The organism is Serratia sp. PGPR-27, assembly GCF_022678525.1.
Taxonomy (GTDB): domain Bacteria; phylum Pseudomonadota; class Gammaproteobacteria; order Enterobacterales; family Enterobacteriaceae; genus Serratia; species Serratia nematodiphila.
Genome location: NZ_JALBYS010000021.1, coordinates 1 through 55,649 on the forward strand (window position 1 = coordinate 1; position 55,649 = coordinate 55,649).

At 58.0% G+C, this 55,649-nt stretch carries 59 protein-coding genes, 1 pseudogene and 1 other annotated feature (1 of these 61 running past the window's edge); of the genes and pseudogenes, 31 read left to right on the forward strand and 29 right to left on the reverse strand.

The features are described from left to right. The 4 genes from MMS95_RS13115 to MMS95_RS13130 all read right to left on the reverse strand — a co-directional run. The coding region (locus MMS95_RS13115; protein WP_242141766.1) for an MBL fold metallo-hydrolase at positions 1-549 on the reverse strand (549 nt) is incomplete at its 3' end. A gap of 224 nt (positions 550-773) precedes the next feature. Further along, positions 774-1,439, reverse strand: a complete 666-nt coding sequence (locus MMS95_RS13120; protein WP_134954127.1) for a tyrosine-type recombinase/integrase — start codon at positions 1,437-1,439, stop codon at positions 774-776. A 25-nt stretch (positions 1,440-1,464) separates the two neighbouring features. Then, complete coding sequence (locus MMS95_RS13125; RefSeq protein ID WP_134954126.1) at positions 1,465-1,671, reverse strand: hypothetical protein; 207 nt, start codon at positions 1,669-1,671, stop codon at positions 1,465-1,467. Between the two features lie 160 nt (positions 1,672-1,831). After that, positions 1,832-2,122, reverse strand: a complete 291-nt coding sequence (locus tag MMS95_RS13130; protein WP_103085632.1) for a hypothetical protein — start codon at positions 2,120-2,122, stop codon at positions 1,832-1,834. 237 nt (positions 2,123-2,359) lie between these two features. Here MMS95_RS13130 and MMS95_RS13135 point away from each other — a divergent pair, with 237 nt between their 5' ends. After that, a complete protein-coding gene (locus tag MMS95_RS13135) occupies positions 2,360-2,617 on the forward strand; it encodes a hypothetical protein (RefSeq protein ID WP_134954125.1) in 258 nt (85 codons plus the stop codon). Further along, positions 2,610-2,999, forward strand: coding sequence for a hypothetical protein (locus MMS95_RS13140; protein WP_134954124.1), 390 nt, complete (start codon positions 2,610-2,612; stop codon positions 2,997-2,999). Before MMS95_RS13135 ends, MMS95_RS13140 begins: the two co-directional genes overlap by 8 nt. Positions 3,000-3,176: 177 nt before the next feature. Here the strand turns inward: MMS95_RS13140 and MMS95_RS13145 are convergent, their stop codons facing one another. Further along, positions 3,177-3,443, reverse strand: a complete 267-nt coding sequence (locus MMS95_RS13145) for an ogr/Delta-like zinc finger family protein (RefSeq protein WP_103085631.1) — start codon at positions 3,441-3,443, stop codon at positions 3,177-3,179. Between the two features lie 283 nt (positions 3,444-3,726). Between MMS95_RS13145 and MMS95_RS13150 the strand changes: the two genes are divergently transcribed. After that, positions 3,727-3,891: a hypothetical protein gene (locus MMS95_RS13150; RefSeq protein WP_180994463.1), complete on the forward strand. Its 165-nt coding sequence runs from the start codon at positions 3,727-3,729 to the stop codon at positions 3,889-3,891. An 882-nt stretch (positions 3,892-4,773) separates the two neighbouring features. Here MMS95_RS13150 and MMS95_RS13155 read toward each other — a convergent pair. Genes MMS95_RS13155 through MMS95_RS13180 form a run of 6 tightly spaced genes read right to left on the reverse strand, consistent with a single transcriptional unit; the run spans position 4,774 to position 10,617 of the window. Then, a complete protein-coding gene (locus MMS95_RS13155; protein WP_103085629.1) occupies positions 4,774-5,619 on the reverse strand; it encodes a DMT family transporter in 846 nt (281 codons plus the stop codon). Continuing rightward, positions 5,616-6,923, reverse strand: coding sequence for an opine metallophore biosynthesis dehydrogenase (locus MMS95_RS13160; RefSeq protein WP_242141767.1), 1,308 nt, complete (start codon positions 6,921-6,923; stop codon positions 5,616-5,618). Before MMS95_RS13160 ends, MMS95_RS13155 begins: the two co-directional genes overlap by 4 nt. Then, entirely contained in the window at positions 6,916-7,713 is a 798-nt protein-coding gene (locus MMS95_RS13165; RefSeq protein ID WP_004931490.1) for a nicotianamine synthase family protein, read from the reverse strand. The genes MMS95_RS13160 and MMS95_RS13165 overlap by 8 nt, the downstream gene beginning before the upstream one ends. Next, on the reverse strand, positions 7,701-8,486 hold the full coding sequence (locus tag MMS95_RS13170) for an ABC transporter ATP-binding protein (protein ID WP_015377673.1): 786 nt from the start codon (positions 8,484-8,486) through the stop codon (positions 7,701-7,703). Before MMS95_RS13170 ends, MMS95_RS13165 begins: the two co-directional genes overlap by 13 nt. Beyond that, positions 8,483-9,523 (reverse strand): iron ABC transporter permease, encoded by a 1,041-nt coding sequence (locus MMS95_RS13175; protein ID WP_031300489.1) that lies wholly within the window; start codon positions 9,521-9,523, stop codon positions 8,483-8,485. The genes MMS95_RS13170 and MMS95_RS13175 overlap by 4 nt, the downstream gene beginning before the upstream one ends. A 2-nt stretch (positions 9,524-9,525) precedes the next feature. After that, positions 9,526-10,617: an ABC transporter substrate-binding protein gene (locus MMS95_RS13180; protein ID WP_015377675.1), complete on the reverse strand. Its 1,092-nt coding sequence runs from the start codon at positions 10,615-10,617 to the stop codon at positions 9,526-9,528. A gap of 368 nt (positions 10,618-10,985) precedes the next feature. On the opposite strand from MMS95_RS13180, the gene htpX reads away from it, so the two are divergent. Further along, a complete protein-coding gene (gene htpX / locus MMS95_RS13185; RefSeq protein ID WP_004931482.1) occupies positions 10,986-11,870 on the forward strand; it encodes a protease HtpX in 885 nt (294 codons plus the stop codon). A 283-nt stretch (positions 11,871-12,153) separates the two neighbouring features. After that, on the forward strand, positions 12,154-12,861 hold the full coding sequence (locus MMS95_RS13190; RefSeq protein ID WP_242141768.1) for a hypothetical protein: 708 nt from the start codon (positions 12,154-12,156) through the stop codon (positions 12,859-12,861). 79 nt (positions 12,862-12,940) lie between these two features. On the opposite strand, the pseudogene MMS95_RS13195 reads toward MMS95_RS13190, so the two are convergent. Continuing rightward, positions 12,941-14,182: pseudogene (locus MMS95_RS13195) on the reverse strand (MFS transporter); the annotation flags it as partial. A gap of 146 nt (positions 14,183-14,328) precedes the next feature. Here MMS95_RS13195 and MMS95_RS13200 point away from each other — a divergent pair. The 3 genes from MMS95_RS13200 to kdgR all read left to right on the forward strand — a co-directional run bounded on the left by MMS95_RS13200 (position 14,329) and on the right by kdgR (position 17,192). Next, positions 14,329-15,012 carry a DUF4145 domain-containing protein gene (locus MMS95_RS13200; protein WP_242141769.1) on the forward strand — a complete coding sequence of 228 codons (684 nt, stop codon included), beginning with the start codon at positions 14,329-14,331 and terminating at the stop codon, positions 15,010-15,012. A gap of 65 nt (positions 15,013-15,077) precedes the next feature. Next, positions 15,078-15,977, forward strand: a complete 900-nt coding sequence (locus MMS95_RS13205; RefSeq protein ID WP_242141770.1) for a hypothetical protein — start codon at positions 15,078-15,080, stop codon at positions 15,975-15,977. 423 nt (positions 15,978-16,400) lie between these two features. Next, complete coding sequence (gene kdgR, locus MMS95_RS13210) at positions 16,401-17,192, forward strand: DNA-binding transcriptional regulator KdgR (RefSeq protein WP_015377677.1); 792 nt, start codon at positions 16,401-16,403, stop codon at positions 17,190-17,192. A gap of 45 nt (positions 17,193-17,237) precedes the next feature. Here kdgR and MMS95_RS13215 read toward each other — a convergent pair whose 3' ends face one another. From MMS95_RS13215 to phnR, 5 genes are all read right to left on the reverse strand, one after another. After that, positions 17,238-18,041, reverse strand: coding sequence for an ABC transporter permease (locus MMS95_RS13215; RefSeq protein WP_242141771.1), 804 nt, complete (start codon positions 18,039-18,041; stop codon positions 17,238-17,240). A 2-nt stretch (positions 18,042-18,043) separates the two neighbouring features. Beyond that, positions 18,044-18,907: a 2-aminoethylphosphonate ABC transporter permease subunit gene (phnU, locus tag MMS95_RS13220; protein ID WP_015377679.1), complete on the reverse strand. Its 864-nt coding sequence runs from the start codon at positions 18,905-18,907 to the stop codon at positions 18,044-18,046. A 1-nt stretch (position 18,908) separates the two neighbouring features. Continuing rightward, complete coding sequence (gene phnT, locus MMS95_RS13225) at positions 18,909-20,045, reverse strand: 2-aminoethylphosphonate ABC transport system ATP-binding subunit PhnT (RefSeq protein ID WP_021505495.1); 1,137 nt, start codon at positions 20,043-20,045, stop codon at positions 18,909-18,911. Continuing rightward, a complete protein-coding gene (locus tag MMS95_RS13230; protein WP_004931467.1) occupies positions 20,042-21,052 on the reverse strand; it encodes a 2-aminoethylphosphonate ABC transporter substrate-binding protein in 1,011 nt (336 codons plus the stop codon). Before MMS95_RS13230 ends, phnT begins: the two co-directional genes overlap by 4 nt. A 177-nt stretch (positions 21,053-21,229) precedes the next feature. Beyond that, positions 21,230-21,949, reverse strand: coding sequence for a phosphonate utilization transcriptional regulator PhnR (phnR, locus tag MMS95_RS13235; protein WP_004931465.1), 720 nt, complete (start codon positions 21,947-21,949; stop codon positions 21,230-21,232). 154 nt (positions 21,950-22,103) lie between these two features. Here phnR and phnW point away from each other — a divergent pair, with 154 nt between their 5' ends. Beyond that, a complete protein-coding gene (phnW, locus tag MMS95_RS13240; RefSeq protein WP_015377681.1) occupies positions 22,104-23,207 on the forward strand; it encodes a 2-aminoethylphosphonate--pyruvate transaminase in 1,104 nt (367 codons plus the stop codon). A 9-nt stretch (positions 23,208-23,216) separates the two neighbouring features. Continuing rightward, positions 23,217-24,026 carry a phosphonoacetaldehyde hydrolase gene (gene phnX, locus MMS95_RS13245; RefSeq protein WP_021505494.1) on the forward strand — a complete coding sequence of 270 codons (810 nt, stop codon included), beginning with the start codon at positions 23,217-23,219 and terminating at the stop codon, positions 24,024-24,026. 63 nt (positions 24,027-24,089) lie between these two features. Here the strand turns inward: phnX and MMS95_RS13250 are convergent, their stop codons facing one another. The 4 genes from MMS95_RS13250 to MMS95_RS13265 all read right to left on the reverse strand — a co-directional run bounded on the left by MMS95_RS13250 (position 24,090) and on the right by MMS95_RS13265 (position 28,630). Further along, positions 24,090-25,481 carry an L-cystine transporter gene (locus MMS95_RS13250; RefSeq protein ID WP_004931458.1) on the reverse strand — a complete coding sequence of 464 codons (1,392 nt, stop codon included), beginning with the start codon at positions 25,479-25,481 and terminating at the stop codon, positions 24,090-24,092. Positions 25,482-25,662: 181 nt separating this feature from the next. Further along, entirely contained in the window at positions 25,663-26,211 is a 549-nt protein-coding gene (locus MMS95_RS13255) for a metal-dependent hydrolase (protein WP_004931456.1), read from the reverse strand. A gap of 408 nt (positions 26,212-26,619) precedes the next feature. After that, the gene (hxpB, locus tag MMS95_RS13260; RefSeq protein ID WP_004931455.1) at positions 26,620-27,285 is read right to left on the reverse strand and encodes a hexitol phosphatase HxpB; all 666 of its coding nucleotides are present in this window, start codon (positions 27,283-27,285) and stop codon (positions 26,620-26,622) included. A gap of 64 nt (positions 27,286-27,349) precedes the next feature. Continuing rightward, the gene (locus MMS95_RS13265; RefSeq protein ID WP_242141772.1) at positions 27,350-28,630 is read right to left on the reverse strand and encodes a protease; all 1,281 of its coding nucleotides are present in this window, start codon (positions 28,628-28,630) and stop codon (positions 27,350-27,352) included. A gap of 185 nt (positions 28,631-28,815) precedes the next feature. Here MMS95_RS13265 and MMS95_RS13270 point away from each other — a divergent pair, with 185 nt between their 5' ends. Next, on the forward strand, positions 28,816-29,376 hold the full coding sequence (locus MMS95_RS13270) for a YniB family protein (RefSeq protein WP_211130002.1): 561 nt from the start codon (positions 28,816-28,818) through the stop codon (positions 29,374-29,376). A 35-nt stretch (positions 29,377-29,411) separates the two neighbouring features. Here MMS95_RS13270 and MMS95_RS13275 read toward each other — a convergent pair whose 3' ends face one another. From MMS95_RS13275 to ghoS, 6 genes are all read right to left on the reverse strand, one after another. Further along, positions 29,412-30,281 carry a fructosamine kinase family protein gene (locus MMS95_RS13275; protein WP_166445053.1) on the reverse strand — a complete coding sequence of 290 codons (870 nt, stop codon included), beginning with the start codon at positions 30,279-30,281 and terminating at the stop codon, positions 29,412-29,414. Positions 30,282-30,520: 239 nt separating this feature from the next. Next, positions 30,521-31,375, reverse strand: a complete 855-nt coding sequence (locus tag MMS95_RS13280; RefSeq protein ID WP_044031363.1) for a metal ABC transporter permease — start codon at positions 31,373-31,375, stop codon at positions 30,521-30,523. Further along, positions 31,375-32,235 (reverse strand): iron/manganese ABC transporter permease subunit YfeC, encoded by an 861-nt coding sequence (yfeC, locus tag MMS95_RS13285; protein ID WP_015377686.1) that lies wholly within the window; start codon positions 32,233-32,235, stop codon positions 31,375-31,377. Before yfeC ends, MMS95_RS13280 begins: the two co-directional genes overlap by 1 nt. Beyond that, positions 32,235-33,125 carry a manganese/iron ABC transporter ATP-binding protein gene (locus tag MMS95_RS13290; RefSeq protein WP_076740286.1) on the reverse strand — a complete coding sequence of 297 codons (891 nt, stop codon included), beginning with the start codon at positions 33,123-33,125 and terminating at the stop codon, positions 32,235-32,237. The genes yfeC and MMS95_RS13290 overlap by 1 nt, the downstream gene beginning before the upstream one ends. Continuing rightward, complete coding sequence (locus MMS95_RS13295) at positions 33,122-34,066, reverse strand: metal ABC transporter substrate-binding protein (RefSeq protein WP_160125412.1); 945 nt, start codon at positions 34,064-34,066, stop codon at positions 33,122-33,124. The genes MMS95_RS13290 and MMS95_RS13295 overlap by 4 nt, the downstream gene beginning before the upstream one ends. 131 nt (positions 34,067-34,197) lie before the next feature. Further along, positions 34,198-34,497, reverse strand: coding sequence for a type V toxin-antitoxin system endoribonuclease antitoxin GhoS (ghoS, locus tag MMS95_RS13300; protein ID WP_015377688.1), 300 nt, complete (start codon positions 34,495-34,497; stop codon positions 34,198-34,200). A 109-nt stretch (positions 34,498-34,606) separates the two neighbouring features. On the opposite strand from ghoS, the gene MMS95_RS13305 reads away from it, so the two are divergent. From MMS95_RS13305 to MMS95_RS13330, 6 genes are all read left to right on the forward strand, one after another. After that, positions 34,607-35,272, forward strand: a complete 666-nt coding sequence (locus MMS95_RS13305; protein ID WP_004931439.1) for a transglycosylase SLT domain-containing protein — start codon at positions 34,607-34,609, stop codon at positions 35,270-35,272. A 307-nt stretch (positions 35,273-35,579) separates the two neighbouring features. Beyond that, the gene (locus tag MMS95_RS13310; RefSeq protein ID WP_015377689.1) at positions 35,580-36,305 is read left to right on the forward strand and encodes a gluconate 2-dehydrogenase subunit 3 family protein; all 726 of its coding nucleotides are present in this window, start codon (positions 35,580-35,582) and stop codon (positions 36,303-36,305) included. A gap of 2 nt (positions 36,306-36,307) precedes the next feature. Continuing rightward, complete coding sequence (locus tag MMS95_RS13315) at positions 36,308-38,089, forward strand: GMC family oxidoreductase (RefSeq protein WP_004931432.1); 1,782 nt, start codon at positions 36,308-36,310, stop codon at positions 38,087-38,089. Between the two features lie 12 nt (positions 38,090-38,101). Continuing rightward, positions 38,102-39,439, forward strand: coding sequence for a cytochrome c (locus MMS95_RS13320; protein WP_004931431.1), 1,338 nt, complete (start codon positions 38,102-38,104; stop codon positions 39,437-39,439). 257 nt (positions 39,440-39,696) lie between these two features. Continuing rightward, positions 39,697-40,980 (forward strand): serine transporter, encoded by a 1,284-nt coding sequence (locus MMS95_RS13325; RefSeq protein ID WP_015377691.1) that lies wholly within the window; start codon positions 39,697-39,699, stop codon positions 40,978-40,980. Positions 40,981-41,130: 150 nt separating this feature from the next. Then, complete coding sequence (locus MMS95_RS13330) at positions 41,131-42,264, forward strand: ABC transporter substrate-binding protein (protein ID WP_197798823.1); 1,134 nt, start codon at positions 41,131-41,133, stop codon at positions 42,262-42,264. Positions 42,265-42,301: 37 nt separating this feature from the next. On the opposite strand, the gene MMS95_RS13335 is transcribed toward MMS95_RS13330, so the two are convergent. Then, the gene (locus tag MMS95_RS13335) at positions 42,302-42,988 is read right to left on the reverse strand and encodes a MarC family NAAT transporter (protein WP_004931428.1); all 687 of its coding nucleotides are present in this window, start codon (positions 42,986-42,988) and stop codon (positions 42,302-42,304) included. A 443-nt stretch (positions 42,989-43,431) separates the two neighbouring features. On the opposite strand from MMS95_RS13335, the gene MMS95_RS13340 reads away from it, so the two are divergent. From MMS95_RS13340 to ihfA, 9 genes are all read left to right on the forward strand, one after another. Continuing rightward, complete coding sequence (locus MMS95_RS13340) at positions 43,432-44,055, forward strand: hypothetical protein (protein ID WP_021505486.1); 624 nt, start codon at positions 43,432-43,434, stop codon at positions 44,053-44,055. Positions 44,056-44,273: 218 nt separating this feature from the next. After that, on the forward strand, positions 44,274-46,202 hold the full coding sequence (thrS, locus tag MMS95_RS13345) for a threonine--tRNA ligase (RefSeq protein WP_085336987.1): 1,929 nt from the start codon (positions 44,274-44,276) through the stop codon (positions 46,200-46,202). Positions 46,203-46,205: 3 nt separating this feature from the next. After that, on the forward strand, positions 46,206-46,757 hold the full coding sequence (gene infC / locus MMS95_RS13350) for a translation initiation factor IF-3 (RefSeq protein WP_048233542.1): 552 nt from the start codon (positions 46,206-46,208) through the stop codon (positions 46,755-46,757). 98 nt (positions 46,758-46,855) lie between these two features. After that, positions 46,856-47,053: a 50S ribosomal protein L35 gene (rpmI, locus tag MMS95_RS13355; RefSeq protein ID WP_004931418.1), complete on the forward strand. Its 198-nt coding sequence runs from the start codon at positions 46,856-46,858 to the stop codon at positions 47,051-47,053. A gap of 43 nt (positions 47,054-47,096) precedes the next feature. Further along, a complete protein-coding gene (rplT, locus tag MMS95_RS13360; protein WP_004931417.1) occupies positions 47,097-47,453 on the forward strand; it encodes a 50S ribosomal protein L20 in 357 nt (118 codons plus the stop codon). Positions 47,454-47,566: 113 nt separating this feature from the next. Further along, positions 47,567-47,689 (forward strand) — a sequence feature (Phe leader region). Then, complete coding sequence (pheM, locus tag MMS95_RS13365) at positions 47,571-47,615, forward strand: pheST operon leader peptide PheM (RefSeq protein WP_139074214.1); 45 nt, start codon at positions 47,571-47,573, stop codon at positions 47,613-47,615. Its footprint overlaps the feature before it by 45 nt. Positions 47,690-47,875: 186 nt before the next feature. Further along, entirely contained in the window at positions 47,876-48,859 is a 984-nt protein-coding gene (gene pheS, locus MMS95_RS13370; protein ID WP_004931416.1) for a phenylalanine--tRNA ligase subunit alpha, read from the forward strand. Positions 48,860-48,873: 14 nt separating this feature from the next. Then, positions 48,874-51,261 (forward strand): phenylalanine--tRNA ligase subunit beta, encoded by a 2,388-nt coding sequence (pheT, locus tag MMS95_RS13375; RefSeq protein ID WP_166445055.1) that lies wholly within the window; start codon positions 48,874-48,876, stop codon positions 51,259-51,261. Positions 51,262-51,265: 4 nt separating this feature from the next. Next, entirely contained in the window at positions 51,266-51,562 is a 297-nt protein-coding gene (ihfA, locus tag MMS95_RS13380; RefSeq protein WP_004931414.1) for an integration host factor subunit alpha, read from the forward strand. Positions 51,563-51,751: 189 nt separating this feature from the next. Here the strand turns inward: ihfA and MMS95_RS24240 are convergent, their stop codons facing one another. Beyond that, entirely contained in the window at positions 51,752-51,883 is a 132-nt protein-coding gene (locus MMS95_RS24240) for a hypothetical protein (RefSeq protein WP_015377698.1), read from the reverse strand. 231 nt (positions 51,884-52,114) lie between these two features. Here MMS95_RS24240 and MMS95_RS13385 point away from each other — a divergent pair, with 231 nt between their 5' ends. From MMS95_RS13385 to arnB, 5 genes are all read left to right on the forward strand, one after another. Beyond that, on the forward strand, positions 52,115-52,531 hold the full coding sequence (locus MMS95_RS13385) for a DUF2502 domain-containing protein (RefSeq protein ID WP_242141773.1): 417 nt from the start codon (positions 52,115-52,117) through the stop codon (positions 52,529-52,531). A 178-nt stretch (positions 52,532-52,709) separates the two neighbouring features. Beyond that, the gene (gene btuC, locus MMS95_RS13390; protein WP_033633209.1) at positions 52,710-53,717 is read left to right on the forward strand and encodes a vitamin B12 ABC transporter permease BtuC; all 1,008 of its coding nucleotides are present in this window, start codon (positions 52,710-52,712) and stop codon (positions 53,715-53,717) included. Between the two features lie 45 nt (positions 53,718-53,762). Continuing rightward, entirely contained in the window at positions 53,763-54,314 is a 552-nt protein-coding gene (locus tag MMS95_RS13395; RefSeq protein ID WP_242141774.1) for a glutathione peroxidase, read from the forward strand. Between the two features lie 5 nt (positions 54,315-54,319). Further along, the gene (gene btuD, locus MMS95_RS13400; RefSeq protein ID WP_021505482.1) at positions 54,320-55,075 is read left to right on the forward strand and encodes a vitamin B12 ABC transporter ATP-binding protein BtuD; all 756 of its coding nucleotides are present in this window, start codon (positions 54,320-54,322) and stop codon (positions 55,073-55,075) included. A gap of 396 nt (positions 55,076-55,471) precedes the next feature. Further along, positions 55,472-55,649 carry the 5' end (the start) of a UDP-4-amino-4-deoxy-L-arabinose aminotransferase gene (arnB, locus tag MMS95_RS13405; protein WP_160125416.1) on the forward strand. It continues 977 nt past the right edge of the window, so only the first 178 of its 1,155 coding nucleotides appear in the window; it begins with the start codon at positions 55,472-55,474; its stop codon lies beyond the right edge, outside the window.

Below are 55,649 nucleotides of genomic sequence, written 5' to 3' on the forward strand. Positions count from 1 at the left end.
CGATGGCTGCGATGGCTGCGATGGCTGCGATGGCTGCGATGGCTGCGATGGCTGCAATGGCTGCAATGGCTTTCCACTATCAATATGGTCACCATCTTCTAACTGGCCAATATTTTGTATTTCATCATTCTCATCATCATTTTTTTCATCACTACGAGAATGTTTTTTTACTAGAATGACTTTAGTTTTGCTTGATATGGACTTTATGGCATCAACAGGAAGTACGGTTAATTTTGTATCAAATAAATTAAGGTTTCTATCCGTGTACATAAAATCAAGAACTTGCTCATAAACACTGTATTGGGGTATGAAAATATACTTAACCTCAAAATTAGACAGTAAATACTCCAACCCGTTTATATGATCCCTGTGAAAGTGGGAAATAAACATGGCATCTATGATGTCACCTTTTCTGAAATGGTTTTTCACATATTTTTCAATTCTACCCTTACCGTCAGTATCTGTCCCGCAATCATAAACAAAACGAAAATCACTAAACTCTTCAGTATAAAAAGCACCTTGACCTACCGTATGGAATGTTCTAATCATAGTATTTTACCTATTTATCAATAGACCTGTTATTTTTCACATGTCTGACATGTCAAAGTTTAAATCTGTAAGTAAGTTTCTCGCTCAAAATCGAATGTCAGATAAGATTGTGCTCTATCCATGGAAACTGTCAGCTCGGGTTAGAGCTACTACACTATGCCTGAGTTTTGACTCATTCAACTTGTTCCGTTTTGGGGCGGTGATTGCCATTGCGTGAGCGCGTTCTAACAGAGCCGTTTGTTCAGGTTCTGTGACCTTGAGGCCGGAGCCATCCTTGTTAACCACTGCGATATGCACTTTTTTGTCTTTTTTACAAACATAGTAAGCACCTTTTTCAACCTTTCTACTGCCATACTACCAATCTTGAATGAGATTGCGAGAAGGTCTGGGGCATTTTCTGAAAAGCAGTGAATAACGCCAACTTCAAAATCCGACTTTGTAAAGAGAGCAGATATTTCTTCTTTACAAGTTTTATCGCAATAAATTTTGATAATGTTAACTTTCTCAACTTGGCTCATAAAATCCCTTTGTAGGTTATTGTTCAATGGATTAAGCCGAGCCGCATCATTCAGATAGTCCGGCGCAAAGTGGGCGTAAACTATCGTTTGGTTGATGGCCGCGTGTCCTAAAATTTTCTGCAGCGTGAGGATGTTCCTTCCGTTCATCATAAAGTGGCTGGCGAACGAGTGGCGCATAACATGCGTTGCTTGGCCGTCCGGCAGGTCAGGGAAGAGCGCTTTAAGCAGGTTACGCACGGTGTTGTAATTCACATCGGGGAACAGCTGACGGGCGTCGCCCTCTGTGATCATCGCGTGGATGTCTTCTGAGATCGGGACAGTCCTATCCTTGCCGTTCTTTGTGTCTGTGAACGTGCATTTAAATTTGATCACGGCATCGTGCGTAAGGTCGGCCGCTTCACCCCACCTCGCCGGTGGCTATGCAGAGTTTGACCACCTTCAGCTTGTCGCCGGTCAGGTGTTGCAGAAAAATGCCTATTCTGGGCTTGTCCAGCCAGGTCATTTCTGGGGTGTTGCCTTTCAGCTGTGCCAGGCCTTTCAGCGGGTGGGGGGTATGAAATTGCCCCAGCCTTATCAGCCTGGTAAACACGCCGCTCAGCATCATATGCCATATGCCGCCGATTGATGGAGCCGATTTTTAAACCAGCGTCTAGGCGTTCTGCACGATAGTTTGAGAACGTCGCAATGCTGACCTGGTCGGCGCGTGGCGAACCCAGGTCACTGGCAATGTTCAGCAATTCATTCCGGTTATTCTCGCCCGATTTCTACGTACACTCGTAATGCTTCCACCAAAGATCGATCATGTACCCGTCGCCGACAGTACGCCCCAGGAAACGGGGCTGGCTGGTGCCCTCATAGATGAGGATACCAGCCGGATACCGGTTGATTTTGACCGGATGACACGCCAGGAACGGCGGGAATTGCTCGAAAGTCTTCGGGCAACGATACCGAAGCGAAGCCGCAGCGGTGATCTGCCGGATAAACCGCGTATTGTCACGCCGTAAATGGTGGCCGGGATGGACGATATAACTCGCTAATTGCTGGCGTTCTTCCATTCCATCGGCCTAGAGCCAACGCCCAAGGAGTTTGAAGCGCTGTTATCTGGGGCGGTCGTTAGCTTTAGTGAGGGTTTTGCATTTAAAATCCGAGATGATAGGCTGTTGCTGGTGTAACTGAGAGCGTATTATAATCAATAGATTACAATAGCAGCACAATGCCTTAGTATATACAGATACGAAGATGAAAGTATGTTAGAGTAAATGGTGACTGGTTTATAATTCAAAGTGGTGGATATGAAAGCATCGGAAAAAAATAGACTAATAGCCCTGCTTAAAGGCTATAGAGACAAAGGGGATGAAATGTTAAATCTCTCTATCGATCTTGTGAGTGAGTTATTAGAAGATATGGCAGAGGATGAGAATCTAAAGAATAAATATTTGAGCTTGGTTTCTTCTTTGAATAAGGCGCAGTCTGCTTATGTGAGTTCATTGGCGGATGAGTACTCACAATCAATAAGATTGCTAGGAAGTATTGAGGTGACGAATGACTAACAATTCTGGCTTATCTGACCTTCTGCAATCTGTTACAAAAGTAGAGAAAGGCGCTAGGCAAGCAAAGGCAGCAGCCGATAAAGCACAGGTTGAGGCCTCAGCAACAGAGAAAAAAGATATTCATACTCGTAGTAACTTAACAATGATATTTTTGTGCGGATTTTTTGGTGTAATGATTTTGTCTGCTGTATTTGTTTGGTGCTATAACAGATCTGTTGTTGACTGGGCTATGGAATTAAGTAAATTGAGTGCGGGTGGGAATATAAAACCGCCACCATTCTTAGAGCTTGATAAAGTGCTGTCTATTGTTATTAGTGCCTTAGGTACATCATTAGGCTTTATTATTGGTTATTACTTTAAAGACAAAAATTCGTCAGGGTAGTTGTTCGCCTTTTATTACTATTTAATTAGGGTGTAAACCATTAACCTCTTTGTTAATAAGGGGTTATTATATAATAAGTGGGCTCTTCAAAAATATTAGTTGTGGAATATAAAATAACGCCCATTGTTATAAATTAAAATGATAGAATCCCCCGCATCTTGTCGCGGGGTTTTTTGTCTATCCGGCCTGACTTTGCAGCAGATCTAACGCAAACTGGCGCTCGTTTGGCTTGAGCCTTTCCAGCAGTGCTTTGACCAGATTGTTGCCGGTCAGGCCGCTGGGGCTGAGTGGGAGGGAAAAGGTCGAGTTAAAAACGAAGATATGGCCGCATTCCACTTCGGTGCAGGCGCAATACAAATCGGCCAACTGCTTATTCTTCCATTCCGTCTTACGGATAATTGCCGGTGCGTCACACTCCGGGCAATGAATTTTAAAAATGCGCATGTTTACTACCCCGCATGCCAATGCCACGCATTCAGCGGGTTTTAGCGTATTTGTGCTTATTTCTCGCCCTTTTCATTGCTTTTGCTAGAAGCGTCCAGATCAAACCCAAAATGCAGGCTTTCGGGGATCTTCGGGTCGTTGTTGACGACGTTCATAATTCAGCCGCTATAGCAAAGACAGAATCGGCGATGTTGGACAGAATGACAGCCTGAAGGTAGGCGGTACGCTCACCGAGCAAATCCAGGGGATCCGGCGCAGGACTATCCGGCTGGATAGCGAAGAAGTGAACGTGTTAAGCCTGCTGACCGATACCCTGGACGTGCTCAGCCAACTGGCTGAGCAGGCGGCCCAGCATACCCACAGTAACACCGGCACGTCGACCAACAGCGCCGTCACCGGCGAGAAAACTAACGATCTCCGCGAAAAGTACGCCCCTTTCATTGCCTGATCTCCCCGGCCGTGCATTCTTTCCATAATTCCGCCTGTATCGCCTTCTAAACCGTTTTTCCAGTGCGCCACGCCACCGGCATGGCGCTGAACCCGTTCGCATTACCACACCCCGCCACGGAATCCACAGCGGGCATACGGAAGCGCTTACCAGATGGAAACGGCGCTACACCGCACCCGCCTGCACAATTTGGATCATAAAAATTTTGCAAAAAATTTACGCGGTAGGCACCACGCCAGCCCGTGCCCTGACTGGGATTCTGACGTCAGAATAGTTTTGCAAACTGCGCAAGGTTTTGCAGACTTTTGCAATAATACGGGCGGGCTGTCCGGCTAACCAATTGGATAACATAATATTTATCAAAGGATCTCGTAGCTTTCCTCGTGGGTCCTTTCGGCCGTGGTGGTGGTCTGCGTCGTGTGGGGTTATCGTCGTCCGTGCTAGGCGTGGATCGGGTTGTGGCCGGATTTCCAGCAAACAAGAACTTTGCAATTTATTGCGGAAAAGATCTCGGCAGGATCGCGCCGAGAATGGCGTGCAGGGACGAGGGGGCGGGGCCGCGGAATGACTGGGCGGGCGATTACGTCAGCAAGATATAATTAGCGAGTCGATCGGTTTGAGCGATCAATTTGCATGTTATTGATCTATGCAATCAATTGGAGGGTGAGGGGATATCTAAGTAGGATAAAAAGCGAACAATAAAGCAATGTCCTGACACCAGGAAAACCCAAACCCGCAGCGCGTGGGTTTTGTCATGTTCGTGATTTTTTTGTGGTCAATATGTGACATTTAATTTAATTAAAGTCATATATATCAGTATATTGAATTTTAATGTAACGCACCCTCGGGTGCGTTTTTTTTGGGGGTTGCGGCAAGCCCGGCTTAAGCCGGTTTCTTGCGGTGACGCAGCCCGAGCTGAATGCAGGAAACCACCACCAGCAGGCAGCCGAACAGCGACAGCAGCAGCGGGATCTCATGCCAGAACAGCCAACCCCAGGCGATGTTGAACACGATGCCGATATAGCGCACCACCGAGACCACGATCAGGTTATCGGAAGAAAAGGCCTGGGTTAAGACGACCTGCCCCAACAGCGACACCAGGGCGATGGCGAGCAGAATGGCGAACTGATAGGCGTTGGGCCAAACGAATGCGTTCCACATCAGCGGCAGCGAGATCAGCGTTGCGATGAACAGGAAATAGAACACGATTTCGTAGTTATGGTGGCGCTTGCTGAGTTTGTTGACCGACAGATAGGCGATCGAGGCGAACACCGCGCTCATCACGCCGACCAGCGACGCCAGGGTATAGGCCGAGAAGTGCCACGGCCGCACCAGCAGCACCGCGCCGATGATGACCATCGCCAGCCAAAATGCGGTATTGGCGTTGACCCGTTCACGCAGCACCAGCAAGGAGAGCAAAATGGAGAAAAACGGCGACAGATAGGCCAGCATGCTGGCGTCGGCCAGCGTCAGATGGGCAATGCTGTAAAAATAACAAATGAGATACAGCCCGCCCATGGTGCCGCGCAACACCAGCAGCGGCCGGTCTGTGCGGCTGAAGGCGATGCGGTGGCGGTACATCAGCAGCAGAACCAGCAGACAGCCGATGCTGCTGCGAAAGAACACGATTTCACCGGTGGGAATAGCGTCGGAGATGGTTTTAACCAGCGCGTTCATGACGCTGAAAATCAACGAGGCAAAAATGGCCAGTAACGCACCCTGATTCATGCTTGCCTCCGCCATTGTCGGTAAATGATGTCCGCCTGCTCGTCGCAGGTATCGTCCAGCAACGAAGGATGGCAATGCTCGGCGCCGATCCGGGTGACGAAGCGCTGCAGCGCCTGCTGAAAGCGCGCCAACAGACGCTGAGCGGCGGGCATCTCGACGTCAAGCCGCTGCGCCAGCAAGACCAGGACGCGCAGTTTGCGCACGTCCTCTTGCGGCACGCGCGGCAGGCGCCAGCGCCCCTGGGCATCCTGGAAGACGCGGGCGACCCTGACGGCGGAAAAATCATAGTAGCGGCCCTGCGCGTCCGGCTCGGAATAGGGGTCGACCAGCAGCGCGGTATAACGCGTAAACAGCGCATAGCATTGCTCTGTCGGCGCGAGCTGCGGGAATTGGTCAATCCAGCGGCGGCTCACCATGCGGGGCGGAACCGGGTAGTTGTCGTCATTCAAAAAGCGCAGCAGGTTAATGGCCTCGATGCCGAGCCGGTTGAGCAACTGCTGGTAATCCTGCGAGAGCGCCAGCATGTCGGCGATCGCCTCGGGACAGATGGGGCCCTCGGGGTGGGTTTTATACAGGTACTGGATCGGCGCCTGCGGCTGGAATATCGCCTGCAGCGTGGTTTCGGCCAGCGCCAGCGGAGGATGAACATAATTGGTGATGCTGAAGCGCTCGGCGGCGAGCAGGCTGTTGCAGCGTTGGGCGTCAATGCCGTGACGCGCCAGCAGCGAGCAAAGCCAGTCGAGTTCGGCGCAGTCTGACCTTGCGCCTGCGCCGGCCAGATAAATCCGCTGCTTGAACGCCTTGGTGTAGGCGCGGTAAGGCTGTTCGGCGCTCTGGTACTTGGTGTCGGCGTAGTAGCTCGACAGGCTGATGACCTCGACGTGGGATTGCCCGGCGTCCTGCAGCAGGCTTTGCGCCATCAGGCCGGAGCCGATGGAGGGAGAGAGCAGGATCAGTGAGCGCAGTTGGGGCAACGCCGCCCATGGCACCTGTCGCAGCACGTCATGGTATTGATCGGCGGGGACGGCAAGGATCAGTCGGTGCCAGTCGCCGCCGACCAGTGACAGATCATCGTAATAGCGATCAATCGTCACCTGCGCATCGTCTTGGGTGCGCTGCGCCTTACCGGCGCCCGTCAGCCACAGGCTGGGCGTGTGCGCCAGATGTTGCTTCAGGCGGCGCCCTTTTTCGCTGGGGCGGTTGTACAGGCCGATGCGCGCATTGGCCGCGGCCTTGATGTCCGCAGCCAGTTGGATCGCCGCCGGGCCGGCGCCGAGGATCAGGGTGGGAAAGGCATTATTCATGGCGGTGGGGCTCCAAAATCAACAGATCGTACAGCGGGGTGGCGAGCGGTTTACCGCTGACACGCCAGGGCGAGCCGGCGGCCTGGTGGTGGTAAGGGCAGTTGAAGATCGACTTGAGGCCGTTGCCATAGCGCACCAGCAATTTGCCGCACTGGGGCAGCAAAGGCCGCAGCGCCTTCAGCAAACCCTGCTTGTCCGCCACCAAAGAGGCGATGATGATGTGATCGATATCGTTGCGCGTCAGGCCGTTCAGCTTGTCGATGCAGGGCATCTGCTGCACCAGCCCCAGGTGGCGCGTGAGCCGGCGGGCAAAACGCTGGGCCGCCGGATCGCAATCGTAGCAAATGACGGTGGCGGAGAGCCTGGCGACCAGCGCCAGCGCCGTGGTGGGCAATGCGCCGCTGCCCACCAGCAGCACCCGTTCGCCGGGTTTAATGTCGGCGGCCGCGATCTCCAACTGCAGCGCGCGGTCGAAACTGTTCAGGTAGGCGTTGGTTTGCGCCGGTTCCCGGCACAGCGCCGAGACGCGATGTTTCTCGTAGTCGCACAATGCGGCGTTGGCTGTCGCCCGCAGTTGGGCGATCTGCGCCGTGATCAAACGGTCGTTTTCCAGTTTTCGACGGTAGGCCTGCAGCTGTGGTTCGTCGTTAAAGGCTTGCAGGCGGCTGAAGCGGCGTTCCAGCAGGGAAAAATGGCGCCGATCTTGCCGGGCGGAGCGGTGTAGCTGGTGAATTTCCTGTTGCAAGCCGGCGAGTTGCGCCAGCATGTCCGCCTTGGTCAGAGTGTACATGGGGATTCTCCGTGTGCGTGTAACAGCTGTGTCGGCAGCAGATAGGGGTAGCCCTGCGGGCTGACGCCGTTTTCGATGCCGACGCCAAATACGCGAGACACCATCGGATGTCCCATCATCTGATGGGTATCGCCGTGGCAAACGACGCGTCCGTGCGCGAGCAGCGTGAGTGAGTGGCAATAGCGCAGCGCCAATCCCAGATCGTGGATCACCAGCAGCGTGATGCAGCGGTGGCGCCGGCCATAGTCGGCGATCTGATTGAGCACGCGCAGCTGGTGGTGGATATCCAGTGCGCTGGTGGGTTCGTCGAGCAAAATGATCTGCGGCTGAGAGACGAAGGCCTGAGCCAGCATCACCAACTGTCGCTGGCCGCCGCTGAGACGGTTGAAGGGGCGATCGGCGAGCGCGGAAATGCCGCATTCCGCCAGCGCCTGTTCGACCGCATCGGCCTGGGCGGCGCTGACGCGCCAGCTCAACTGGCGTACCTTGCCCAGCAGCACCATGTCAAAAGCGGTCAATGCCGAATCGCAGCGATTAAGCTGCGGCACATAGGCGATACGGCTGGTTTTCGGATCGAGAGGGCGTTCGCGGTAAGCGATCTCGCCGCTGGATGGCACCATGCGGTTAATCGCTTTGAGCAGCGTCGATTTGCCGGCGCCGTTGGGGCCGATGATGCCGCCGAGCTGCGCCTCCGGCCAGCTCAATGAAACGTCTGTCAACAGCGAGCGGCGATGCAGCGAGACGCCGACGCGGGTGAGGGTCAGTTGAGTCATGGGCGTTTAACCTGTCGAGTGACGAAGTAAAACAGCACCGGCACGCCGATCAGGGCGATAACGATGCCGATGGGCACCACGCCGTTCGGCATCACCAGCTTGGCGACGATCGAGGCGCACAGCAGCAGCAGGCTGCCGCAGAGGGCGGAAATGCAGATCAGGTAGCGCTGATCCTCACCCACCAGAAAGCGGGCGAAATGCGGGGCGATCAGCCCGACGAACCCGATGGTGCCGACAAACGAGACCGAGGCGGCCGTCAGCAAGGTCGCCAGCAGAAAGGCCAGCTTGCGCAAGGCGCTGACATTGATGCCCAGCCCCTGGGCCTGCTCTTCGCCGGCGGACAGCGCCGTCAGCCGCCAGGCGAGCCGCAGACTGACGAACAGCGCGCACAGCAACACGACGCCGGTGATCGCCACGCCGTGCATATTGGCTTTGAGCAGGCTGCCGAACAGCCAAAAGACAATTTGCTGCATGGCTTCCGGTGAGGCCAGAAACAGCAGCAGCGATTGCAGCGACTGAAAGAAAAACAGCACCACGATGCCGCTCAACACCAATATTTGCGGCGTCATGCCGCGGCGTTGTCCCAGCAGATAGACAGGCACGCAGGCGAGCAACGCCATCAGCGAAGCCAGCAGCGGCGTGCCCAGCGCCAACGCGCCGCCCAGGCTGAAGCCGGTGAGGATCGCCAGCGCCGCGCCGAACCCCGCCGCGGCAGAGATCCCCAGCGTATAGGGGCTGGCGAGGGGATTAGCCAGCACGGTCTGCATCAGCAGGCCCGCCAGCGCCAGGCTGGCGCCGACCACCAGGGCGGTGAGCGTCATCGGCAAGCGAATCGACCAGAAAACCACCTGATGCAGCTCGTTGCCAGGCGCAGAGCCAGGCCAAAGCATCCGCACGATATCCGTGAGGCCAAGTTGCGCGGCGCCGACGGTGAGATCGATGGCGGTCGCCGCCAGCAGCGCGCCGAGCAGCGCCAGCGTCAGTAGCCCGCGGCGCAGCCTGCGCCGTCGCAAAAACGCACGTCCTGTGTGGGCCACGGTTATTCTCCTTGCCAGCGTTGCAAGAAGACGCCGTCCGCCTCTATCGGCAAATATTGATGGTAGAACTGCGCCAGATTGCGCGCGGGATCAACATCGGCAAACGCGGTGGGATAGAGCGCTTTCGCCAGATACTGGACAAAGATAAAATCGTAAATCGTGCGCGCGCCGCCATGGTAAAGCGCATAAAGACGCTGATTTTTTATCGCCGGCAGTTGCGGCCATCCCGCCCGCCGGGCGTATTGCGTCAGGCGCGTCTGGAGGGGGGCTGCCTGCGTGCCGTAGCCCATCGGCACGGCGTTCGGCATGTTTTCCCAGTCGCCACCGGCGAGAAAAATCACCTCGGGCCGTTGGGTCAGGACATAGTCGGCGCGCAAGGGGGAAGGGCTGCCGACGACGCCGGCGGCGATATTGTCGGCGCCGGCCAACTGCAGCAGCGGCCCCCAGATCGAGGCGCCATAGCTGCTGCCGTACTCGCCGGGGCCCTTGTCCCCCAGCTCAATGTAGGTGACCGGCGGCGGCAGCTGCGCCTGGCGGATGCGCCGACGGGTATCCTCGAGGCTTTGGCGATATTCGTCGGCCAGCCGTTCCGCTCGCTCGGCGTGGCCCATCGCCTGGCCCATTAACCGGATGCTGGCGAGCTTGACTTCAACGCCCTGATTGAAGTCGACGACGATGTAAGGAATGTTGAGCTGTTGCAGCACCGGCAGGTAGTTGGCGAAGCCGTCGAGCTGCCACTTCGCCAGGATCAGCAGGTCTGGTCGCGTGGTCAGCAGGCGTTCAAAATCGAAGCTCTGGTTATAGAGCGAACCGACATCGACCAGCTGAGCGAGCCGTGGCAGCGCCGCCTGATAGCGCGCCCATTGGCTGGCGCGCAACGCCCAGTCGCTTTTGGAGAAGGCGACGACCTGTTGATAACTCTCCGGGCCGTTCACCGCCAGAAAATCTTCGTAGTAAAAACCGATATAGGCGCGCTGTGCGGGGGCGGCCAGGGTAACCTGGCGTCCTTCAACGTCGGTGAGGTGAATTTCAGCGTGCGCGACCTGGCAGAAAAGCAGCCACGTCGCCAGCATCCAGACGATACGCGATAACATGATTGACATCCCTTTACGATTAGTTGTGATGTTATAATGTAACAATTAATCGCGAGATTCAAATTTTCGTCGCCGCTGAATCAGGCGGGGCATGATGAAGCGCGCTGAGCGTATATTGGCCTATAAAGCGTGAGGATAACGGTTCTCGTTGTCATGGCGTGCGGACAAAGAAATTTTTCTGCAAAATCCCTCCGCCTTGCGCAACAATCGTTTACAATTTGCCAAATCCCGGTCGCGCGTCGTTTTTGTAAAGTTTCGTATTTTTAGTAGGTTAATGGCGCGCAACTCTTGAAACTGTGATGAATGCCCATACGATCCAGGGTATCTGGACAGTGTTTTGTTAACATTTATGAGGAAGTAAACATTTTATGATGCGTATAGCTCTGTTCCTGCTCACCAACCTGGCGGTGATGTTGGTTTTCGGGCTGGTGCTCAGCCTGACAGGAATCCAATCCAGTAGCGTTCAGGGCCTGATGATCATGGCCGGTCTGTTCGGCTTCGGCGGCGCTTTCGTGTCGTTGCTGATGTCCAAGTGGATGGCGCTGCGCTCCGTGGGCGGGGAAGTGATTGAACAGCCGCGTAACGAAACCGAAAACTGGCTGCTGGAAACGGTGCGCCGTCAGTCGCAGCAGGCGGGCATCGCCATGCCGCAGGTCGCTATCTACCACGCGCCGGACATCAACGCCTTCGCCACCGGCGCACGCCGCGACGCCTCGCTGGTCGCCGTCAGCACCGGCCTGCTGCAGAGCATGAGCCGTGACGAAGCGGAAGCGGTCATCGCGCACGAAATCAGCCACGTCGCCAACGGCGATATGGTGACCATGACCCTGATTCAGGGCATCGTGAACACCTTCGTGATCTTCATTTCGCGCCTCATTGCGCAGGTCGCTGCCGGTTTCCTCGGCAACCGCGACGGTGATGGCGAAGGGGAAGGCAACGGCAACCCGATGATTTACTTCGCCGTGTCGATGGTGCTGGAACTGGTGTTCGGCATCCTGGCGAGCATCATCACCATGTGGTTCTCGCGTCACCGCGAGTTCTATGCCGACGCCGGCTCCGCCAAACTGGTGGGTCGCGAGAAGATGATCGCCGCCTTGCAGCGTCTGAAAACCAGCTATGAACCGCAGGAAGCGGGCAGCATGATGGCGTTCTGCATCAACGGTAAATCCAAGTCGTTCAGCGAGCTGTTCATGTCGCACCCGCCGCTCGACAAGCGTATCGAAGCGCTGCGTACCGGCCAGTACCTGAAGTAATCGGCTGAATGAAATGAAAAACCCCGGCTTGCCGGGGTTTTTTTATGGCATGCCTGAACCGCTTTTTCAGCGTCGACGGGGGTTAACGCGGTGCAAGAGCCCCCCGAGTCCATAAAGCCCGCCTTCGAATAACGTCTGTCGGCCTCTCTGTGCGTTTACCGCCGCGGAGCGAGACGACCATGAAAGAGGGTAAGCCGCATCCTGGCTGAGTGACGACCGGCTGTTTGGCTTTGGAAGCGCATGTTATATGCTTTGGCGCAATGACATTTGTCCCTGAGGCCCTATGAAAATCAACCACCTTCCCTTGCTCAACGGTGATGAGCTACCGGCGCGCCTGGCGGAATTGACAGGCGGTATCGCCGATGCGGTTGCGGAACTGTTCAACCGGCATGATGACGATGCTGAACGGCCAGCTATTCACTGGCATTCAGGCGATCTTCACCTCCCGGCATTTTTCCCCGACGAGCACGACAGCCACGATTACGATTACCTGATCGTGGACGGCGATATGATCGTGGAAGGATGCCTGGCGGTATCGCCGCAGCGCGAGGACGGCGGCATTGTTGTGCTGGGGCGGCTGCAGGCGGATACGCTGATTTGCTGGGGCGGACTGGTCGTGCGTGATGATGTCCGCATGCGCCATGCCTATTGCAGCTCAGGAAACGACGGTGCGTTCGTGGTGGGGGGAGATCTGACCGCGCTCACCCTGGTAGAGACGGGGGAGTTTATCCATGTCCATGGCGATCTCGATGCGCGGTGTCTCGCTTCGTTGCAGAACTTCGTTCAGGTTGACGGAAACACGCGCTGCGATTGCCGCATCGATAGCGCTCAGGCCGAAGATCTGATCAAGCGCATGTTCGCCCCTGGCTTACTGAAGGGCTTCGAGGGGGTGGATAACGACGGCCAACGCATTGTTGGCTGGTATCCGGATGACGACGCCTATTTAGCGTGTCTACGACAAGGCCGCAGCCCTTTGAGGAGCGGCGACTGACGCCAGGCCTGCATCGCGCTCGATGTGGCCCGGCTCAGGCAGGCCACATCGGATTGGGGCCCGGCTCTTTCTATGCCCTCTATTTCACCTCGCGGCTGGGCTGCGCCGTTTGTGTCGTCGGTTGAGTGATGCGCAGGCTGCTGACCGCCGCCGCCAGGGTGGCGAACACCCCAGCCAGGATCAGTGAAGCGTGGGTGCCGGAGGCCGGGAACAGGTTGAACATCAGCGCCACCAGCGCGGCTCCCGAGGTTTGCCCCAGCAGGCGAGCGGTGCCCAGCATGCCGCTGGCGCCGCCGCTGCGGTTGCGCGGTGCGGCGGAGATGATGGTGTGGTTGTTGGGCGACTGGAACAGACCGAAACCGGCGCCGCACAGCACCATGCGCCAGATGATGTCCATATTCGACGGCGCCGCGGGCAGCAGCGCCAGCGAGAACAGCCCGAGCGCGAACACCGCCAGTCCAATGCAGCCCAGCAGGCCGGCGTGCACGCGCTCCACCAGCCGGCCGGCGATCGGCGCCATCACCACGATCGCCAGCGGCCACGGCGTCAGCAGCAGCCCGGTCGCCACTTCGTCGCGGCCCAACGCGCTTTGCAGGAAGAACGGCAGCGACACCATCGCCAGCATTTGCGCGGCGAACGAGCAGATTGAGGTGCCCATCGACAGGGCGAAGATCGGGATGCGCAGCAGATCGACCGGCAGCAACGGAAATTCCTGGCGCAGCTGGCGGCGCACGAACACCGCGCCAATCGCCAGCAGCGCGGCAATCTCGCTGAAGATCAGCGTCAGGCTCTGGCCCTGGGCGAAGCCGCTGATGGCGGTGATCAGCAGGCCGAAGGTCAGCGCGTTCAGCACCGCGCTGGTAGGATCGAAACGGCGGCTATCGCTTTTTTGGCCGTTAGCCGGCAGGAATTTCATCCCCAGCAGCAGCGCGACGATGCCGATCGGCAGGTTGATGGCGAACAGCCACTGCCAGGACGCGACCGACAGGATAGCGGCCGCCACCGTCGGCCCGGCCGCCGAGGAGCAGGCGACGATCAGCGAGTTGATGCCCATGCCGCGGCCGAGAAAACGCTGCGGGTAGATGATGCGGATCAGCGCGGTGTTGACGCTCATGATGGCGGCGGCGCCAAAGCCTTGCAATACGCGGGCGATGGTCAGCGTGAGCAGCGAGTCGGACAGGGCGCAAAACAGCGAGGTGATGCTGAACACCAGCAATCCGGCCTGATAGATGCGGCGATAGCCGACCAGATCGCCGAGCGAGGCCAGCGACAGCAGAGAGACGGTGATCGCCAGTTGATAGGCGTTGACCACCCAGATAGAATGGCTTTTTAATAGAGCTTTTTATTGATTCACCTCCATTTGAAAGGATACGTTTCAAATACTTCGCTTGAGAATTTATCTAAGGTCATTGAAAGTAAATCAGTTGTCATAGCATAACAACTGCAAACCAACTTTGGAGATTAACGATGTCTTGGGTATGCCCTCATTGCAACTTTGCAGCGATAGTAAAGAAAGAGGACTTTGTTTCAAGCAGCCTCGATCTGAAATCTGGTAACACAAATTATACTTATACTGTGCACGGCATTACATGCCCAAACCCTGGGTGCATGAAGGCAACTCTTAATCTTCAAATCAGTGAATTTGGTTATTTTCACGGTCAAAAAGCCACTGTTTCTGGTGGTTCTAAAGTTCTTCGGTTGATCCCTTCTAATCAAAAAGATAGAGCAAAAGCCTATCCTGGTTACATACCCCAACCTATCCTTAACGATTATCAAGAAGCGTGCAGTATCGCTGACTTATCACCCAAAGCATCAGCTACCCTTGCAAGACGTTGTCTACAAGGAATGATCCGCGATTTTTGGGGAGTGAGTGGTAAGAGTCTTCACCATGAAATACTTGCTATCGAAGACAAGGTTGACCCTGTCGTATGGGAAGCCATTTTAGACGTGAAGAGCATTGGCAACATAGGTGCTCACATGGAAAAAGACATCAACCTGATTGTTGATGTGAGCGCAGAAGAAGCTGATCTTCTTATTGAGATGATAGAAATGCTGTTGGATGACTGGTATGTAGCTCGTCATGAGAAACAGCAAAAACTACAACGTATTAAGGAAGTTGCAGCGGAAAAAGCAGAGGCGCGTAAGGGCTGACACTGTTGATGAATTTTACAGTATGCATCACTCGGATTTAAGGCGATTACAAAGGAAATCTCATAGTGGCAACATCTCTTGTCCATCAGTTACAAGCGGAAGCAGTGGATGACTCTTCGAGCATTAGTGGCTTACTTATGAAAGCAAAGTTAGTCGCATCTAAGCTCGGGCTGAATGACATAACCGAATGGATCGATTTTGAATTAAATGGCTACCCATCTCGCGCTGAAACTCCTTCTTACAGACGTTTTTCATGTCGTCCTCAAGCGTTCAATCCTTATGTCGGATGGATACCAGTTGATTTAGGAGGGATTCCTGAGAAGATTTTGTACGAATTCACAACAGTCTATTTGCAGGAATCAATTTCAAACGTAGAAAAGCATGTTGCGGACTCTGGGCGGTTGGAAGTACAAATGCCGCACACGCTAACTGAAATGCTATACATTGGTCATGATAGAGACTCTAGATTCAAAATCTCATGGCGATTCAGTGCATTTGCTTTGAGCGGAGTATTAACGACCGTAAAGGGGAAAATCCTCACATGGTCTCTGGATCTGGAGAGGCAAGGGATTCTCGGTGAAGGTGTGAATTTTTCATTAAGAGAGAAGGAGATAGCAAGCATGGTTTTCAAAAATGACTTCAATGGTGCTGTTATCCACAATAACGGTGTGATGGCATCACACACTGCTGATGTTAATCAAGAGAATACAATGTCCGTGGGTTCGTCATTTGAATCGTTGAAAGATGAATTAAAAAAACTGGGAATCAATGATGCGGAGATAGAAGAACTTAAAGTCGCGATTGAAAGCAGTGAAAAACCGCTAACAGAAGTGGGCTTTAGCCAAAACATTTCTAATTGGATCGCTAAAATTGCAGGTAAAGCAATGCAGGGAGGACTAAAAGTTGGCGGTGCTGTGGCAGTTGGCGTGATTGCAAAACTAATCACAACGCATCTTGGCGGGTGAAATTATTTTTTTTCCCGCTGGGTCGTCGTGGTTTAGGTTGGTTGCTTTTTTTTCCAGCGAAAGTATCCAGCTACTTAATCGCGTCTAAGCAGGTAGGCCAGGTACTTGGCAAAAGGAAATAAAATATCTACGAGACTAAAAGCAAAAAGGCCACCAGCGCGAGCCAGTAGCCTTATTCGTAGTCTTCCAGAGAATCACCTGATGGAATGCAACGTTCCGTGATCTCTTCATCTGTATCCATATTCGCCCGTGATTGCATGCCCGTTGCCCGCTTAATTGTAAATAGCGGTGAGCGGGCCGGGGTTATCCATTTGGCTTCAATCGCTTAGCGCCCATGTGCGTTGCGCGTCGCGATCTGTTCCGATTATACTGAAACCCTTGTTTAAATTTCCTGAAACAAAACCGTTAAGTAGGGCATTCACCATGGCTAACGCAGATTCAGACAAGCAACCGGATGCCGTCTCATCCGTGATGAAAGTGTTCGGCATTTTGCAGGCGCTTGGCGATGAGCGCGAGATTGGCATTACCGAGCTGTCCCAGCGGGTGATGATGTCCAAAAGCACCGTCTACCGTTTTCTGCAAACCATGAAAGCGTTGGGCTACGTATCGCAGGAAGGCGAGACGGAAAAGTATGCGCTGACGCTCAAGCTGTTCGAACTGGGCGCCAAATCGTTGCAGAACGTCGATCTGATCCGCAGCGCCGACGTGCAGATGCGTGAACTGTCGAACCGCACCCGCGAAACCATCCACCTCGGCGCCCTGGATGAGGACGGCATTGTCTATATCCACAAGATCGACGCGATGTACAACCTGCGCATGTATTCGCGCATCGGTCGTCGCAACCCGCTGCACAGCACCGCCATCGGTAAAGTGCTGCTGGCCTGGCGCGATCGGGAGGAGGTGGCGCAGATCCTGTCGCAGATTGAATTTACCCGCAGCACCGAGCATACCCTGACCAGCGCCGCCGAACTGTTGCCGGTGCTGGATCGGGTGCGTGAGCAGGGATTCGGCGAAGATGTCGAAGAGCAGGAGGCGGGGATCCGCTGCATCGCGGTGCCGGTCTTTGACAGGTTCGGGGTGGCGATCGCCGGGCTGAGCATCTCTTTCCCGACGCTGCGCTTTTCCGACGCGGCGCGGGAGGAGTATGTGGCGTTGCTGCACGTCGCCGCCCGGCGCATCTCCGAGCAGCAGGGCTATCACGACTACCCGTTCTGACCGTCGTTTCGATGAGCGAGGCGCTGCCATGGCAGCGCCTTGTTGTTATTTCGTGCCGGGCGTCAGCCGCTGAGAAATCCGCTCCAGCACCAGCATCAGCAACAGCGTGGCCGCCACCAGGATCATGGTCAGCGTCGCGCCGTTGGCGATGCTGCCGCGATCGGTCAGGCTGAAGATCGTGACCGGCAGCGTCGCCCAGCTCGGCGGGTAGATCATCATGGTCGCGCCCAGCTCCCCCATCGACAGCGACAGGCTGAGTGCGAAGGCGGAGATCATGTAGGGAGCGATCATCGGCAGGGTGACGTGACGCAGGCGGAACAGCGGCGACGCGCCCAGGCTGGCGGCGACGTTCTCGTAGTCGCCAGGCAGCCGGGTCAGCCCGGCCATCACGTTGCCGAAGGTAAAGGCGGAAATCAGTACGAAGTGGGCGGCGGGCACGATCAGGAAGGTGCCGTTCATCTGCAGCGGCCCCTGGCTGAACGCCACCAGCATTCCCAAACCGATAGAGACCGAAGGCACCGCGCTGGGAATGAAAAACAGCGTGCCCAGCAGCCGCTGGCCGCGCCCCTGATGGTGGCGCAGCGCCAGCGCCGCCCAGGTGCCGCACAGCAGCGCGAACAGACTGGCGCTGAAACCGATAGCCAGACTGGCGACCAGTGCGTCCCAGGAGGCGCCGCTGAACGCCTGGCGGAAGTGGTTGAGGGTGAAGCCGCTCGGCAGCACGCCGTTCCACTGCTCACTGAGGCTGGACATCAGGATCACCGCCAGCGGCAGGCAGAAGAACAGGGCGAACAGCGTGACCGTCAGCGTGCAGGTCAGGGTGCGGCTGGTGCGAGACCAAATCAACATCGTCAGTTCCTCAGCCCGGCGCGCGCCGCGGCGTAGCGGTAAAGGGAGAACAGCCCGAGCGACAGCGCGATATTCACCACGGCGATGGTGCAGGCGACGGCGTAATCCGCCTCCAGAATCGCTTTGGCGTAGACCATCATCGGCAGCGTGGTGACGCCCTTAGCGCCGATAAACAGCACGATGCCGAACTCATTGGTGGTCAACAGCAGGCACAGGCTGCCGCCGGCCAGCAAGGCCGGCAGCGCGGCCGGTAAAATCACCTGGCGCACCACGCGCCCCGGCCGGGCGCCGAGGATGCTGGCGGCCTCGAGCTGGCTGCGATCGATCTGCGCCAGTGCCGCCATCAGCGGGCGCATCACCAGCGGCGTAAACACGGTGATTTCGGCCAGGATCACGCCCCAGATGGAGTAAAGAAAGTCCACCGGCGGCAGGGTGAAACCAAAGGTCGCCATCAGCGTGCCGTTCAGCAGGCCGGCGGAGCCGTAGATAAAGGTGAAGGCCAGCGTGATGAGGAAGGTCGGCATGGCGATAAAGGTATCGATCACCCGGGCGATCAGTCGGCTGCCGGGGAACGGCGTGAATACCAGCAGCAGCGACAGCAGGGTGCCGAGCACCAGGCAGCCCAGCGTCGCCAGCAGCGCAATCTGCAGCGTGTTGAGCAGAGCGCCGACAAAGCGGTGGGATTCGAACACCTGTTGCAGCGCGGCGGCGCTGAATAGCCCCTGATCGTCGGTAAACGCCTGTTTGACGATCAGCGCCAGCGGGTAGAAAAACAGTGTCGCCAGCACCAGCAGCGGCAACAGGATCCACAGGCGGCGCGGCAAACGCAGCCGCAGGGCCGGGCGAATAAGCGTAGAGTCGGTCATGTCAGTCCTCGATCAGTACCGCATCGTCGGGGGCGAAGTAGAGCGGCACGCGCTCGCCGATCTGCGGCATCCGGCTGCGATGAGTGGTGACCACGCGCAGCGGATGGCCTTGCGCGTCGAACTGCAGGTGTGTCAACTCTCCCTGCCAATGAATATCATGCAGCGTGCCGATGATGCAGTTGCTGCGCTGGGCATCGGCATCGAGCGCAATGTGCTGTGGCCTGATGCACAGCAGCTTGTCGAAGCCGCGTTGTGCGCCGTAAGTGAAACAGCCGATCACTTTGCCGGCGCAGCTGACGGTGGTCATGCCTTGCTGCGCGGTAGTTTCCAGGGCGGTAGCCGGCAGCAGGTTAGCGCGGCCGAGGAACTCGGCCGCGAAGCGGTTCGTCGGATGATGGTACAGCGCGCGGGTTTCGCCGTGGGCGATGAGATGGCCGTCGCGCATGATGCCAATCTTGTCCGCCAGCGTCAGCGCTTCGCCCTGATCGTGGGTGACGTACAGGATGGTCAGATCCGGCAGCTCGCGGTGCAGGCGTGCGATCTCTTCCACCATGCTGTGGCGGATTTGCGCGTCCAGCGCCGACAGCGGCTCATCCAGCAGCAATACTTTGGGGCGCACCGCGATGGCGCGAGCGATCGCCACCCGCTGTTGCTGGCCGCCGGAAAGCTGGTTGGGATAGCGCTTGGCGTAGGCGGACATGCCGACGATGGCCAACGCCTCTTCGACGCGCTCGGCGGTCAGGCCGCGCGGCTTGCCCTGCGCGCGCAGGCCGAACGCCACATTGTCCTCGACGCGCATATGCGGAAACAGCGCGTAGTTCTGTACCACCATGCCCAGGCCGCGCTCATAGGGCGGCACGTCGGTGACATCGACGTCACCGATGGCAATACGCCCGGCGGAGGGCTGCACGAAGCCGGCGATCGCTCGCAGCACGGTGGTTTTACCCGAGCCGGAGGGGCCGATCAGCGCCAGCACTTCGCCGGGGGCGATGGTGAGCGTCAGGGGTTTCAGCACCTCGGTGCCGCGATACGACACGCTGACGCGGTCGAGCTGAATGCCCGACGGCCCGGCGATGTCCTGGCTGCTATCCCGCGCCTCGGCGCGGGAAGTGAGGGTAGAAGGCATGGTCAGCGTCATTCTGTCACCTTGTGCCAGCGGGAGATATCGGCGGACAGGCTGCTCACCACCTGGTTCCAGTCCGGCGCCCAGATCTCTACACCCTGCAGCGCGGCCTGCGACTGCCTGAAGTTATCGTCGGTCGGGGTGACATCCTTACGCACCGGCATGCCGTAGGAAATGGCGCTGACGCTGCTCTGGGCTTCTTTGCTCAGCAGGAAATCGATCAGTTTTTTGCCGTTGGCGCTTTGCGGCGCGCCTTGCACCAGGCCGATGTAGTAAGGCAGCACCAGCGTGCTGCGTTTGCCGTCCGGCCCGGCCGGCCAGAACACCTTGACGTTCGGGTTGCTGCGCATCTGCGCCAGGTTCATCTGCAGATCGCCGTTGGCCACCAGCAGCTCCCCCTTATTGACCAGCGCGGTCAGCTTGCCGGTGGAGGCCGAAGGGCCGACGTTGTTGCTTTGCAGCTTGCCGAGGTAGTCGAAACCGGCATCTTTGCTGCCGAAGCTGTGAAACGCCTGCAGCATCACTGCGGTGCCGTCACCCGCCTGGCCCGGCGTGGAGTACTGCAGCTTATTGCGGAACTGCGCGTCCAGCAGCTGTTGATAGCTGGCAGGCGCCTGCGGCAGCAGTTTGGCGTTATAGATGAAGCTCAGGTAGTTGTTCACCAGTGGCACGAACTGCGGCTGGGCGTCGGCGATCTGCGCCGCATCCTGCGGGGTGAAATCCTGCAGCAGTTTTTCCGCGGCGGCGCGCTGGATGAACGGCGGCAGCGTCACCAGCACGTCGGCCTGCGGGTTGCTGCGCTCCTTCGACAGGCGCTCCACGATGGCGCCGGAGCCGCCTTCGACGTACTGCACCTTGACGCCGGTCGCCTGGGTGAAGGCGTCGAACTGGGTTTGATACCAGCTGTGATCGCCGTCGTGCAGACCATCGGCGGAGTAGACGGTCACCACCGCATCGGCGGCCCAGGCCGGCGCGGCGCCGAGTGCGATGGCGGTCATCACGACCAGACGAGAAAATTTCATAGCTTCAGCCTCACTGTTGCGGGTTAATGCGAAACTGGTATACACCAGATATGCGGCCAAGCTAATCGGCAAATATGACAAACAAATGAAAGCGGCAAAATATATTTGCCTTAAAAGGGGGATCGAGCGTGGGTGAGGAAGGCGGGACGGCGGGCGCCGGCCCCGTGATAATCGAGGTTAGAGCGTATCGACTTCGATGCGCAGGCTGTCGTGGCGCCAGTATTCAATATCGAAATCGAGGATGCGGCCGTGCTGATCGTAATTCAGTCGACGCAGCAGCAACGCGGGCAAGCCGACCATGGCGCCGAGCGCGTTGGCGGCGCGGTAAGGCAGGGCGGTCGGGTAGAACGACAGGTGCATGTTGCTGTAAATCAAATCGTAATGCTGTTGATAAACCTCGGTCAGGCTGCCGTTGAGATCGTGACTGAGCAGTTCCGGCACCCGCTGCGGCAGGCAGTGGTTCTCGCAATAGCAGATGGCGCGGCCGTCGGCATAGCGCACGCGGCGCAGCAGATACACCTGATCGAACGGTTCGAGCGCCAGCGGCTGCATGACGTCGAGCGGCACAGTGGTTTTTTCGCCGGACAGCAGAGCGGTGCGCGGCGTGCGCCCTTGCTCCTGACAGAGACGGTGGAAGTTGGTGTTCTGCGTCGGATCCAGCCACAGCCGTTCCGGCGTGACGAACCAGCCGCGGCGATCGGCGCGGTAGATGGCGCCGGTGGCTTCCAATTGCGCCAGGCTTTCGCGAATGGTGACGCGGGTGGTGGAGAAGATGGCGCACAGCTCGCGCTCCGAAGGCAGCTTATCGCCGGCCTGCAGCGCGCCGCGGGTAATGCGCGCCTGGAGCTGATCCTTGATCTGCAGGTAGTGAGGCATATCGCCCTGATGTTCTTTCATTTCATCTCGCTATGGCATCGGCCCGACATTCCGGCACGCGCTTATTATACATAGCCAGATGAATTTTTTGTTTCACCGCGCTTTGTCGTTTGACCGGGGCAGGAATTTGCCGCCACAATGATCGCAATCTGGTATAGACCAATAGGTGAATAACATGTCCGATCGTAACTACCTGCTGTTGACCCCCGGCCCGTTGACCACGTCGAAAACGGTGAAAGAGGCGATGCTGTATGACAGCTGCACCTGGGATGAAGATTACAACCTCGGCGTGGTGCAGCGCATTCGTCAACGGTTGGTGGCGCTGGCGACGCCGTCTGCCGGTTATACCTCGGTGCTGCTGCAAGGCAGCGGCAGCTTCGCGGTAGAGGGCGTGCTGGGCACGGTCATCGGCCCGCACGACAAGCTGCTGATCGTCAACAACGGCGCCTACGGGGCGCGGATGATCGAAATGGCGCGGCTGATGGATATCGACCACCACGCTTTCGACTGCGGTGAGGTGAATGAACCGGACGTGGCGGCGATGGAGGCGGTGCTGAAAAGCGATGCGCGCATCAGCCATATCGCCATGGTGCACTGTGAAACCACCACCGGCATGCTCAATCCGCTGCAGAAGGTCGCTGGTCTGGCGGCGCGCAATGGCAAGACCTTTATCGTCGACGCCATGAGCAGCTTTGGCGGCATCCCGTTGGATGTGGACGCGCTGGGCATCGATTTTCTGATCAGCTCCGCCAACAAATGCATTCAGGGCGTGCCGGGCTTCGCGTTCGTCATCGCCCGCCGCAGCGAGCTGGAGAAATGCGCCGGCCGTTCACGCTCGCTGTCGCTGGATCTGTATGCTCAGTGGCGCTGTATGGAGGATCAGGCCGGCAAATGGCGCTTTACGTCGCCGACCCACACCGTGCTGGCCTTCGCGCAGGCGCTGAAAGAGCTGGAACAAGAGGGCGGCATTGCCGCGCGCCACCACCGCTATCAGGCCAATCAGCGGCGGCTGGTGGCGGGTATGCGCGAGCTGGGTTTTGAGACCCTGCTGGACGATGCGCTGCACTCGCCGATCATCACCGCGTTCTATTCGCCAAAGGCTGATACATACCGCTTCGCCGAGTTTTATCAGCGTCTCAAGCAACAAGGCTTCGTGATTTATCCCGGTAAAGTGTCGCAGAGCGACTGCTTCCGTATCGGCAACATCGGCGAAATCTATCCGCAAGATATCGAACGTTTGCTGGCGGCCGTCGGGCAGGCGATGTACTGGAATCAATAAGGATTGACCATGAAACAGATCAACGCAGTAATCCTCGACTGGGCGGGCACCACGGTGGACTTCGGCTCCTTTGCGCCAACGCAGATTTTCGTCGAGGCGTTCAAGCAAACCTTCGATATCGACATCAGCCTGGCGGAGGCGCGCATTCCGATGGGGCTGGGCAAATGGCAGCACATCGAGGCGCTGGGCAAGCTGCCAGCGGTCGACGCGCGCTGGCGGCAGAAGCTGGGACGCTCGATGAGCCATCAGGACATTGACGCGCTGTATCAGGCGTTTATGCCGCTGCAAATCGCTAAAGTGATCGACTTTGCCGATCCCATCGAGGGCGTGCCGCAGGCGATCGCCGCTCTGCGCGAACAGGGCATTAAAATCGGTTCCTGCTCCGGCTATCCGCGCGCGGTGATGGAAGTGCTGGTGCCCGCCGCCGCGCAGCGCGGCTACGCGCCGGATTACTGGGTCGCCACCGACGATCTTGCAGCCGGCGGGCGACCGGGGCCGTGGATGGCGTTGCAGAACGCGATCGCGCTGGGCATCGATGCGGTGGCGCATTGCGTGAAGGTGGATGACGCGGTGCCGGGCATTGCCGAAGGGCTGAACGCCGGGATGTGGAGCGTCGGGCTGGCGCTGTCCGGCAACGAGTTTGGCGCCACCTGGCAGGAGTATCGCCGGATGACGGCAGGCGAGATAGAGCGCCGCCGCGCGGCGGCCGCCGATAAGCTGTACGCGGCGGGCGCGCACTATGTGATAGACACGCTGGCGCAATTGCCGGCAGCGATTGCCGACATCAACCGGCGGTTGGCGAACGGCGAGCGGCCGTAACGACCGAACGCGGGGCATAAAAAAACCGGGGATTATCCCCGGTTTTTTCGTTCTGAGACGGCGTTAGCGATGCGCCAATTCGACTTCGTCTTCGCTGTCCATCACGGCTTTGTCGGTTTGCTTCATCAGCTGGCTGGTGATGGTGCCCGCCGCCATGGAACCGTTGACGTTCAGCGCGGTACGGCCCATGTCGATCAGCGGTTCGACCGAGATCAGCAGCGCGACCAGCGTCACCGGCAGGCCCATCGCCGGCAGCACGATCAGCGCAGCGAAGGTGGCGCCACCGCCCACGCCCGCCACGCCGGCGGAGCTGATGGTGACGATGCCGACCAGGGTGGCGATCCACACCGGATCCAGCGGGTTGATGCCGACGGTCGGCGCCACCATCACCGCCAGCATCGCCGGGTAGAGGCCCGCACAGCCGTTCTGGCCGATGGTGGCGCCGAACGATGCCGAGAAGCTGGCGATGGATTCCGGCACGCCCAGGCGACGGGTCTGCGCTTCCACGTTCAGCGGAATGCTGGCGGCGCTGGAGCGGCTGGTGAACGCGAAGGTGATCACCGGCCACACCTTGCGGAAGAACTTCATCGGGTTAACGCCGGTGAAGGCCAGCAGGACAGCGTGAACCACAAACATGATGGCCAGGCCGATGTACGAAGCCACCACGAAGCTGCCGAGCTTGACGATATCGTGAATGTTGGAACCGGCGACCACTTTGGTCATCAGCGCCAGCACGCCGTACGGCGTCAGCTTCATGACCAGACGCACCAGCTTCATCACCCAGGCCTGCAGGGTGTCGATAGCCACCAGCACGCGCTCGCCTTTCGGCTTGTCGTCTTTCAGCAGCTGCAGCGCCGCCACGCCGAGGAAGGTGGCGAAAATCACCACGCTGATGATCGAGGTCGGGCTGGCGCCGGTCAGATCGGCGAACGGGTTTTTCGGGATGAACGACAGCACCATCTGCGGCACCGTCAGATCGGCCAGTTTACCCACGTAGTTGGTCTGGATCGCCGTCAGGCGCGCGCTTTCCTGCGCGCCCTGCACCAGGCCTTCGGCGGTCAGGCCGAACAGGTTGGTGACCAGCACGCCCACCAGCGCCGAGATCAGCGTAGTGAACAGCAGCGTGCCGATAGTGAGGACGCTGATTTTGCCCAGCGAAGAGGCGTTATGCAGCTTGGCCACCGCGCTCAGGATCGAGGCGAACACCAGCGGCATGACGATCATTTGCAGCAGTTGCACATAGCCGTTACCGACGATGTTGAACCAGCTGATGGATTCTTTCAGTACCGGGTTATCGGAGCCGTACACCAGCTGCAGGCCCAGACCGAACACCACGCCGACCACCAGGCCGACCAGCACTTTTTTCGCCAGGCTCCATTGCTTGTGGCGGGTTTGCGCCAGCAGCAAAAGGAGCGCGACAAACACCAGCACGTTAATCACGAGCGGAAGATTCATCCCCAATGTCTCCAATAATCTTTCTTATAAAAACGACTACGCATCACGTATGTCGCGATGTAAATATCGTAACAGTTTGCTGAGTGGTCTACTTATATCCAAATGGAATTTGATATAGCTTTTTGTGTGTTTTTGTTTGTTTTATATACATCAAGGTGATGTGTTAGGCGGTTTTTTGTGATCAGAGTCTGATATTTCTGATTTGCTCGACATAGGATTGCACCGGCAGGGTGAAATCACCTTGCCAGCAGATGGCAAACGCCACCAGGCACAGACACAGCACCCGCTCCAGCTGGTTGCCTTTTTGCGAGTTGAGCAGCGGCAGGCGAAAACGCCAGCGGCATGGCCACAACAGCGGCACGCCGGCGGGGGTGAGCATATCGGCCAACAGATGGCTGAAGTAGCCGATGATCATGGCGTGCAGCGCATCGGCCGGGATCGGCCAGCTGCGCGGTACGTCCAGTTGGAACAGCGCCATGCCGCCGGCGATCGCCAGCAGGCTGTGGGTGAAACCACGGTGGCCGAAGGCGCGGGCGATGGGCAGGGCAATCCAGCGCAGGCGCTGGCCCAGCACCGACTTGGGGTGATCGATGTCCGGCAGCAGCGAGGTCAGCAGCGCGGCGGGTATGATGTGCCACCAGTCGCCGGTAGCCAGCTCTGGCGTCACTTCCGCCTTCTTGGCGAAGATCGCGCAAGCGACAGAGAATATAAGGTGTCCTTCCGCGGTCATGCTGTTGCGATTCCGGCTGGTAAACTGTTAATTTATCCAGTATATGGGAAAATTCCCAGTAGTGGAAGCAGTTACCCTGTAACCAATTGTTTATTTTCCCCTGTTTTACAACGGCTTGTTACGGCAATGGGTAACAAATCATCGATTTTGACGGGCGAGAACAAAAAGCGGGCAATGGGGGAGTGAAACGGAAAGCAACGAGCGCGGTTTTACGGTGTGCGGCGGGAGGAAGCGGCGGCCTTGAAGCGCGCTGCGTGGCAGTGACAACGCGCTGCGGGCCGTCGCTTTCCCTGCCATGCAGCATAATGAGAACGTCACGCCAATTCAATAAAATGAAACGGTGTTTCGTTTATTTTGCGGTTCGGATCCCTTTTATGCCGCAGGGCGCCGGTGCCCGGCGCCGCAGAATCAGGCAAAGTGGGCAGGGGTGAGCTGTTCGAGGGTCTCCAACTGGTGATCCGCCAGCGCCCAGCGCGGGTCGTGGCGGTATTCGGCGGCCGGGATCACGATGGAACGCATGCGCGCGGCCTTGGTGGCGATCATGCCGTTAAAGGAGTCTTCCAGCGTGATGCAGCGCAGCGGATCGCTGCCCAGGCGTTCGGCGGCGATCAGGTAGACCTCCGGATGCGGTTTGCTGTACGGCAGGTATTCGGCGGAAACCAATTGATCGAAGTAGCCTTCAAGATCGAACATCTTCAGCACCTGCCGTTGCATGTGCAGCGGCGAGGCGGAGGCGAGACCGATGTTCAGTCCCTGGCTGCGGCACAGCTCCAGCGCCTGCCGGACGCCAGGCAGCAGCGGGCGCGTCTCGTGCACCAGCTCGATGGCGCGCTCGATAATCCGCGCCGACACCTCTTCAAGCGTAACCCCTTGCCACGGCATCGCCTGGTACCACATTTTCACCACCAGATCGATGCGCAGCCCCAGCGTGTCCGGCAGCTTGTGACGGTCGGACAGATCCAAGCCCAGCGCGCCGAAGATATCCAGCTCGGCCTGCAGCCACAGCGGTTCCGAGTCGATCAACAAGCCGTCCATATCAAAAATTGCGGTTTCAATGCGTTGCGAATAAGCCATTAGCGGTTAACTCCTGCCGGCGCGGGTGAATGTGCCCGACACTTTATCATCGCCGGTGACGAGACTAAAACCTTTGCCTGCGCGTGTGGCTTTTGCCAAAACGCAGGATATTCCACACCTCGCGCAATTTTAGCCACCAGCGCTGGTGTTGACGCTCGGTGACCTGTTGCAACATGCGCGCATAATCCAGCACCAACCCCGGCGTCCAGGTCATGCTTTCTCCGCGGCTGCGCAGTACCGCCAGCATCCACAGGTTGGGATCCAGCACCAGCAGCAGAAAACGGCGCCACAGATGTTTATCGCCCAGCACGCCTTCCAACGCGCTGTCGAGCGCGCCGATGACCGTGGTGGAGCAGTTGCGCCGGGTCAGATTGTAGGTGGCGTCCTGCCGATAACGCAGCCAGAATGCGCGCAGCGCCGCCGGGTTATAGCGGTAGAATTGAATTTTCTTGTCCGGTGGGCACCAGGCGGCGATCTCGCCCGCCAGGTCGGGCAGGAAACGTCCGTCGACGTTGTTCTGTTCGCCGGCGTGCAGCAACTGACGGAAATCCTGAACGGAATGGCTGATGTCGTTGAGTGGGTAGTGGCTGATATACACATCCGGCGCGAGCGCCAGGGCGGCGTGACCGGTGGAGATATTGCCGCCGCCGTCGACCGCCGCGATGTATCGGTCGACGATGTAACGCCGGCGCGGATCTTTAGCCGCGCCAATCGGTGTCCAGACATACACCGTGAGCGGCGCAGTCTCATCCTCCGGGTGCGCTGGCTGCCGCGCGGGGTGCTGATTCAGAGAGAAGTTTGTCAGTCTGCGGGCGATATGCAATAAAGCCCAGCCGGAAAGCACCATCATCACGCCGAGGCAAAAGGGCACCGTCATCCGGTGCGGCGCCGGCCAGCCGACAAAGATCATCAACGAAAGCAGGATCTCGCCGCCGCCCGCCAGCGCCACGCCTTTCCATCGACTGTGCTGAATCACCGTGGAGGAGGCGATGCGCACGGCGCCGTCAAGCAGCAGCGCGCTGCCAAACATCACGGTGGCGACGATGTTATCGTCTGCGGGCACGTCCAACGTTAGAAAGGCCATAAAGACAAAACCCAATCCTTTCAGCAGCACCGGCCTGCTGGCCGAAGAGCCGATCACCAGCGCGGCGGATATCGCCACCAGCCCCTCCAGCGCCAGGATGACCGCCAGCGCATCCAGCGCCAGCACGGACCGGCCATCCTGCAGTATGTCGAACAGCATCAGCGCCCCTGCGGCTATCCACAGCCAACCGAACAGCACCAGCAGGCGGCGCTGGCCGTGCAGCGCTTGCGCGCCCAGCAATAAGATAATCAGTCGAATCATGGCGGCCTCTGGCTAAACGGATAACGTTATCTCTTCAATGATAGTGCCCGGATGTCGTTAAGCAGTTGATTTCGGCGAATTCGGCTAAGCTTGTAGCACAGCGGGAATGAAGAAAACGGTGGGCGAGTTTCGCCAACTGCAGGTAGACTTAGCCGATTCGGTTACGTCGCTAACAAGGGGAACACATGACGTATCAACAGGCCGGGCGTATCGCCATTTTGAAACGCATTCTCGGATGGGTGGTTTTTATCCCGGCGTTGCTGTCGACGCTGATTTCCGTGCTGGGCTTTATCTATCAGCACAGTGAAAAAACCAAGGGCATCAACGCAGTGATGCTGGATTTTGTCCACGTGATGGTGGACATGGTGCGTTTCAATACGCCGTTCCTGAACCTTTTCTGGTACAACTCGCCGGTGCCGGACGTGGATAAAAGCCTGTTCAGCGGCGCCAATTTGATGTTCATCATCATCTATATATTGATCTTCGTCGGGCTGGCATTACAGGCTTCCGGCGCGCGCATGTCGCGCCAGGTCAAGTTCATTCGCGAAGGACTGGAAGATCAGATGCTCCTGGAGCAGGCCAAGGGCAGCGAAGGGCACACGCGTCAGCAACTGGAGGAACGCATCACGCTGCCGCACCACACCATTTTCCTGCAGTACTTTCCGCTGTACATCCTGCCGATCGTGATTGCAGTGATCGCCTGGTTCGTGATCCGCCTGTTGGGGCAGTTGGCCGGCGCGGCCTGAACCATGAACGGGGCGCCGCTCGGCGCCCCGGAACGTCATGACGCTTCCGGCTGCAACAGCGCCTCTACCGCGCGCTGAGCCGCCACCCAATGTTGGCCGCCGAACAGGTTGCTGCGGTTGAGCAGGTAGTACAGCTGATACAGCGGCTGGCGCTCGATAAACCCGGCCCCCAGCGGCCACACGCTCTGATAGCCGTCGTAGATCTGCGGCGGCAGCTCCGGATACAGCGGCAGCATCGCCAAATCGCACTCTCGGTCGCCCCAGTAGCTGGCCGGATCGAACAGTATCGGCCCGTGGGCGGTCATCGCGCAGTTGCCCGGCCACAGGTTGCCGTGCAGCAGGGAAGGCTGCGGTTGGTGGTGCTGCAAGCGCAGATACACCCGATCGACGATGTCGTCGATGTCGCCGAAGGTCATGCCTTTTTCCGCCGCCAGCTGCAGCTGCCAGCCGATGCGCTGCTCGGCGAAGAATTCCGACCAGCGGCGTTGCCAGGCGTTGGGTTGCGGGGTGGTGGTCAGATCGCTGTCGAAGTCGAGACCGAACTGCGGTTGCTCGCTCCACTGGTGCAAATGCGCCAGTTGTTGCCCCAGGCAGTAGGCGCCGTGAGCGTCGAGGGGTTTCAGCTGCTGATACTCCAGCAGCAGGAAGCTGTAATCGCGATCGCTGCCGACGCCGTACACTTCCGGCACCCGCACGCTTTTGCTGCGCGCCAGCAACGCCAGCTGATCGGCCTCGGCGGTGAATATCGGCAGTTGTTCACGGGCGTCGCATTTCACGAACACCTCGTTGTCACCGTAACTCACGCGCCACGCCGGGTGAATGTCGCCCCCGGGCAGTTCAATCCTTTCGCGTATCTCTGCGCTGCCAAGATGTTCACTTAACAGACGGCTAACGGCTTGCCACATGGTATGTCCCCCTCTGTGCTGCCTGATAATTCATTAGGTTAGCGTCTTTCCCGTGGTGAAAACACGACGCGGCGCACAGCCGGCGTCAAAGGCGGCGATTTTTTCAGCGCCTCGCCAGCTCAAAGTATATACCCTATTGATTAATTTAAGCGCAATACCGATTGCAACTTGATAACAACGACGGAATGAGCGGGGGGAATGTGATGCGGCGAGTAGAAGGCTTCGCCGCATCGGGGGAATTAACCGCCGGTGAGCGCGCTTTGGTTACGCTGTAACGGGCGTAATTTACTGTACAACAAGGCGATCACGAACAGCACGGCCTGCACGATGACGATGCAGGGCCCGGTGGCGCCGTCGATGTGGAAGCTGATCAGGGTGCCGAGCACGCAGGAGAACACCGACACCACCGTCGCCACCATCAGCATGCGGTCGAAGCGGCGGCACAGCATAAAGGCGATGATGCCGGGGGCGATCAGCATGGCGATCACCAGGATCACCCCCACGGCCTGCAGCGAGGCGACGATGGTCATCGCCAGCAGGCACAGCAATCCGTAGTGCAGCAGCTTGACCGGCAGGCCAATCACCCGCGCATGGTGCGGATCGAAGCAGTACAGCATGAAGTCTTTGCGCTTGAGCAGCACCACCGCCAGGGTGATGCCGGCGATCAGCAAGGTTTGCTTCAGTTCGCCGTCGGTAATGCCCAGCATGTTGCCGAACAGAATGTGGCTCAGGTGCTGGTCGGTATCGATGCGCGAGAACAGCACCAGGCCGAAGGCGAACATGCCGGAAAAGACGATGCCCATCACCGTGTCCTCTTTCACCCGGCTGTTCTCTTTCAGGTAGCCGGTGGCTACCGCGCAAAAGATGCCGGAGAGGAAGGCGCCGATCGCCAGCGGGATGCCGACCACGAACGCCACTACGATGCCGGGCAAGACGGCGTGCGAGATGGCGTCGCCCATCAGCGACCAGCCCTTGAGCACCAGATAGCAGGAGAGCACGGCGCACACCACGCCGGTAACGATGGCGGCGACGATCGCCCGCTGCATGAACGGGTAGGCGAAGGGTTCGCTGAGCAGTTGATACAGGGTGTCCATCAGCGGCCTCCGGTTTGCGAATGTGCCACGCGGCGCCGGGATGCCAGCAGGCCGTGTTTCGGCGCGAAGAAGAACGCCGCCAGGAATACCAGCGTTTGCAGGGTGACGATCACCCCGCCGGTGGCGCCGTCGAGGAAGAAACTCAGGTAGGCGCCGATGCCGCTGGTCAATGCGCCGATGATGATGGCGATAATCACCAGCCGGCTGAAGCGGTCGGTCAGCAGGTAGGCGGTGGCGCCCGGCGTGATCACCATGGCGATCACCAGAATGGCGCCGACGGTTTGCAGCGCGGCGACGGTGCAGGCGCTGAGCAGGGTGAAGAACAGGATCTTCAGCTTCAGCGGCGACAGGCCGATCGACACCGCGTGGCTTTCGTCGAAGAACACCGCCAGCAGATCTTTCCACACTAGGCACAGGATCAGCAGCGAAACGCCGATGATGATTTCCACCTGCAGCACGTCTTCGTCGGCGATGCCGAGGATATTGCCGAAGATGATCGACTGTACGTTGACCGAGGTGGGGTTGAGCGACACGATCAGCAGGCCGACGGCGAAGAAAGTGGAGAAGATAAAGCCGATGATGGCGTCTTCGCGCAGCCGGGTGATGTGGCGCACCAGCGTCATCGCCAGCGCCGCCAGCATGCCGGTGAAGAAGGCGCCGGCGGCGTAGGGCAGGCCGAGGGCGTAGGCGCCGGCCACGCCGGGCACCACCGAGTGCGACAGCGCATCGCCCATCAGCGACCACCCTTTCAGCATCAGGTAGGCGGACAGGAACGCGCAGGCGGCGCCGACGATGGCGCTGACCCAGATGGCCTTCACCATGTAGTTGTAACTGAAAGGTTGCAGCAGAAGGTCCAGCATCAGGATTGTTTCTCCCTGGCCTGGCTGTTGGCCGGCGGATCGCTTTTGGTGTGGCCGTAGAACACCGCCGGGCGTTCATCGTCGGTCAACACCGTGACGGTGCGCGGATCGTTGTCGTCGTGCAGATCCGGGCCGGAAAGGTTGATATGGCGCAGCACGCCGCCGAACGCCTGCTCCAGGTTGCTCTGGGTGAAGGTGGTCTCGGTCGGGCCGGCGGCCAGCACCGTACGGTTGATGAGGATCACCCGATCGCAAAACTCCGGCACGCTGCCGAGGTTGTGGGTGGAGACCAAAATGAGATGGCCTTCGTCGCGCAGCGCGCGCAGCAGCTCGATAATCGCATTCTCGGTTTTCACATCCACGCCGGTGAAAGGTTCATCCAGCAGCAGCACCGTGCCCTGTTGCGCCAGCGCGCGCGCCAGAAATACGCGCTTCTTCTGGCCGCCGGACAGCTCGCCGATCTGCCGGCCGCGCAGCTCGCTCAGGCCGACGCGCTCCAGCGCCTTGTCGACCCGCAACCTGTCCTCACGTGACGGAATGCGCAGGAAGTTCATCTTGCCGTAGCGGCCCATCATCACCACGTCTTCCACCAGCACCGGGAAGTTCCAGTCGACGTCTTCGGTCTGCGGCACGTAGGCGATCAGGTTCTTTTTCAGCGCGTCCGCCACCGGCTTGTCGCTCAGCGACACCTGGCCGGCGGTGGGCCTGACCAGGCCCATGATGCTTTTGAACAGCGTCGATTTGCCGCTGCCGTTGACGCCGACCAATGCGCAGATCGAACCGCCGTTCAGGGTGAAGCTGGCGTTGTGAATGGCGGTGTGCCCGTTGTTGTAGGTTACGGTGACGTCGTCCACGTTCAATTCAGGGCGGACAAACGGTTCATGGGTCATTGATCGAATCCTTTGGCGATGGTTTGCACGGTGGTGTTAAGCAGGTCGATGTACGTCGGCACCGGGCCATCGCGGGTGGACAGCGAGTCCACGTACAGCACGCCGCCGTATTTGGCGCCGGTTTCTTTCGCCACCTGCCTGGCCGGCTTGTCGGAAATGGTGCTCTCGCTGAACACCACCGGAATATGGTGGGCGCGCACGGCGTCGATCACCCGGCGCACCTGCTGCGGCGAGCCTTGCTCATCGGCGTTGATCGGCCACAGATAAACCTCTTTCAACTGATAGTCCTGCGCCAGGTAGCTGAAGGCACCTTCACTGGTCACCAGCCAGCGCTGTGCGGCCGGAATGCGCGCCAGGCGTTCGCGCAGCGGGGCGTCCAGCGCGCCGATTTTCTCTGCGTAGGCCTTGGCATTGCGGTTATAGGTTTCCGCATTGGCCGGATCGTGCTCCACCAGCGCCTTGCGGATATTCTCGATATACACCAGCGCGTTGCTTGGCGACATCCAGGCATGCGGGTTCGGGTTGCCGTTATAGGGCCCTTCGCGGATCGGCAGCGGGGTAATGCCTTCGGTGACTACCGCCGCCGGCACCTGTTTGATGTTTTCGAAGAAACGCTGGAACCAGCGCTCCAGGTTCATGCCGTTCCACAGGATCAGGTCGGCGTGCTGTGCCTTGACGATGTCGCGCGGAGTCGGTTGATAGTCGTGGATCTCGGCGCCCGGCTTGGTGATGGATTCCACCACGGCGGCGTCACCGGCCACGTTCTGGGCGATATCCTGAATGATGGTGAAGGTGGTCACCACGCGCAGCTTTTTTTCCGCCAGCGCGTTTTGGCTGACCAAGGCGGCGCCGAGCAGCAGGCAGGCGAGCATGAAAGGGCGTAACAATGCGGCAGAGCGGGAAGGGCGACTGCGACGAAAAGCGCAAATTATCAATGGCATGATGACGTCTCCTGGTTCAAATGAAAATGATTATCAATATCAATTGAAGCGAAGTCAAGCGCCACTTGCCCACCGCCGGCGGGGTATTTCTCCAACTGAAAAAATAATACCGTCCGGGGAGTTATAGCATTTTATGTATCAGTATGTAACCGCTGAAGGTAGTCCTCACAGCTGCATATCGCCACCTCCGGCTGTTTTCCCAATGCCAACTGCCCGAACCCCTGCGCCAGGCGCAGTACATCCTCTTGATCCAGCACGGTTATGAACGCAAAACTGTTGCTGCCGAGTTCGTGGTGAACGCCATTTTCGTCTGTCACCGACGTGACAAAACCCTCGCGCGTCAATTGCCCGGTCAGCTTCGCCAGGTCGGTTAATCCCTCTTCCTGATAGCGAAAAGTCACCACAAAGCAGCTTGTTGCAGATTGACTCATAAATCACCTCTTGGTATATGGATAGCTTGAGATTAGCCCAAAAAATTACTGCAGGTGTCCTTACAAGTTGTATATGCTACGCAACTCATTGAAAGGAGTGAGGGATTCTGTGAAAACAAAAATAGGTTGCCTAACGGCAATTTTACTTTTGTCGGGGTGCGCCAAAGACCCGCAAACGGCAAGCAATATTTCAGGCAGTGGCACAACGCGCGGCGGTTGGTTAAAACCCCCTCCGCAGGCACCGGTAAACCGCACGGGCACCCCGGTTGCTTATAACGATTACATTCGTCAGGCGGCCAGCAACTATGGCGTTGACGAAACGCTGATTAAAGCGATTATTCAGGTGGAGTCCGGGTTTAACCCGAACGTGGTCAGCACCTCGAACGCAGTGGGATTGATGCAGCTTAAGGCTTCTACCGCCGGCCGCGACGCCTATCGCATGAAGGGACGAAGCGGGCAACCCAGCTCGCGTGAGCTGAAGGATCCGGCGGTCAATATTGATCTGGGAACGGCCTATATCAATATTCTTCAAAGCCAGCAGCTAGCCGGGATCAACAATCCACAGACTTTGCGTTACGCCACCATCGTTTCGTACGTGAATGGGGCGGGTGCCATGTTGCGCACCTTCTCCTCGGACAAGCGCGTGGCGGTCAATCGCATCAATCAGATGAGCCCGGATGAGTTTTATCAGCACATCCAGAAAAAGCACCCGGCACCGCAGGCGCCGCGCTATTTGTGGAAGGTGACCACCGCCTATCAGGCGATGTCGCAGTAATCCTCTCTTTTGTCGAATCGGCCGCTGAACGCGGCCGATTTTGTTTTCGGCACCGTTTCAGCGCGCGACCCACCTCTCATTTTTCGTTATTTCCTCACCGCTTATCGGAAAAACCGCACAAAAAGTTAAATTTAAGTTAGCAGATAAATCTTTACGTTCATTCAATAAGTTACCGGTAACATTTTTGCTTTTGTGCGCATTCTGACCTTCAATAAATATACAGATAAGTAACAAATTATTTTAAAAACCCGTATCGATCGCAAGGTTGCGGTTAAATAGTTGTGACTATCTTTGGATGGAATGTGACATGTCGAATCATAAAACCAACAATTCGCGGCGCGATTTCTTGTTGAAATCGATGACCTTAATTCCTGCGGCGGTAATTGGTGGCAGCGGCGTTGGCGCGCTGACGGCACCGACACCGGCGGTCGCAGCCTCGAACACCTCAACGCAGAACGATTACCAACCGACCTTTTTCACCCCGGAAGAGTGGGCCTTCATCAAGGCCGCCGTCGCGCGCCTGATCCCGGCCGACGATCGCGGCCCCGGCGCGCTGGAAGCCGGCGTGCCGGAGTTTATCGATCGCCAGATGAATACCCCGTACGCCACCGGCTCCATCTGGTACATGCAGGGGCCGTTCAACCCCGATGTGCCGAAGGAGATGGGCTATCAGCTGCCGCTGGTGCCCAAGCAGATCTATAACCTCGGCATCGCAGACGCCGACGCCTACAGCAAGAAAACCGCCGGCAAGCCTTTCGCCGAACTGGATGGCGCGCAGCAGGACGCCATGCTGCAAAAGTTCGAGTCCGGCGAGGCGGAGTTCCAGCAACTGCCGTCGAAACTGTTCTTCTCCTATCTGCTGCAAAACACCCGCGAAGGTTTCTTCAGCGATCCGATCCATGGCGGCAACAAAGACATGGTGGGTTGGAAGCTGATTAATTTTCCGGGCGCGCGCGCCGATTTTATGGACTGGGTTGAGCGAGGGGAGCGTTATCCCTTCCCACCGGTCTCGATTCGTGGGGAGAGGGGCTAACCATGGCAACGGTAATGAAAAAAGTAGACGCGGTGATCGTCGGCTTCGGCTGGGTGGGCGCGATCATGGCCAAAGAGCTGACCGAGGCCGGCCTCAACGTGGTGGCGCTGGAGCGCGGCCCGATGCGCGACACCTATCCGGACGGTTCTTACCCGCAGGTGATCGACGAGCTGACCTATAACATTCGGCGCAAGCTGTTCCAGGATCTGTCGAAAAGCACCGTCACCATTCGCCATAACAGCAGCCAGACCGCGGTGCCTTACCGCCAGCTGGCGGCGTTCCTGCCGGGCACCGGCGTCGGCGGCGCCGGCCTGCACTGGTCGGGCGTGCATTTCCGCGTCGATCCGATCGAACTGCGCATGCGCAGCCATTATGAAGAGCGTTACGGCAAAAACTTCATTCCGAAGGACATGACCATCCAGGACTTCGGCGTGACTTACGACGAGCTGGAGCCGTTCTTCGACAAGGCGGAGAAAGTGTTCGGCACCTCCGGCACCGCCTGGACCATCAAGGGGCAGAAAGTAGCGCAGAAGGGCGGCAACCGCTTTGCGCCGGATCGCTCCGACGACTTCCCGCTGCCGGCGCAGAAAAATACCTACTCCGCTCAGCTGTTCGAGAAAGCGGCGCTGGAGGTGGGTTACCACCCTTACAACCTGCCGTCCGCCAACACCTCGGATTCTTACACCAACCCGTACGGCGCGCAGATGGGCCCGTGCAACTTCTGCGGTTTCTGCAGCGGCTACGCCTGCTACATGTATTCCAAGGCCTCGCCGAACGTCAACATCTTGCCGGCGCTGCGCATGGAGAAACGCTTCGAGCTGCGCACCAACGCCAACGTGCTAAAGGTCAACCTGACCGACGACAAATCCCGCGCCACCGGCGTGAACTACGTCGATGCGCAGGGCCGCGAGATTGAACAGCCGGCCGATCTGGTGATCCTGGGCGCGTTCCAGTTCCACAACGTGCACCTGATGCTGCTGTCCGGCATCGGCAAGCCTTACGATCCGGTAACTGGCGAAGGGGTGGTCGGGCGCAACTTCGCCTACCAGAACATGACCACCATCAAGGCGTTCTTCGATAAAGACGTGTTCACCAACCCGTTCATCGGCGCCGGCGGCAACGGCGTGGGCGTGGACGACTTCAACGCCGACAACTTCGATCACGCCAAAGAAGGCTTCGTCGGCGGTTCGCCATTCTGGGTCAACCAGGCGGGCACCAAGCCGATCTCCGGCCTGCCGACCCCGCCGGGCACCCCGGCCTGGGGCAGCAAGTGGAAAGCGGCGGTGGCGGATGCCTACACCCATCACGTGTCGATGGACGCCCACGGCGCGCACCAGTCGTACCGCAATAACTATCTGGATCTCGATCCCAACTACAAGAACGTCTTTGGCCAGCCGCTGCTGCGCATGACGTTCGACTGGCAGGAAAACGACATCAAGATGGCGCAGTTCATGTACGACAAGATGGCGCCGATCGCCAAGGCGATGAACCCGAAACTGATCGCCGGCAGCCCGAAAAACGCCAACAGCCACTTCGACACCACCAGCTACCAGACTACCCACATGAACGGCGGTGCGGTGATGGGGGAAGATCCGAAGACCAGCGCGGTCAACCGCTATCTGCAGAGCTGGGACGTGCACAACGTGTTCTCGATCGGCGCATCGGCCTTCCCGCAAGGGCTGGGCTACAACCCGACCGGCACCGTGGCGGCGCTGGCTTACTGGTCTGCCCGCGCCATTCGCGAGCAGTATCTGAAAAACCCAGGCCCATTGGTGCAGGCATAAGGACGGCGAACGATGAAAGCATTTGTACCGGCACTGGTTCTCAGTGCAGTGAGTTTTTCCGTTTGGGCGCAGGACGCCACCGTCAGCAGCGAGCTGATCAAGCGCGGTGAGTACCTGGCGCGCGCCGGTGACTGCGTGGCCTGCCATACCGATGGCAAGAACGGCAAAACCTTCGCCGGCGGCCTGGCGATGGAGACGCCGATCGGCACCATCTACTCGACCAACATCACGCCGGACAAGAAAACCGGCATCGGCGATTACAGCTTCGAGGATTTCGACAACGCGGTGCGTAAGGGCGTAGCCAAAAACGGCAGCACCCTGTACCCGGCGATGCCGTACCCGTCGTTCGCGCTGGTGAAAGAGGACGACATGCGCGCCATGTATGCCTATTTCATGCACGGCGTGCAGCCGGTGGAACAGGCCAACAAGGACTCTGACATCCCGTGGCCGCTGTCGATGCGTTGGCCGCTGAGCATCTGGCGCGGCATGTTTGCGCCGTCGCCGGCGGACTTCGTTGCCGACGCCAAGGCCGATCCGGTGATTGAACGCGGACGCTACCTGGTGGAAGGCCTGGGCCACTGCGGCGCTTGCCATACCCCGCGCAGCATCACCATGCAGGAAAAAGCGTTGAGCAACAGCGAAAGCGACGACTACCTGTCCGGCAGCAACGCGCCGATCGACGGGTGGGTGGCTTCCAGCCTGCGCGGCGACCGCAAGGATGGCCTGGGCAGCTGGAGCGAAGCCGAGCTGACCGAGTTCCTGAAAACCGGCCGTAACGACAAGGCGATCGTGTTCGGCGGCATGAGCGACGTGGTGGAGCACAGCCTGCAATACCTGAGCGACGACGATCTGACCGCCATCGCGCGCTACCTGAAATCGCTGCCGCCGAAAGACGGCAAGCAGCAGGCGGCGCCGGTCGAAGACAGCGTGGCCAAGGATCTGTGGCGCGGCGACGACAGCAAGCCCGGCGCGGCGCTGTATGTCGATAACTGCGCGGCCTGCCACCGCACCGACGGCGTGGGCTACAAGCGCGCCTTCCCGTCGCTGAAGGGCAATCCGGTGGTGCAGACCGAGGACGCGACTTCGCTGATCCACATCGTGCTGACCGGCAACACCACGCCGGCGGTGCAGGGGGCGGTATCCAACATCACCATGCCGCCGTTTGGCTGGCGTCTGAACGATCAGCAGGTGGCGGACGTGGTGAACTTCATCCGCTCGAGCTGGGGCAACAGCGCCAAACCGGTGAGCGCTTCCGACGTAGCCGACGTGCGTAAAGACCGCTCGATGATCCGCGACGAGAAGGAGATGGGCAGCGCCGAGGTGCCGGACCATCCGGACGCGAAGAAATAAACCGCTTAAGGGCTCCGCAAGGGGCCCTTAGTTTTTACTGAGTGCGCCGTTTTTTTCAGCACATTGTGTTCGCAAATCGTTCATTCGGCCGATAAAACATAGACCCGCAGCGGATTTTTCATTATCCTTTGCCGTCCTTTCATCAGGCGTAAGTATGAAATATCGCTTTAATTCACTGATTATTATTAAAAAACTCGCGGAGAAGGATATCCCGTTAGGCGCAATCGTTGTCGCCGCAGATTAAGGTAGACTGTCTCATGAGTACGATTTCTCCCGATTCAGGCACGCTGACGGCCGCTCAGCCTGCCAAATGGAACAAAACCGACACCGTTTGGATGTTCGGTCTCTATGCGACTGCGGTGGGCGCCGGTACGTTGTTCTTGCCGATCAACGCCGGCCTGAACGGCCCGCTGGTGTTGCTGTTGATGGCGCTGTTCGCTTTCCCGCTGACCTATTTGCCGCACCGCGCGCTCAGCCGCTTCGTGCTTTCCGGCTCCAGCCGCGACGGCAACATTCACGATGTGGTGGTGGAACACTTCGGCGTGCTGGCCGGCAAAATCATCATGATGCTGTATCTGATGGCGTTCTTCCCGATCGTGCTGGTGTACAGCATTTCGATCACCAACGCGCTGGACAGCTTCCTGATCCATCAGTTCCACGTGGCCCCGCTGCCGCGCATCTGGCTGAGCCTGGCGGTGGTGGTGGTACTCAATCTGGTGCTGCTGCGCGGCAAAGACAGCATCGTGGCGGCGATGGGCATGCTGGTGTTCCCACTGCTGGTGTTCCTGATGGGCATTTCGCTCTATCTGATGCCGAGCTGGAATACCGCCAACTTCGTGCACGGCCTGGCCGCCACCCGCTTCGACACGCCGGGGTTGTGGCATTCGCTGTGGCTGGCCGTGCCGGTGATGGTGTTCTCCTTCAGCCATGCGCCGATCATCTCTTCCTTCGCCTCGACCCAGAAGAGCCTGTACGGCGACAAGGCGGAACGCCGCTGCGCGCGCATCATGCGCTATAGCTATGTGCTGATCTGCGTTACCGTGCTGTTCTTCGTGTTCAGCTGCGTGCTGAGCCTGTCTCATGAAGACATGCTGCAGGCGAAAGAGCAGAACATCACGGTGCTGACTACGCTGGCCAACAAGTTCTCCAACCCGCTGATCGCCTACCTTGGCCCGGTGATGGCGATGCTGGCGATGGCCAAATCCTATCTCGGCACTTCGCTGGGGGTGACGGAAGGGGCGACCAGCCTGATCGACGGCGTCACGCGCGCGGTCGGCAAGCCGCTCAGTTCGCGCATGACGCACCGCATCTCGGCGGCGTCGCTGTTCCTGCTCACCTGGGCGGCGACGGTGTGGAACCCCAGCGCGCTGCACATCATCGAAACCATCAGCGGCCCGCTGATTGCCGCCATCCTGTTCATTCTGCCGATGTACGCCGTGCGTGCGGTGCCGGCCATGCGCCAGTACCGCGCGGCGAGCAACGTATTCGTGCTGGTGATGGGCCTGATTGCGCTGTCGGCGCTGATCTACGGCCTGATGTGATCCCCTGGGCGCGCCGCTTCCGGCGCGCCTCTTATCCTTCCTTTACACATCCCTTTGCAATTAATCGCCGACATGCCGGGCGTTATCTTTGATAATGCAAGCCATTCTCATTAGTATTTTCTGAATGTATTCATGACTAAGGAGTTTTTCGTGCACCGTCGAATCATTTTGCCGGCGCTGGTTTGCGCCGCCTTGCTCGCCTCTCCGGCGATGGCCACCACTTATCCGCTGACGCTGACCGACACGTCCGGCCAGACGATCACCCTCCAGCAAGAGCCGAAACGCATCGTGGTGCAGGACGGGCGCGACATTCTCACGCTGGCGCTGCTCGATCGCGCCAATCCGTTTGGCCGGCTGGTGGCCTGGAATAACCTGCTGAAGAAAAGCGATGCGGCGACCTGGGATATCTTGCAGAGCAAATGGCCGGGGGCGAAAAACATCATCGATATGGGATTCAGCGATAAGGGTGAAGTGAACCTGGAGAGCGTGATCGCCAAGCGGCCCGATCTGATGATCGCCCAGCTGCGCTCCAAGCCTTCGCTGAGCCAAACCGGCGTGCTGGATAAGCTGAAGGCGCTGAACGTGCCGGTGCTGTTCATCGATACCATGCTCAAGCCGGTGGAAAACACGCCGAAAAGCGTGACGCTGCTGGGGGAAACCCTCAACCGCGAAAGCGAAGCCAAGCAATATACCGATTATTATCAGCAGCATTATCAGGCCATTCTGGCCAAAACGCAGGCGGTGGCACCCAAACCGCGGGTGTTTTTCGAAGCCAAGGCTGGCCTGAATGGGCTGGAGTCCTGCTGCTTCACCCATGCGCACGTCGGCTGGGGGGCGCTGGTCGAGGCGGTCGGCGCGCGCAACATCGGCTCTGCGCTGTTGCCGGGCGCGACCGGCGACGTGGCGCTGGAAAAAGTGATCGCCATGAAACCGGACGCCTACATCGTTTCCGGCTCACAGTGGGCCAGCAAGACCAACGCCGCGGTGCCGTTCGGCTATGGCGTGACGCAGCAACAGGTGGATGAGGCTTTCAACCGCATGAAACAGCGCCCGGGCTTCGCGCAGGTGTCGGCGGTGAAAGAGGGGCGGTTCTACGGCATCTACCATAATTTCTACAACCATCCGTACAACATCGTGGGGCTGGAGTATCTGGCGAAGTTTATCTACCCGGCGCAGTTCCCGGATCTGGATCCGGCCAACACCTACAGCGAGATCCTCAGCCGCTTTACCGAAGTGCCGGAAGGCAAGGGCATTTTGGGCGCGCAGGCGCCGATGGGGAAATAACGGCAACGGGCGCGACGATCGCGCCCGTTTTGTGTGATCAGGCGGCCGGCGTATAGGTGGAGATGATCTCCAGCACGCCGTTGATAATGAACTGTACCCCCATGCACACCAGCAGGAAGCCCATCAGGCGCGAGATCGCCTCGATGCCGCTTTTCCCTACCAGGCGCATGATGGCGCCGGAGCTGAGCAGGCAGCCCCACAGGATCACCGCGACCGTCAGGAAGATGGCGACCGGCGCCACGGCCAGCACCCAGGGTTCAAAACCCAGCGTGTTCGCTTTGACGCTCGACGCCGAGCTGATGATCATCGCGATGGTGCCCGGCCCGGCGGTGCTCGGCATGGCCAACGGCACGAAGGCGATGTTGGCCGATGTCTTGTGGCGCAGCTCGTGCGACTTGCTCTCCACCTCCGGCGCCTCATCGGCGCTTTGTTGCGGGAACAGCATGCGGAAACCGATGAAGGCGACGATCAGGCCGCCGGCGATGCGCAGGCCGGGGATCGAAATACCGAAAGTGTTCATCACCACCTGCCCGGCGTAAAACGCCACCGTCATGATGCAGAACACATAAACCGAGGCCATCAGCGATTGCTGATTGCGCTCTTCGCGCGTCATATTGCCGGACAAGCCGAGCAGCAACGCCACCGTGGTCAGCGGGTTGGCCAGCGGCAACAGCAGCACCAAACCCAGTCCGATGGCCTGGAATAACTGCAAAATACCCGTCATAAAGTAGACTCCCTGTGCAACGTTCAGGCCGCCAGGCGGCGGCCTACGAGCTAAACAGCCTAGCCTGCCGCGTGCCTGGCGGCAATGGGGATAGCTCGTAACGTTAATTAACCGTCGGCCGGCGTTTCATCATTGCCGTTGCACTCGCCGGCGAGCTCAGGTTCATCCTCACATCCCAACGGGGCGTCGTTGACCGCAATCGCCCGCGGTGCCGAACGCGCACCAAAATGCATCAGCCCCTATAACGTCGTTAATACCGCGCACCCATGATGAGCGCAGGCTGAAAAACGAGCGGCGCTCAGAAAAAAATGCACAATTTTTGTGTTTTATGGCCTTTTTCGCCGCAATTGGCCGGTAAAGGCCGACGTTCAGCACCAATTGCTACACCCCGCAGGCTCAGCTGCCTACCATAGGCGCGCTTTAAAACGATAATGAGATTGATTATGCAAGACGAGTTGAAACTTTTACTGGGGAAAATCAGCGCATTCGCGCTTTCCGCCGCCTTCATGGCGGCATTGGTCGGCCTGGTGTTTATCGATGTGCACTGGTTACATAACTTCGTGCATGAAACCTCGCTGACCGAAGCGGCGCAGGAACTGTTGCTGCTCGCCATCGCCGGCGGTTTTTTCGCCGCGGCCTGGCGGCAGGCGGAACGCCGCTCCGCCTGGATGCTGGTCGGCGGCTTCTTTCTCTGCATGCTGATCCGCGAGATGGACTTCGCCTTCGATGCGTTGTGGCACGGCGCCTGGGTGTGGTTCGCGCTGGCGGTCGCCTTGGTCTGTCTGTGCCATGCCGCCAGGCACATTGCGGCGACGGTGCGCGGCCTGGCCTATTTCGCGACGCATCCCGGCTACGGCATGATGTGCGCGGGCCTGCTGTGCATTCTGGTGTTTTCACGCCTGTTCGGCATGAGCGCGCTGTGGCAAACGCTGATGCTGGACGGCTACAACCGGGTGGTGAAAAACATGGTGGAAGAGGGTTGCGAACTGCTGGGCTACGGCCTGTGTCTGCTGGCCACCCTCAGCTACATGAAGACCGTTTTTGCGTCGAATGAAGCGAAAGTGTGAGGGCGACGGCGCTTTATTTATCCGGAACAATTTTAGTGATACTATTCGCTTAGCCGAATTCGGCTGAGAAGGTATGCGTTCCATTCTGTATACCCAGTGAGGTTTCAATCTGGCAATTGTGGGCGAGATCTGAAACCTGGCTGACCAAACCCAAAATCCAATTTTCGTACTGCATGTGATCTGTCGTGTGGGTCACCACTGTAGATAAGGAATTATTAATGCCTGTTATTACTCTTCCTGACGGTAGTCAGCGTCATTTCGACCACCCCGTTTCCCCGATGGATGTCGCGCGCGATATCGGCCCTGGCCTGGCGAAAGCCTGTATCGCCGGTCGCGTCAATGGCGAACTGATTGATGCCAGCGATCTGATCGAATCGGATGCGCAACTGGCCATCATCACCATCAAAGACGAAGACGGTCTGGAAATCATGCGCCACTCCTGCGCGCACCTGCTGGGTCATGCGATCAAGCAGCTGTGGCCGGATACCAAAATGGCGATCGGTCCTGTTATCGACAACGGTTTCTATTATGACGTGGATATCGACCGCACCCTGACGCAGGAAGACCTGGATCTGCTGGAAAAGCGGATGCACGAGTTGGCCGATAAGGATTACGACGTCATCAAGAAGAAGGTCAGCTGGCAAGAAGCCCGCGACACCTTCGCTGAGCGCGGCGAAATCTATAAAGTGGCGATCCTGGATGAGAACATCAGCCATGACGATCGTCCTGGCCTGTATCACCACGAAGAATACATCGACATGTGCCGCGGCCCGCACGTGCCGAACATGCGTTTCTGCCACCATTTCAAGCTGCAGAAAACCTCCGGCGCTTACTGGCGCGGTGACAGCAAAAACAAAATGCTGCAGCGTATCTACGGCACCGCCTGGGCAGACAAGAAGCAGCTGAACGCCTACCTGCAACGCCTGGAAGAGGCGGCCAAGCGCGATCACCGTAAGATCGGCAAACAGCTCGATCTGTATCACATGCAGGAAGAAGCGCCGGGCATGGTGTTCTGGCACAACGACGGTTGGACTATCTTCCGCGAGCTGGAAGCCTTCGTGCGCATGAAGCTCAAAGAGTACCAGTACCAGGAAGTGAAAGGTCCGTTTATGATGGACCGCGTGCTGTGGGAAAAAACCGGCCACTGGGAAAACTACAAAGACGCCATGTTCACCACCGCGTCGGAAAACCGCGAATACTGCATCAAGCCGATGAACTGCCCGGGTCACGTGCAGATCTTCAACCAGGGCCTGAAGTCGTACCGCGATTTGCCGCTGCGCATGGGCGAATTCGGCAGCTGCCACCGCAACGAGCCGTCGGGTTCCCTGCACGGTCTGATGCGCGTGCGCGGCTTCACGCAGGATGACGCCCACATCTTCTGTACCGAAGAGCAGGTGCGCGCCGAAGTGAACGAATGCATTCGCATGGTCTATGACGTGTACGGCACCTTCGGCTTCGACAAGATCGCCGTCAAGCTGTCGACTCGCCCGGAAAAACGCATTGGTACCGACGACATGTGGACCCGTGCGGAAGAAGACCTGGCCGCCGCGCTGACCGAGAACGGCATTCCGTTCGAGTACCAGCCGGGCGAGGGCGCCTTCTACGGACCGAAAATTGAATTTACCCTGCATGATTGTTTGGATCGCGCATGGCAATGTGGTACCGTGCAGCTCGATTTCTTCTTGCCGGGCCGTTTGGGCGCCTCGTATGTTGGCGAAAACAACGATCGCGTCGTGCCGGTAATGATTCACCGCGCCATTTTGGGCTCCATGGAACGCTTCATCGGTATCCTGACCGAAGAATACGCCGGGTTCTACCCGACCTGGATCGCTCCGGTGCAGGTGGTGGTGATGAATATCACCGACAGCCAGTCTGATTACGTCCAGCAATTGACCAAAAAACTGCAGGATGCAGGTATTCGCGTGAAAGCGGACTTGAGAAATGAGAAGATTGGCTTTAAAATTCGCGAACATACTTTACGTCGAGTCCCTTACATGTTGGTGTGCGGCGACAAAGAGGTCGAAGCCGGCAAAGTTGCCGTTCGTACCCGCCGTGGCAAAGACCTGGGAAGCCTGGACGTAAACGAAGTCGTAGACAAGCTGCTGAAAGAGATTCGCAGCCGTAGTCTTCATCAACTGGAGGAATAAAGTATTAAAGGCGGAAAACGAGTTCAACCGGCGCGTCCTAATCGCATTAACAGAGAAATTCGCGCGCAAGAAGTTCGCCTAACCGGCGTCGATGGCGAGCAGATTGGTATTGTCAGTCTGAATGAAGCTCTTGAAAAAGCTGAGGAAGCGGGCGTTGATTTAGTAGAAATCAGCCCAAATGCCGAACCGCCAGTTTGCCGAATCATGGATTACGGCAAATTCCTCTACGAGAAGAGCAAGTCGACGAAAGAACAGAAGAAGAAGCAAAAAGTTATTCAGGTCAAGGAAATCAAATTCCGTCCTGGCACCGATGATGGCGACTATCAGGTCAAACTACGCAACCTGATTCGCTTTCTGGAAGATGGCGATAAAGCCAAAATCACCCTGCGTTTCCGTGGGCGTGAGATGGCGCACCAGCAGATCGGTATGGAAGTGCTTAACCGCGTCCGTAAAGACCTGTGTGAAGATATGGATCTGGCAGTGGTCGAATCCTTCCCTACGAAGATCGAAGGCCGCCAGATGATTATGGTGCTCGCTCCTAAGAAGAAACAGTAAGGCTTACAAGTAATGGAACCCGCGCGGCGCTTGCGCTGTGTGGGTTTTATTCGCCCAACTGATTCGTTGTTTAACAATGCGAAGTGGATTTAATTAAAATGCCAAAGATTAAAACTGTACGTGGTGCAGCCAAGCGCTTCAAAAAAACCGGCAGCGGTGGTTTTAAGCGTAAACATGCCAACCTGCGTCATATTCTGACCAAAAAAGCAACCAAGCGTAAACGTCACCTGCGTCCGAAAGGCATGGTGTCTAAAAACGATCTGGTCCTGGTTACCGCGTGCCTGCCGTACGCATAAGCCATTTTTTTTGAATTTAGAATAAGACTTTAGGAGAGAGCATATGGCTCGCGTAAAACGTGGTGTAATTGCACGCGCACGTCACAAGAAAATCATGAAGCAGGCGAAAGGTTACTACGGTGCCCGTTCGCGCGTATATCGTGTTGCCTTCCAGGCAGTAATCAAAGCTGGTCAGTATGCTTACCGTGACCGTCGTCAACGTAAGCGTCAGTTCCGTCAGCTGTGGATTGCACGTATCAACGCAGCTGCTCGTCAGAACGGTCTGTCTTACAGCAAGTTCATCAACGGCTTGAAAAAAGCCTCGATCGAAATTGACCGTAAGATCCTGGCTGACATCGCAGTCTTCGACAAAGTGGCCTTCGGCGCACTGGTTGAGAAAGCGAAAGCAGCTCTGGCGTAAGTCAGTTGAAGAGGGAGCTTGCTCCCTCTTTTAATCTTTGTTTTCAGCGACAAATATTGACTTTTATTGCCCGCCGCTATATCACTGGTGGACAATTATCGACAAGGTACCGCAATCATGCACGCAGCTCTTTTTCGTTTCTTTTTTTACTTTAGCGCCTGATTTCAGGAGGCTTTGCGCGTAAGAAAAGAAACGAAAAGTAGCGCCTAAGCCTCCCTCGTGGAGGCTTTTTTGTTTTTGGCCATCGTCTCGCCTTGCCAGGCGTTGCGGTGAGGGCGGCAGACGCAACGCGGGCCATGCGCCGCGCAGGCGAGCCGGCCGGCCGGCAACGTATTGAAAAGTCTTTGAATAATGGTCAAAGGCGTGTTCGAATATAGATAACAATTACTTAGGGCCATCCCGGCCAGAGGAAGAGGAAAGCAATGCCACATCTCGCAGAGCTGGTTGCCAATGCCAAGGCAGCCGTAGAAGATGCCCAGGATGTTGCCGCGTTAGATTTGGTGCGCGTCGAATATTTTGGCAAGAAAGGTCATTTCACCTTGCAGATGCAGTCTCTGCGTGACGTACCGGCGGAAGACCGTCCGGCGGCCGGCGCGGTGATCAACCAGGCCAAGCAAGAGGTGCAGGACGCGCTGAACGCGCGTAAGAACGCGCTGGAAAGCGCCGCGCTGAACGCGCGCCTGGCGGCTGAAACCATCGACGTCTCCCTGCCGGGCCGTCGCATGGAGAACGGCGGCCTGCATCCGGTGACCCGCACCATCGACCGTATCGAAACCTTCTTCGGCGAGTTGGGCTTTTCCGTTGCCACCGGCCCGGAGATTGAAGACGATTATCATAACTTCGACGCGCTGAACATCCCTGGGCACCACCCGGCGCGCGCCGACCACGATACCTTCTGGTTCGACGCCACACGCCTGCTGCGCACCCAGACTTCCGGCGTGCAGATCCGCACCATGAAGAACCAACAGCCGCCGATCCGTATCATTGCGCCGGGCCGCGTTTACCGTAACGACTACGATCAGACTCACACCCCGATGTTCCACCAGATGGAAGGGCTGATCGTCGATAAAGACATCAGCTTCACCAACCTGAAGGGCACGCTGCACGATTTCCTGAACAACTTCTTTGAAGAAGACCTGCAGGTTCGTTTCCGTCCGTCCTACTTCCCATTCACCGAGCCGTCCGCTGAAGTGGACGTGATGGGCAAGAACGGCAAGTGGCTGGAAGTGCTGGGCTGCGGCATGGTGCATCCGAACGTGCTGCGCAACGTCGGCATCGATCCGGAAGTTTACTCCGGCTTCGCCTTCGGCATGGGCATGGAGCGCCTGACGATGCTGCGTTACGGCGTCACCGACCTGCGCGCATTCTTCGAAAACGATCTGCGTTTCCTCAAACAGTTTAAGTAAGGCGGGAATATCACATGAAATTCAGTGAACTCTGGTTGCGCGAGTGGGTAAACCCGGCCATCAGCAGCGAAGCATTATCCGATCAAATCACCATGGCCGGCCTGGAAGTGGACGGCGTGGATCCGGTTGCCGGCGCGTTTAACGGCGTTGTGGTGGGTGAAGTGGTCGAGTGCGGTCAGCACCCGAACGCCGACAAACTGCGCGTCACCAAGGTCAACGTTGGCGGCGACCGCTTGCTCGACATCGTTTGCGGCGCGCCGAACTGCCGTACCGGCCTGAAAGTGGCGGTCGCCACCGTGGGCGCGGTGCTGCCGGGCGATTTCAAAATCAAAGCCGCCAAGCTGCGCGGCGAGCCTTCGGAAGGCATGCTGTGCTCGTTCTCCGAGCTGGGCATTTCCGACGATCATGACGGCATCATCGAGTTGCCGCTGGATGCGCCGATCGGCACCGACATCCGTGACTACCTGAAACTGAACGACAACACCATCGAGATCAGCGTTACCCCGAACCGCGCCGACTGCCTGGGTATCATCGGCGTCGCGCGCGACGTGGGCGTACTGAACCAGGTGGCGCTGACCGAGCCAGACATGAGCCCGGTGGCCGCTGCGATTGACGCCACGCTGCCGATCCGCGTTGACGCGCCGCAGGCGTGCCCGCGCTATCTGGGCCGCGTGGTGAAAGGCATCGACGTCACCGCGCCAAGCCCGCTGTGGATGCGTGAAAAGCTGCGTCGCTGTGGCATCCGCTCCATCGATGCGGTGGTTGACGTCACCAACTATGTGCTGCTGGAGCTTGGCCAGCCGATGCACGCTTTCGATCTGAGCCGCATCGACGGCGGCATCGTGGTGCGCATGGCGGAAGAAGGCGAAACGCTGAGGCTGCTGGACGGCAGTGAAGCCAAACTGAACGCCGACACCTTAGTGATCGCCGATCATCAAAAAGCGTTGGCGATGGGTGGCATCTTCGGTGGCGAGCATTCCGGCGTCAACGGGGAAACTCAGGACGTGCTGCTGGAATGCGCCTTCTTCAGCCCGCTGTCGATCACCGGCCGCGCGCGTCGTCACGGCCTGCACACCGACGCTTCTCACCGCTATGAGCGCGGTGTCGATCCGGCGCTGCAGTACAAAGCGATGGAACGCGCCACGCGCCTGCTGCTCGATATTTGCGGCGGTCAGGCCGGCCCGATTATCGACGTGACCCACGAGAACGAACTGCCGAAGCGCGCCACCATCACGCTGCGCCGCGAGAAACTGGATCGCCTGATCGGCCACGTGGTGCCAAGCGAGCAGGTCAGTGACATTCTGCGCCGCCTGGGTTGCCAGGTGACCGAGCAGGGCGACAGCTGGCAAGCGGTCGCGCCAAGCTGGCGTTTCGATATGGAGATCGAAGAGGATCTGGTGGAAGAAGTGGCGCGCGTTTACGGCTACGACAACATCCCGGATGTGCCGGTGCGCGCCGATCTGGTGATGACCCAGCATCGCGAAGCCGATCTGACGCTGAAGCGCGTGAAGACCATGCTGGTCGATCACGGTTATCAGGAAGCGATCACCTACAGCTTCGTCGATCCGAAGGTGCAGGCGCTGCTGCACCCGAATGAAGAAGCGCTGATCCTGCCAAGCCCGATTTCGGTAGAAATGTCGGCGATGCGCCTGTCGCTGTGGACCGGCCTGCTGTCTGCGGTGGTGTATAACCAGAACCGCCAGCAGACGCGTCTGCGCCTGTTCGAAAGCGGCCTGCGCTTTGTGCCTGATAGTGCGGCAGATCTGGGTATCCGTCAGGATGTCATGCTGGCGGGCGTGATCGCCGGCCATACGCACGATGAACATTGGGATCTGGCGCGCAAGCCCGTCGACTTCTATGATTTAAAAGGGGATCTGGAGTCCGTCCTCGAGCTGACCGGTAAATTATCCGAAATTCAGTTCCGGGCGGAAGCCAATCCGGCCCTGCATCCAGGGCAAAGTGCGGCGATTTATTTGCACGGCGAACGCGTAGGTTTCATCGGTGTGGTTCACCCGGAACTTGAACGTAAACTGGATCTTAACGGCCGCACCGTGGTGTTTGAACTGGAGTGGAACAAGCTTGCGAGCCGCGCCGTGCCTCAGGCGCGGGAGATTTCGCGCTTCCCGGCAAACCGCCGTGATATCGCCATTGTGGTGGCTGAAAACGTCCCCGCAGAAGATATTTTGGCCGAGTGTAAGAAAGTTGGCGCAAATCAGGTAGTTGGCGTAAACTTGTTTGACGTGTACCGTGGCAAGGGCGTGGCAGAAGGTGACAAGAGCCTGGCTATCAGTCTGGTATTGCAGGATACCGCTCGTACACTGGAAGAAGAGGAGATAGCCGCTACCGTTGCAAAATGCGTAGAGGCTCTAAAACAGCGATTCCAAGCATCCTTGAGGGATTGAACCTATGGCGCTTACTAAAGCTGAAATGTCAGAACACCTGTTTGAGAAGCTTGGGCTTAGCAAACGGGACGCCAAAGACCTGGTGGAACTGTTCTTTGAAGAGGTCCGTCGGGCTCTTGAGAATGGCGAACAGGTAAAACTGTCGGGTTTTGGCAACTTTGATCTGCGTGACAAGAACCAACGTCCGGGGCGTAACCCGAAGACCGGCGAAGACATTCCGATTACGGCGCGCCGTGTGGTGACCTTCCGTCCGGGACAGAAGCTGAAAAGCCGGGTAGAAAACGCCAGCCCGAAAGGGTGAGTGACGTGACATCAAAAAAGGCCGCTTGCGCGGCCTTTTTCTTTTCTGAGACAAAATTCAGTTTATTCCTAATGGGCAATGCATGAATTAAAATTATTCATTAAATCACCTCGGCGAAAATTTATTTAATCTCAATTACGGAGTATTCTTATATCTTATTTTGTGTGGTGAGTGGCCATATTTGTTGTTTCAATAACGGCCGTAATAATGGCCAGGGCCGTCGCCGCGGTGGCCACCGCCCCCGTGCGGGCCCCAGCAGCAGGCGCTCAGGGTTGAGGCCAGGGCTACAACGGTCAGCAGCATACCGATACGTTTAATCATCTTATAATCCTCCGGTGGAAATCCATTTAACTATAATTGCCGCGCCGCTTGAGAGACGTCAGTTATTCGTTAAATCTTGTCAGTGGTTATGATAATTAAAGGTGGCGGCAAACAGTGTAGGGATTGTGTAAGGCCGTCGAAAACAATCTGAAAATAGGCATCGGTGAGATAGTCGTTAAATAAGCACGCTGATATAACCACTGCAGCAAGAAAATAGAGTGAGAAGATGAAATGAAAAAGATCCTGTTGCTGGTGTGTTTCCCGCTGTTGCTGCCGCTGGCGGCGAAGGCCGATGTCTCCGTCGATATCAACGTGCCGGGCGTTTCTCTGCATCTGGGGGATCAGGACCGTCGCGGCTACTACTGGGATGGCTACGACTGGCGTCCACCGCAGTGGTGGCATGCGCACCAGGGCCGCGGCCTGGGTGAGCGCAATGCGCGCGGTATGTACTGGGACGGCGGACGCTGGCAACCTTCGCCGCCGCGTGGCTATGAGCATCGTGGGCCGGAACGCAGCGGCAATCCATTCCACGGCGATCGCGATAGTGGCGACCACGACCGCCGTCATGACGATCGCGGTGACCATGACCGCCGCGAAGGCGGCCGCAGCCAACCTTATCCACCGGGCAACTCCGGCCCGCATCGTTAATCCCTGAGTTTATCGGCGGCTGGTTTTGCCATCATTGTTGCGATGACGGGCAAGGTCAGCTGCTGCTTTCCTGAGCCACTATCTACGCAAGACTTCCCCTTGCGGCGTTAACCCCCTAATATTCGACTCAAACGTCAATTATCCGGCCACGACAGCGGCCGGCAGGGAACCGCCGCGCATGCCAACCAGCCGTACCTTCACCTTACTGTTGCAACATCAACGCTACCGCGATAAACGCCAGCTCAGTCTGTTGGCGCTGGGCGTGGCGGTGGCGTTGCTGGTCAGCCTTTGCGCCGGCGACCAATGGATATGGCCGTCAGAGTGGTTCAGCGATCGAGCGCAACTGTTTGTTTGGCAACTGCGTTTGCCGCGCGCGCTGGCGGTGATGCTGGTCGGCGCCGCCCTGGCGGTGGCGGGCGCGGTGATGCAGGCGCTGTTTGAAAATCCTCTGGCGGAGCCCGGTCTGCTGGGCGTAGCTAACGGCGCCGGCGTAGCGCTGGTGCTGACGGTGTTGTTGGGGCACGGTTTGTTGCCGGTGGCGCTGATGAGCGCCGCCGCGATAGCCGGTGCGCTGGCGATGACCTTCTTATTGCTGGGCTTCGCTCGCCGGCGACGTCTGACCAATGCTCGGTTGTTGCTGGTCGGCGTAGCGCTGGGCATCGTGTGCAGCGCGCTGATGACCTGGGCGGTCTATTTCAGCACCAGCCTCGATCTGCGGCAGCTGATGTACTGGATGATGGGCGGTTTCGGCGGCGTCGACTGGCGCCAAAAGTGGCTGGTGCTGGCGCTGCTGCCGGTGTTGCTGTGGCTGTGTGGCCAGGGCCGAGCGCTCAACCTGATGGCGCTGGGCGAGGTGCAGGCGCGCCAGCTCGGGCTGTCGCTGCATGTGTGGCGTAACCTGCTGGTGCTGGCGATCGGCTGGCTGGTTGGCGTCAGCGTGGCGCTCGCCGGGGTGATCGGCTTCGTTGGGCTGGTGATCCCGCATATTTTGCGGCTCACCGGCCTGACAGACCAGCGCTATCTGCTGCCGGCCTGCGCGCTGGCGGGAGCCGGGGTGTTGCTGGTGGCCGATGTGATCGCCCGCGTTGCGCTGCTGGCGGCCGAGCTGCCGATCGGCGTGGTGACAGCCACGCTGGGGGCGCCGCTATTTATCTGGTTACTGACCCGGACAAAAGGCGTAAGGTAGTTTTCTTCATTCACCTGCCATTAAAAAACCAAAGGATGACAACCGATGAGCAAGCCAATCGACAACCTGCCGTTACAAACCATCGAAAATCAAACGACCACGCTGGGTGCCTATCAGGGCAAAGTGCTGCTGGTGGTCAACGTGGCCTCGGAGTGCGGCCTGACCAAGCAGTACGAAGGGCTGGAAGCGCTGTACGAAACCTATCGCGAGCGGGGGCTGGAAGTGCTGGGGTTCCCGTCCAATGAATTCCTGGGCCAGGAGCCGGGCAGCAACGAAGAGATCCTGGCGTTTTGCCGCGGCACCTTCGGCGTGCAATTCCCAATGTTTGCCAAGATTGAGGTGAACGGCGAACACCGTCATCCGCTGTACCAAGCGTTGATTGCCGCACAGCCGGAGGCCGTCGCGCCGGAAGGCAGCGAGTTCCTGGCGCGGATGACCAGCAAAGAGCGTGCGCCGAAGCATACCGGCGATATTCTGTGGAACTTTGAGAAATTCCTTATCGCGCGCGACGGCACGGTGATCCAGCGCTTCTCGCCGGACACCACACCTGAGGATCCGGCGCTGGTGGCGGCGGTGAAACAGGCGCTGGCAGGGTAATACGGATGCTGCAACTCGTTGAGGTTGGGGTGGCGGGGCGCCTGGCGCCTTTTTCGGCACAGATTGACGGCGGGTTGCAGGTTCACCTGATCGGCCCAAATGGCGCAGGGAAGAGTACCCTGCTGGCGCGGGTGGCGGGTATGCTGCCGGGGCGGGGCGAAGTCTGCCTGGACGGACGCGCGCTCTCCGATTATCCGGGGAGCGAGCTGGCGCGCCGACGCGGTTATCTCAGCCAGCAACAGCCGCCGGTGTCGCTGATGCCGGTGTTTCAGTATTTGGCGTTGCACCGGCCTGCCGGCGCGGCGCAAACCGAGGTGGAACACACCATCCTCTATCTGTGCCAGCGGTTGAAGCTGGTGGATAAACTGTCACGCATGCTGACACAGCTTTCAGGTGGAGAATGGCAACGGGTGCGGCTGGCGGCGGTATTGCTGCAGGTGTGGCCCAGCGTTAACCCGCACAGCCGATTGTTGTTGCTGGATGAACCAACCAATAGCCTGGATGTGGCGCAAAAGGTCGCGCTGGATCGCCTGCTGCGCGAATTCTGCCAAAGTGGGCGCAGCGCGCTGGTGTGCGCACACGATCTGAATCATACCCTGCAGCAGGCCGATCGGGTTTGGTTGTTGCACGCTGGGCAGTTGGTCGCGCAGGGCATCACCCGTGAGGTGATGGCGCCCGCACTGTTGTCGCAGATCTATGAAGTGGATTTCCACCTGCAATGGGTGGGGAACCAGCGTTGGATCATGACCCGCACGGCTTAATTCGCCCTGGGGTATAAATATAAACGAAAACTAAACGTAGTGAATATAAATAGCCGGGTAATCATCGGCTATTATTGTGCTGCCTCTCATTTTCTCGTGAGTTTTCTTGAAAAACGCCAATGACGTGCTACGCTTGATTCGGCAAAAATAAAATACGTAAGTAATTATTAAAAAATATAAGAAATTGATTTACATAATAAAATTAAATTAATGATGACGGCGCCTTCCTATCAGTTCTCCCACTGATGACAAGTCTCGTCTTAAGGTTTAGTTAAGCTTGCGGCCTTACATTGGCAGTTAATCCACGGAAACGATTCTTCTCTGGCGTTTAATATTCGTTAAACGAAAGGGGTTTACAGTGTCATCAAAAGCAGTTCGATACGTTTGGGGTTAACTATGGATCAATTTTTGCCTTTCTCTCGTCCGGCCATTGGCGACGAAGAAATCGCCGCGGTAGAGAAAGTGTTGCGTTCCGGCTGGATCACCACCGGGCCGCAAAACCAGCAACTGGAAAATGACTTCTGTTCCACTTTCGGCTGTAAGCACGCCATCGCCGTCAGTTCCGCCACCGCGG

Excerpts from the sequence above, each read along its gene's own strand:
- MMS95_RS13125 (WP_134954126.1), bottom strand. The coding sequence starts at position 1,671 with ATGATGCTGAGCGGCGTGTTTACCAGGCTGATAAGGCTGGGGCAATTT.
- MMS95_RS13130 (WP_103085632.1), bottom strand. The coding sequence starts at position 2,122 with ATGGAAGAACGCCAGCAATTAGCGAGTTATATCGTCCATCCCGGCCAC.
- MMS95_RS13135 (WP_134954125.1), top strand. The coding sequence starts at position 2,360 with ATGAAAGCATCGGAAAAAAATAGACTAATAGCCCTGCTTAAAGGCTAT.
- MMS95_RS13140 (WP_134954124.1), top strand. The coding sequence starts at position 2,610 with ATGACTAACAATTCTGGCTTATCTGACCTTCTGCAATCTGTTACAAAA.
- MMS95_RS13145 (WP_103085631.1), bottom strand. The coding sequence starts at position 3,443 with ATGCGCATTTTTAAAATTCATTGCCCGGAGTGTGACGCACCGGCAATT.
- MMS95_RS13155 (WP_103085629.1), bottom strand. The coding sequence starts at position 5,619 with ATGAATCAGGGTGCGTTACTGGCCATTTTTGCCTCGTTGATTTTCAGC.
- MMS95_RS13160 (WP_242141767.1), bottom strand. The coding sequence starts at position 6,923 with ATGAATAATGCCTTTCCCACCCTGATCCTCGGCGCCGGCCCGGCGGCG.
- MMS95_RS13165 (WP_004931490.1), bottom strand. The coding sequence starts at position 7,713 with ATGTACACTCTGACCAAGGCGGACATGCTGGCGCAACTCGCCGGCTTG.
- MMS95_RS13170 (WP_015377673.1), bottom strand. The coding sequence starts at position 8,486 with ATGACTCAACTGACCCTCACCCGCGTCGGCGTCTCGCTGCATCGCCGC.
- MMS95_RS13180 (WP_015377675.1), bottom strand. The coding sequence starts at position 10,617 with ATGTTATCGCGTATCGTCTGGATGCTGGCGACGTGGCTGCTTTTCTGC.
- htpX (WP_004931482.1), top strand. The coding sequence starts at position 10,986 with ATGATGCGTATAGCTCTGTTCCTGCTCACCAACCTGGCGGTGATGTTG.
- MMS95_RS13190 (WP_242141768.1), top strand. The coding sequence starts at position 12,154 with ATGAAAATCAACCACCTTCCCTTGCTCAACGGTGATGAGCTACCGGCG.
- MMS95_RS13200 (WP_242141769.1), top strand. The coding sequence starts at position 14,329 with ATGTCTTGGGTATGCCCTCATTGCAACTTTGCAGCGATAGTAAAGAAA.
- kdgR (WP_015377677.1), top strand. The coding sequence starts at position 16,401 with ATGGCTAACGCAGATTCAGACAAGCAACCGGATGCCGTCTCATCCGTG.
- MMS95_RS13215 (WP_242141771.1), bottom strand. The coding sequence starts at position 18,041 with ATGTTGATTTGGTCTCGCACCAGCCGCACCCTGACCTGCACGCTGACG.
- phnU (WP_015377679.1), bottom strand. The coding sequence starts at position 18,907 with ATGACCGACTCTACGCTTATTCGCCCGGCCCTGCGGCTGCGTTTGCCG.
- phnT (WP_021505495.1), bottom strand. The coding sequence starts at position 20,045 with ATGACGCTGACCATGCCTTCTACCCTCACTTCCCGCGCCGAGGCGCGG.
- MMS95_RS13230 (WP_004931467.1), bottom strand. The coding sequence starts at position 21,052 with ATGAAATTTTCTCGTCTGGTCGTGATGACCGCCATCGCACTCGGCGCC.
- phnR (WP_004931465.1), bottom strand. The coding sequence starts at position 21,949 with ATGAAAGAACATCAGGGCGATATGCCTCACTACCTGCAGATCAAGGAT.
- phnW (WP_015377681.1), top strand. The coding sequence starts at position 22,104 with ATGTCCGATCGTAACTACCTGCTGTTGACCCCCGGCCCGTTGACCACG.
- phnX (WP_021505494.1), top strand. The coding sequence starts at position 23,217 with ATGAAACAGATCAACGCAGTAATCCTCGACTGGGCGGGCACCACGGTG.
- MMS95_RS13250 (WP_004931458.1), bottom strand. The coding sequence starts at position 25,481 with ATGAATCTTCCGCTCGTGATTAACGTGCTGGTGTTTGTCGCGCTCCTT.
- MMS95_RS13255 (WP_004931456.1), bottom strand. The coding sequence starts at position 26,211 with ATGACCGCGGAAGGACACCTTATATTCTCTGTCGCTTGCGCGATCTTC.
- hxpB (WP_004931455.1), bottom strand. The coding sequence starts at position 27,285 with ATGGCTTATTCGCAACGCATTGAAACCGCAATTTTTGATATGGACGGC.
- MMS95_RS13265 (WP_242141772.1), bottom strand. The coding sequence starts at position 28,630 with ATGATTCGACTGATTATCTTATTGCTGGGCGCGCAAGCGCTGCACGGC.
- MMS95_RS13270 (WP_211130002.1), top strand. The coding sequence starts at position 28,816 with ATGACGTATCAACAGGCCGGGCGTATCGCCATTTTGAAACGCATTCTC.
- MMS95_RS13275 (WP_166445053.1), bottom strand. The coding sequence starts at position 30,281 with ATGTGGCAAGCCGTTAGCCGTCTGTTAAGTGAACATCTTGGCAGCGCA.
- MMS95_RS13280 (WP_044031363.1), bottom strand. The coding sequence starts at position 31,375 with ATGGACACCCTGTATCAACTGCTCAGCGAACCCTTCGCCTACCCGTTC.
- yfeC (WP_015377686.1), bottom strand. The coding sequence starts at position 32,235 with ATGCTGGACCTTCTGCTGCAACCTTTCAGTTACAACTACATGGTGAAG.
- MMS95_RS13290 (WP_076740286.1), bottom strand. The coding sequence starts at position 33,125 with ATGACCCATGAACCGTTTGTCCGCCCTGAATTGAACGTGGACGACGTC.
- MMS95_RS13295 (WP_160125412.1), bottom strand. The coding sequence starts at position 34,066 with ATGCCATTGATAATTTGCGCTTTTCGTCGCAGTCGCCCTTCCCGCTCT.
- ghoS (WP_015377688.1), bottom strand. The coding sequence starts at position 34,497 with ATGAGTCAATCTGCAACAAGCTGCTTTGTGGTGACTTTTCGCTATCAG.
- MMS95_RS13310 (WP_015377689.1), top strand. The coding sequence starts at position 35,580 with ATGTCGAATCATAAAACCAACAATTCGCGGCGCGATTTCTTGTTGAAA.
- MMS95_RS13315 (WP_004931432.1), top strand. The coding sequence starts at position 36,308 with ATGGCAACGGTAATGAAAAAAGTAGACGCGGTGATCGTCGGCTTCGGC.
- MMS95_RS13320 (WP_004931431.1), top strand. The coding sequence starts at position 38,102 with ATGAAAGCATTTGTACCGGCACTGGTTCTCAGTGCAGTGAGTTTTTCC.
- MMS95_RS13325 (WP_015377691.1), top strand. The coding sequence starts at position 39,697 with ATGAGTACGATTTCTCCCGATTCAGGCACGCTGACGGCCGCTCAGCCT.
- MMS95_RS13335 (WP_004931428.1), bottom strand. The coding sequence starts at position 42,988 with ATGACGGGTATTTTGCAGTTATTCCAGGCCATCGGACTGGGTTTGGTG.
- MMS95_RS13340 (WP_021505486.1), top strand. The coding sequence starts at position 43,432 with ATGCAAGACGAGTTGAAACTTTTACTGGGGAAAATCAGCGCATTCGCG.
- thrS (WP_085336987.1), top strand. The coding sequence starts at position 44,274 with ATGCCTGTTATTACTCTTCCTGACGGTAGTCAGCGTCATTTCGACCAC.
- rpmI (WP_004931418.1), top strand. The coding sequence starts at position 46,856 with ATGCCAAAGATTAAAACTGTACGTGGTGCAGCCAAGCGCTTCAAAAAA.
- rplT (WP_004931417.1), top strand. The coding sequence starts at position 47,097 with ATGGCTCGCGTAAAACGTGGTGTAATTGCACGCGCACGTCACAAGAAA.
- pheS (WP_004931416.1), top strand. The coding sequence starts at position 47,876 with ATGCCACATCTCGCAGAGCTGGTTGCCAATGCCAAGGCAGCCGTAGAA.
- pheT (WP_166445055.1), top strand. The coding sequence starts at position 48,874 with ATGAAATTCAGTGAACTCTGGTTGCGCGAGTGGGTAAACCCGGCCATC.
- ihfA (WP_004931414.1), top strand. The coding sequence starts at position 51,266 with ATGGCGCTTACTAAAGCTGAAATGTCAGAACACCTGTTTGAGAAGCTT.
- MMS95_RS24240 (WP_015377698.1), bottom strand. The coding sequence starts at position 51,883 with ATGATTAAACGTATCGGTATGCTGCTGACCGTTGTAGCCCTGGCCTCA.
- MMS95_RS13385 (WP_242141773.1), top strand. The coding sequence starts at position 52,115 with ATGAAAAAGATCCTGTTGCTGGTGTGTTTCCCGCTGTTGCTGCCGCTG.
- btuC (WP_033633209.1), top strand. The coding sequence starts at position 52,710 with ATGCCAACCAGCCGTACCTTCACCTTACTGTTGCAACATCAACGCTAC.
- MMS95_RS13395 (WP_242141774.1), top strand. The coding sequence starts at position 53,763 with ATGAGCAAGCCAATCGACAACCTGCCGTTACAAACCATCGAAAATCAA.
- btuD (WP_021505482.1), top strand. The coding sequence starts at position 54,320 with ATGCTGCAACTCGTTGAGGTTGGGGTGGCGGGGCGCCTGGCGCCTTTT.